Annotated in this window: 40 protein-coding genes and 1 tRNA gene; 23 read left to right on the plus strand and 18 right to left on the minus strand. The window is 57.4% G+C overall.

The features are described from left to right. Positions 1-306 precede the first annotated feature (306 nt). The 4 genes from purT to ACESMK_RS18405 are packed head-to-tail and all read right to left on the minus strand — an operon-like array spanning position 307 to position 2,823. Complete coding sequence (gene purT, locus ACESMK_RS18390; RefSeq protein WP_373001781.1) at positions 307-1,497, minus strand: formate-dependent phosphoribosylglycinamide formyltransferase; 1,191 nt, start codon at positions 1,495-1,497, stop codon at positions 307-309. 18 nt (positions 1,498-1,515) lie between these two features. Then, positions 1,516-1,704: a DUF1289 domain-containing protein gene (locus ACESMK_RS18395; RefSeq protein ID WP_373001783.1), complete on the minus strand. Its 189-nt coding sequence runs from the start codon at positions 1,702-1,704 to the stop codon at positions 1,516-1,518. Beyond that, complete coding sequence (locus tag ACESMK_RS18400; RefSeq protein ID WP_373001785.1) at positions 1,701-2,234, minus strand: gamma carbonic anhydrase family protein; 534 nt, start codon at positions 2,232-2,234, stop codon at positions 1,701-1,703. Before ACESMK_RS18400 ends, ACESMK_RS18395 begins: the two co-directional genes overlap by 4 nt. Position 2,235: 1 nt before the next feature. Then, positions 2,236-2,823, minus strand: coding sequence for an NUDIX hydrolase (locus ACESMK_RS18405; protein ID WP_373001786.1), 588 nt, complete (start codon positions 2,821-2,823; stop codon positions 2,236-2,238). A gap of 97 nt (positions 2,824-2,920) precedes the next feature. Between ACESMK_RS18405 and ACESMK_RS18410 the strand changes: the two genes are divergently transcribed. Then, positions 2,921-3,472 carry an NUDIX hydrolase gene (locus ACESMK_RS18410; RefSeq protein WP_373001788.1) on the plus strand — a complete coding sequence of 184 codons (552 nt, stop codon included), beginning with the start codon at positions 2,921-2,923 and terminating at the stop codon, positions 3,470-3,472. 9 nt (positions 3,473-3,481) lie between these two features. Here ACESMK_RS18410 and ACESMK_RS18415 read toward each other — a convergent pair whose 3' ends face one another. Both ACESMK_RS18415 and purL read right to left on the minus strand, forming a co-directional pair. Further along, positions 3,482-3,793, minus strand: a complete 312-nt coding sequence (locus tag ACESMK_RS18415) for an NGG1p interacting factor NIF3 (RefSeq protein ID WP_373001790.1) — start codon at positions 3,791-3,793, stop codon at positions 3,482-3,484. Positions 3,794-4,208: 415 nt separating this feature from the next. Beyond that, a complete protein-coding gene (gene purL, locus ACESMK_RS18420) occupies positions 4,209-8,114 on the minus strand; it encodes a phosphoribosylformylglycinamidine synthase (protein WP_373001792.1) in 3,906 nt (1,301 codons plus the stop codon). 280 nt (positions 8,115-8,394) lie between these two features. Here purL and mltF point away from each other — a divergent pair, with 280 nt between their 5' ends. Beyond that, on the plus strand, positions 8,395-9,909 hold the full coding sequence (gene mltF, locus ACESMK_RS18425; RefSeq protein WP_373001794.1) for a membrane-bound lytic murein transglycosylase MltF: 1,515 nt from the start codon (positions 8,395-8,397) through the stop codon (positions 9,907-9,909). Between the two features lie 27 nt (positions 9,910-9,936). Here the strand turns inward: mltF and ACESMK_RS18430 are convergent, their stop codons facing one another. Next, complete coding sequence (locus ACESMK_RS18430; protein ID WP_373001796.1) at positions 9,937-10,407, minus strand: regulatory protein RecX; 471 nt, start codon at positions 10,405-10,407, stop codon at positions 9,937-9,939. 178 nt (positions 10,408-10,585) lie between these two features. Here ACESMK_RS18430 and ACESMK_RS18435 point away from each other — a divergent pair, with 178 nt between their 5' ends. Beyond that, positions 10,586-13,051: a DUF349 domain-containing protein gene (locus ACESMK_RS18435; protein ID WP_373001798.1), complete on the plus strand. Its 2,466-nt coding sequence runs from the start codon at positions 10,586-10,588 to the stop codon at positions 13,049-13,051. A gap of 14 nt (positions 13,052-13,065) precedes the next feature. On the opposite strand, the gene ACESMK_RS18440 is transcribed toward ACESMK_RS18435, so the two are convergent. Continuing rightward, positions 13,066-13,329: a late competence development ComFB family protein gene (locus ACESMK_RS18440; RefSeq protein WP_373001800.1), complete on the minus strand. Its 264-nt coding sequence runs from the start codon at positions 13,327-13,329 to the stop codon at positions 13,066-13,068. Positions 13,330-13,517: 188 nt separating this feature from the next. Between ACESMK_RS18440 and ACESMK_RS18445 the strand changes: the two genes are divergently transcribed. The 4 genes from ACESMK_RS18445 (at position 13,518) to ACESMK_RS18460 (ending at position 20,101) form a co-directional block, all read left to right on the plus strand. Further along, entirely contained in the window at positions 13,518-14,726 is a 1,209-nt protein-coding gene (locus tag ACESMK_RS18445) for an acetyl-CoA C-acetyltransferase (protein WP_373001847.1), read from the plus strand. A 33-nt stretch (positions 14,727-14,759) separates the two neighbouring features. Continuing rightward, positions 14,760-16,910, plus strand: coding sequence for a 3-hydroxyacyl-CoA dehydrogenase NAD-binding domain-containing protein (locus ACESMK_RS18450; protein ID WP_373001802.1), 2,151 nt, complete (start codon positions 14,760-14,762; stop codon positions 16,908-16,910). A gap of 250 nt (positions 16,911-17,160) precedes the next feature. After that, complete coding sequence (locus tag ACESMK_RS18455) at positions 17,161-19,329, plus strand: carboxy terminal-processing peptidase (RefSeq protein WP_373001804.1); 2,169 nt, start codon at positions 17,161-17,163, stop codon at positions 19,327-19,329. A 19-nt stretch (positions 19,330-19,348) separates the two neighbouring features. Further along, positions 19,349-20,101, plus strand: coding sequence for a helix-turn-helix domain-containing protein (locus ACESMK_RS18460; RefSeq protein ID WP_373001806.1), 753 nt, complete (start codon positions 19,349-19,351; stop codon positions 20,099-20,101). Here ACESMK_RS18460 and mtnA read toward each other — a convergent pair. Beyond that, on the minus strand, positions 20,090-21,154 hold the full coding sequence (mtnA, locus tag ACESMK_RS18465; protein ID WP_373001808.1) for an S-methyl-5-thioribose-1-phosphate isomerase: 1,065 nt from the start codon (positions 21,152-21,154) through the stop codon (positions 20,090-20,092). The genes ACESMK_RS18460 and mtnA overlap by 12 nt on opposite strands. A gap of 112 nt (positions 21,155-21,266) precedes the next feature. Between mtnA and ACESMK_RS18470 the strand changes: the two genes are divergently transcribed. From ACESMK_RS18470 to rdgC, 8 genes are read left to right on the plus strand one after another with little or no spacing between them, the layout of a single operon-like run. Next, on the plus strand, positions 21,267-22,604 hold the full coding sequence (locus ACESMK_RS18470; RefSeq protein WP_373001810.1) for a TRZ/ATZ family hydrolase: 1,338 nt from the start codon (positions 21,267-21,269) through the stop codon (positions 22,602-22,604). Between the two features lie 35 nt (positions 22,605-22,639). Then, complete coding sequence (gene ubiG, locus ACESMK_RS18475) at positions 22,640-23,356, plus strand: bifunctional 2-polyprenyl-6-hydroxyphenol methylase/3-demethylubiquinol 3-O-methyltransferase UbiG (protein ID WP_373001812.1); 717 nt, start codon at positions 22,640-22,642, stop codon at positions 23,354-23,356. Beyond that, positions 23,346-24,017: a phosphoglycolate phosphatase gene (gene gph / locus ACESMK_RS18480; RefSeq protein ID WP_373001814.1), complete on the plus strand. Its 672-nt coding sequence runs from the start codon at positions 23,346-23,348 to the stop codon at positions 24,015-24,017. The genes ubiG and gph overlap by 11 nt, the downstream gene beginning before the upstream one ends. 57 nt (positions 24,018-24,074) lie before the next feature. Next, positions 24,075-24,824, plus strand: coding sequence for a YciK family oxidoreductase (locus ACESMK_RS18485; RefSeq protein WP_373001816.1), 750 nt, complete (start codon positions 24,075-24,077; stop codon positions 24,822-24,824). Then, complete coding sequence (locus ACESMK_RS18490) at positions 24,824-25,057, plus strand: glutaredoxin family protein (protein WP_064227467.1); 234 nt, start codon at positions 24,824-24,826, stop codon at positions 25,055-25,057. The genes ACESMK_RS18485 and ACESMK_RS18490 overlap by 1 nt, the downstream gene beginning before the upstream one ends. 12 nt (positions 25,058-25,069) lie before the next feature. Then, positions 25,070-25,840, plus strand: coding sequence for a peroxide stress protein YaaA (gene yaaA / locus ACESMK_RS18495; RefSeq protein ID WP_373001818.1), 771 nt, complete (start codon positions 25,070-25,072; stop codon positions 25,838-25,840). A gap of 24 nt (positions 25,841-25,864) precedes the next feature. Then, positions 25,865-26,065 (plus strand): DUF2788 domain-containing protein, encoded by a 201-nt coding sequence (locus ACESMK_RS18500; protein WP_373001820.1) that lies wholly within the window; start codon positions 25,865-25,867, stop codon positions 26,063-26,065. 19 nt (positions 26,066-26,084) lie between these two features. Beyond that, positions 26,085-27,011: a recombination-associated protein RdgC gene (gene rdgC / locus ACESMK_RS18505; RefSeq protein ID WP_373001822.1), complete on the plus strand. Its 927-nt coding sequence runs from the start codon at positions 26,085-26,087 to the stop codon at positions 27,009-27,011. A 45-nt stretch (positions 27,012-27,056) separates the two neighbouring features. Here rdgC and ACESMK_RS18510 read toward each other — a convergent pair whose 3' ends face one another. Continuing rightward, the gene (locus ACESMK_RS18510; RefSeq protein WP_373001824.1) at positions 27,057-29,801 is read right to left on the minus strand and encodes a GNAT family N-acetyltransferase; all 2,745 of its coding nucleotides are present in this window, start codon (positions 29,799-29,801) and stop codon (positions 27,057-27,059) included. A gap of 209 nt (positions 29,802-30,010) precedes the next feature. Between ACESMK_RS18510 and ACESMK_RS18515 the strand changes: the two genes are divergently transcribed. Next, positions 30,011-30,937: a histone deacetylase family protein gene (locus ACESMK_RS18515; protein ID WP_373001826.1), complete on the plus strand. Its 927-nt coding sequence runs from the start codon at positions 30,011-30,013 to the stop codon at positions 30,935-30,937. A 6-nt stretch (positions 30,938-30,943) separates the two neighbouring features. On the opposite strand, the gene ACESMK_RS18520 is transcribed toward ACESMK_RS18515, so the two are convergent. Continuing rightward, entirely contained in the window at positions 30,944-31,861 is a 918-nt protein-coding gene (locus ACESMK_RS18520) for a flagellar protein MotY (protein WP_373001849.1), read from the minus strand. A 177-nt stretch (positions 31,862-32,038) separates the two neighbouring features. On the opposite strand from ACESMK_RS18520, the gene pyrC reads away from it, so the two are divergent. Together pyrC and rnt are read left to right on the plus strand one after the other, a co-directional pair. Next, the gene (gene pyrC, locus ACESMK_RS18525; protein ID WP_373001828.1) at positions 32,039-33,070 is read left to right on the plus strand and encodes a dihydroorotase; all 1,032 of its coding nucleotides are present in this window, start codon (positions 32,039-32,041) and stop codon (positions 33,068-33,070) included. Between the two features lie 44 nt (positions 33,071-33,114). Next, positions 33,115-33,771, plus strand: coding sequence for a ribonuclease T (gene rnt / locus ACESMK_RS18530; RefSeq protein WP_075267700.1), 657 nt, complete (start codon positions 33,115-33,117; stop codon positions 33,769-33,771). Positions 33,772-33,847: 76 nt separating this feature from the next. Here rnt and ACESMK_RS18535 read toward each other — a convergent pair whose 3' ends face one another. Further along, a complete protein-coding gene (locus tag ACESMK_RS18535; protein ID WP_372988442.1) occupies positions 33,848-36,094 on the minus strand; it encodes a methyl-accepting chemotaxis protein in 2,247 nt (748 codons plus the stop codon). Between the two features lie 156 nt (positions 36,095-36,250). Beyond that, positions 36,251-38,236, minus strand: a complete 1,986-nt coding sequence (locus ACESMK_RS18540; RefSeq protein WP_008171430.1) for an SDR family oxidoreductase — start codon at positions 38,234-38,236, stop codon at positions 36,251-36,253. Between the two features lie 385 nt (positions 38,237-38,621). Here ACESMK_RS18540 and ACESMK_RS18545 point away from each other — a divergent pair, with 385 nt between their 5' ends. After that, positions 38,622-38,921: a hypothetical protein gene (locus ACESMK_RS18545; protein WP_148607716.1), complete on the plus strand. Its 300-nt coding sequence runs from the start codon at positions 38,622-38,624 to the stop codon at positions 38,919-38,921. A 64-nt stretch (positions 38,922-38,985) separates the two neighbouring features. Beyond that, on the plus strand, positions 38,986-41,805 hold the full coding sequence (locus ACESMK_RS18550) for an insulinase family protein (protein WP_373001831.1): 2,820 nt from the start codon (positions 38,986-38,988) through the stop codon (positions 41,803-41,805). A gap of 5 nt (positions 41,806-41,810) precedes the next feature. Here ACESMK_RS18550 and ACESMK_RS18555 read toward each other — a convergent pair whose 3' ends face one another. Beyond that, complete coding sequence (locus tag ACESMK_RS18555) at positions 41,811-42,443, minus strand: TIGR04282 family arsenosugar biosynthesis glycosyltransferase (protein WP_373001833.1); 633 nt, start codon at positions 42,441-42,443, stop codon at positions 41,811-41,813. Further along, positions 42,430-43,137, minus strand: a complete 708-nt coding sequence (locus ACESMK_RS18560; protein WP_373001835.1) for a TIGR04283 family arsenosugar biosynthesis glycosyltransferase — start codon at positions 43,135-43,137, stop codon at positions 42,430-42,432. Before ACESMK_RS18560 ends, ACESMK_RS18555 begins: the two co-directional genes overlap by 14 nt. Before the next feature lie 87 nt (positions 43,138-43,224). On the opposite strand from ACESMK_RS18560, the gene ACESMK_RS18565 reads away from it, so the two are divergent. Next, a tRNA-Arg gene (locus ACESMK_RS18565) sits at positions 43,225-43,301 on the plus strand. 240 nt (positions 43,302-43,541) lie between these two features. Beyond that, positions 43,542-46,232: a mechanosensitive ion channel domain-containing protein gene (locus ACESMK_RS18570; protein WP_373001837.1), complete on the plus strand. Its 2,691-nt coding sequence runs from the start codon at positions 43,542-43,544 to the stop codon at positions 46,230-46,232. Between the two features lie 27 nt (positions 46,233-46,259). Here ACESMK_RS18570 and ACESMK_RS18575 read toward each other — a convergent pair whose 3' ends face one another. Both ACESMK_RS18575 and ACESMK_RS18580 read right to left on the minus strand, forming a co-directional pair. Next, positions 46,260-46,442, minus strand: coding sequence for a hypothetical protein (locus tag ACESMK_RS18575; RefSeq protein WP_373001839.1), 183 nt, complete (start codon positions 46,440-46,442; stop codon positions 46,260-46,262). 31 nt (positions 46,443-46,473) lie between these two features. Continuing rightward, entirely contained in the window at positions 46,474-46,677 is a 204-nt protein-coding gene (locus tag ACESMK_RS18580) for a CsbD family protein (RefSeq protein ID WP_373001841.1), read from the minus strand. 380 nt (positions 46,678-47,057) lie between these two features. Here ACESMK_RS18580 and ACESMK_RS18585 point away from each other — a divergent pair, with 380 nt between their 5' ends. Continuing rightward, positions 47,058-47,606 (plus strand): hypothetical protein, encoded by a 549-nt coding sequence (locus ACESMK_RS18585; protein WP_373001843.1) that lies wholly within the window; start codon positions 47,058-47,060, stop codon positions 47,604-47,606. 6 nt (positions 47,607-47,612) lie between these two features. Here ACESMK_RS18585 and ACESMK_RS18590 read toward each other — a convergent pair whose 3' ends face one another. Beyond that, positions 47,613-48,314 (minus strand): matrixin family metalloprotease, encoded by a 702-nt coding sequence (locus ACESMK_RS18590; RefSeq protein WP_373001845.1) that lies wholly within the window; start codon positions 48,312-48,314, stop codon positions 47,613-47,615. Between the last annotated feature and the right edge of the window lie 263 nt (positions 48,315-48,577).

The following is a 48,577-nucleotide window of genomic DNA, read 5'->3' on the forward strand; positions in this document are numbered from 1 at the left end:
CCACACGAATTACTTGGTCAACTTTTTAAAGAGCGTTTGAGCTGTTGCTCAATCAAGGCCGCGTATTCTACATCGTTCCGCTGCCTTGTCAACCGTTTACCTGAAGAATTTTAAAACTCGTTTTCTTCAGTACTTTCAAACAGTTGCCTTTCGATTTTCGAGCTGCCTGAGTGGCTTACCCCTCGAAAGAGATGCGCATTCTACAGACCTCTCAGAGGGTGTCAACGGTTCCTTCTGATTTTTTTCAAAACCGGTGACCAGCCCCTTTTCCGATCCAGGTCTATGACAACTCAATTGCGCAAAGATTCACACTTCAACAACAACCGACGCGGCAGCGTTCCGCGCTTTTTTCCGCGCTTCCTCAACCGAAACACCCCGGGCAAGCGCGACCCCCATACGACGGCGCCCCTTCAATTCCGGCTTGCCGAACAGTCGTAACTGGGTATCCGGTTCGGAAAGCGCCAACTCCAGGCCTGAGTAGGAGACGTCTACTGACTCCCCTTCCGGAAGAATCACGGCCGACGCTGACGGCCCGTTCTGACGGATAACGGGAATGGGCAGGCCGAGGATCGCCCTCGCGTGCAGCGCAAATTCGGACAACTCCTGGGAAACAAGTGTCACCAGGCCGGTATCGTGGGGCCGCGGCGAAACCTCTGAGAACCAGACGTTGTCCTCTTTTACGAACAGCTCCACACCGTAAATTCCGTAACCACCAAGGTTTTCGACCACCGCCCTGGCAATCTCGGCTGACCGTTCGTAGGCCAGGGCAGCCATTGGCTGCGGTTGCCAGGACTCACGATAGTCACCGTCTTCCTGCCTGTGGCCTATCGGCTCACAGAAAGACACCCCATCCCGGTGCTTGACGGTCAGAAGAGTGATCTCGTAATCAAAATCCACGAAACCTTCAATAATCACCCGCCCCTTACCAGCCCGGCCGCCAGACTGGGCGTAATTCCATGCGGCATCAATCTCGTCATCATTCCTGACGGTGCTCTGCCCTTTGCCTGACGAGCTCATGACGGGTTTCACCACAAGGGGCAGGCCGATTTCCCTTACCGCTGCCAGGTACTCCTCCCGCGTGCCCGCAAACCGATAGGGTGAAGTGGGCAAACCAAGCTCCTCAGCGGCAAGCCGACGAATACCTTCGCGGTTCATGGTCAGATTGACGGCTCTGGCCGTGGGAATAACGCGATAACCTTCTTCTTCGAGCCGGACAAGTTCCGGTGTTGCAATGGCCTCGATCTCGGGAACAATAAGATCCGGCTTCTCCTGCTCTATAATGCGGCGCAGGCTGGGCCCGTCGAGCATATCAATCACATGGCTTCGATGGGCCACCTGCATGGCAGGTGCATCGGCGTAACGATCCACGGCAATGACTTCAACACCATAACGTTGTAACTCGATAACCACTTCTTTTCCGAGCTCACCGGAGCCGCAAAAGAGAACCCTGAAGGCGCTGCCTTTGAGGGGAGTACCAATTCGAACTGTCTCAGTCATGATGTGCAAGCACCTCTATTAGCCGTGAATCAGGGATTTCTTTTCGCGCTCCGCCACCTTTCGAAGCACATCGCGCCGCTCTTCGTTATCCATACGACTCCACCGAGTTATTTCATCTCCGCTCCGGTGACAGCCCACACAGATATCATGCTCATCGAGCGCGCAGATACTTACGCACGGTGAGCGCACTTTATCAGCGACACTCACTTTTCAGGCTCGCAGGGCTTGAGCTCACTGGCGTAGCGAGCGGCATTCTGCACATAGTGCTGCGCACTCATTTCCAGCATCTTCTTCTGGCTGTCATTCAGTTCCCGTTTGATTTTGCCGGGCGAGCCCACAACCATAGAGCCGTCCGGCACTTCCATTCCCTCTGGAATGAGGGCATTGGCACCAATCAGGCAATGCTTACCGATCTTTGCCCCATTGAGTACCACGGCGTTGATGCCGATCAGCGAGTAGTCACCAATCTCACAGCCATGCAGCATAACCTTGTGACCAACAGTAACGCCCCTGCCAAGAGTCAGGGGCATACCCGGGTCTGTATGCAGGACAGACCCGTCCTGAATGTTGGTATCCGGCCCTACCGTAATCAATTCATTATCGCCCCGGATGACCGCGTTAAACCAGACGCTGGCATTTTCCATCAGCCGTACCCGGCCAATAACTGATGCATTGTCAGCCACAAAGTGTCCTTCCCCTTCCAACTCTGGTGTTCGATCATTCAACTGGTAAAACATCTCAGCCTCCTTCGGGCGGTTCAAGCAGGTCAATTCCGGCACCGTACACAGCGTTCAGGAAATCAACCAGAACCACTGCAGACAGCCCCCAGATCTGGTAGCGCTCCCACCTGTAGCAGGGCACATAAAAAGTATGGTTAAGGAAATTCAGAGCGTCCGTTCGTTCCCGCTTATCCTCGAGAAAAAAAGAAAGGGGCACCCTGAATACGCTTTCGATTTCATGTGGATTGGGCTCCAGTGGATGATCCCCTGGAATCACACCAACGTAAGGCGTCACAAGAATACCGTAACGGGACATCACCTGGCTGAGGGGCGCGATAATATGGACCTGGTCCGGCGGCAGCCCGATTTCTTCGTGGGTCTCACGCAGTGCTGTCGCGGCAAGGGATGGATCGCCTGGATCACGCTTCCCGCCCGGATAGGCCACCTGCCCACGATGGGTGCTCAGATTCTCCGATCTGAGCGTAAAAATCATCTCGGGGTTCCTGTGATCATCGGTTATCGGAACCAGTATCCCGGCTTCGGGATAATCAAGGGCCAACTGCCGCGGCGCATAGCCGGCCAGACGCTCGGCAAGTAAATCACGCAATGTTTGTCTCCACAGGACATCCGGAGTTTGGATGAGACAGAGGCAGTCTGGATCGTTAAACTGACTACCACACCAATTTCAGTATACGGGGAAAATCATGAAGTACTGCAGCACATGCGGCCAACCGGTTGAACAACGCATCCCCGAAGGCGATAACCGGCACCGCTATGTCTGTGTCAGCTGCGATACCATACATTACCAGAACCCTCGCATCGTCGCCGGAACCGTTCCGGTGTGGGACGGCAGGATCCTGCTTTGTCGAAGGGCCATCGAACCGCGCTATGGCTACTGGACACTGCCGGCCGGATTTATGGAGAACGCCGAAACCACCATTGAAGCCGCCGAACGAGAAACCCTGGAAGAAGCTCTCGCTGAAGTTAACATCGAGGGCCTTTATTCCATAATCGACGTCCCCCACATCAACCAGGTTCATATGTTCTACCGGGCGACACTGAAAGACGGCCAGTTCGGTGCTGGAGAAGAGTCCCTTGAGTCCAGACTATTCGGGCTGGATGAAATCCCCTGGGACGAAATCTCATTTCCAACTGTGAAGCGAACCCTGGAGCTATTCCTGTCCGACTATAGAAGTGAGTCGTTCGGCGTTCACGTCAGCGACATCCGCCACCCCATGGCTAAAGACCGCAAATAAAGCCGAAAACTACAGGTCCTCCATTCGATAGATCTCGTAAGCGGGCTCCTCATAGGGATGGGCTCGCTTCAGTGCCGCGAGGGCATCCTGTATGAGTTCGTCGGTACAAACCAACTCAACCTTGTATTCGTCCACCACCTCGATTTCACCGGCCTTGCCAAGAAAAGGATCGCTTCCTTGAAGTGGACGAAACTGCCCTCGACCAAGGCATTGCCAGGCACAACTGTCGTAATCGCCAATGCGTCCGGCTCCGGCATCAAACAACGCCTTCTTGGTTTGCTCAACGTGAGTTTCCGGAACGAAATAACACATCTTGTACATCGAAAACCCTCCCTAGGATCGGATATTTTTTGTACAGATTAATGGCTTAGACACTTACCCACAGAATCTGTGGATAACTCTGGGGAAAGTTTTTGGGAACACGCCCCCAAACCCCGTAATCACTGCACTTTCGTTAAATTGGCGACAAAATCACCTGATTCATTTATTCTTTATTTTTCAGTAGGTTATAACTTTTGCGCAAAAGTTGAACCGAATTCCCGCCCTTTGTTCACAGAACAAACAGGAAGGCACCAGCAATGTGCATAAAAATACTGAGTCAAGGGAATTTTTGCCAATTTTGCCGCTTTTTTTCCTTGAAAAACGCACAGAATCGGGGCGCCAAATAAAAAAGCCGGCTTTGGAGTAGACGCTCGCGTCGAACGCATCCAAAACCGGCTTTTCTCAAAGCGGGGAATCAGCCGAACCAGCGCCTCGCATTCCTGAACATGCGAATCCACGAACCGTCTTCCTGCCACTCTGACGGACGCCAGGAGTGCTGCACAGCCCGGAACACCCGCTCCGGGTGCGGCATCATGATTGTCACCCTCCCGTCCCGGGTGGTAACCCCGGTAATTCCGGCTTCCGAGCCATTCGGGTTATAGGGATAACGAACCGTTGCCTGCCCCCGGTTATCCACGTAGCGCAGTGCCACAAGTTCGTTCTCGGAGAGCGCCTCTGCCGAGGTACCGCTTGCAAATTCAACCCTGCCCTCGCCGTGGGCAACCGCAATCGGCATGCGAGACCCGGCCATACCGTCCATGAACGCGGACGGCGAGGACATTACCTCCACCATCACCAGACGCGCTTCGAACTGCTCGGACTGGTTACGCACAAAGCGGGGCCAGCCTTCGCTGCCGGGAATCAGCTCGTGCAGGTTGGATAGCATCTGGCAACCATTGCAAACACCCAGCGCCAAGGTGTCCTGGCGGTTAAAGAAGGCTGCAAACTGGTCCCTGACACGGTCGCTGAACAGAATCGACTTGGCCCATCCCTCGCCAGCACCAAGCACGTCGCCGTAGGAGAAGCCGCCACAGGCAACCAGACTGTTAAAGCCATCCAGCGTTACCCGGCCAGAGAGCAGATCGCTCATGTGTACATCAACTGAATCGAAACCGGCGCGATCAAAAGCGGCTGCCATTTCCACCTGGCCGTTAACACCCTGCTCACGCAAAACCGCCACCTTCGGACGAGTGCCCTTATTAACGTAGGGCGCTGCTACATCCTCATTGATATCGTAAGTGAGCTCGGCGTGAAGACCGGGATCCTCAGCATCAAGCAGGTTATCGAACTCTTCCCGGGCACAATCGGCATTGTCCCGGAGAGACTGTATGCGATAGCTGGTTTCAGCCCACAAACGCTGCAGCTCCACGCGAGATTCGTCCACAACCGTGCCACCTTCGAAGGTGAGCCTGAGGCGGTCGGTGTCGTTCGGGCTGCCGATCACACTGATGCAGTCACCCAGGCCTGCCGCAGAGAACTGCTGCAGGACAAAACCGGTGTCTTCCCGACGCACCTGTATAACAGCACCCAGTTCTTCGTTGAACAATTCTCTCGCAAACTGGCTGCGATCTTCCGCCAGACCATCCAGCTTGATATCGACACCGCAGCGGCCGGCAAAGCACATCTCGGCCAGCGTCACGAACAGACCACCGTCTGAGCGGTCATGGTAAGCCAGCAGCTTGCCATCGGTATTCAGGCCCTGGATCACCGCGAAGAAAGCCTTGATGTCCTCGGGATCATCCAGATCCGGCGCCACCGCACCGACCTGACGATAGACCTGCGCCAGAGCGGAGCCGCCAAGGCGATTCTGACCGGCGGCCAGGTCCACCAGAATCAGATCTGTCTCACCGTCCTCTCTTACCAACTGGGGTGTCAGTGTTCTGGCAACATCCGTCACCGGAGCAAAACCACTGACAATCAGCGAAAGCGGTGCTGTAACACTCTTCTGCTCGCCGTTGTCTTCTTCCCACATGGTCTTCATGGACATGGAGTCCTTCCCGACCGGGATGGTAATCCCAAGCTCCGGACAGAGTTCCATGCCCACCGCACGGACGGTCTCGTAGAGATTTTCATCTTCACCCGGGTGGCCGGCCGCTGCCATCCAGTTTGCCGAAAGCCGGATATCAGACAGTTTCCCGATCGGCGCCGCTGCCAGGTTGGTAATGACTTCGCCTACTGCCATACGACCGGATGCCGGGGCATCAATGGTTGCAACCGGTGTGCGCTCGCCCATGGCCATGGCTTCGCCGGTGCGGACATCAAAGGAACTTGCAGTCACGGCCACATCGGCAACCGGTACCTGCCAGGGCCCCACCATCTGGTCACGGGCAACAAGACCGGTAATGGTTCGATCACCGATGGTAATCAGAAAGCTCTTGGAGCCGACCGAGGGCAAACGCAGAACCCTGCGAATGGCCTCATCCAGATCGATCCTGGTGGAATCGAAAATCGGCTTGGTAAAGGAAGAACGGCTGACGCTCCGGTGCATGCGCGGGGGTTTTCCGAACAGCACTTCCATCGGCAGGTCGACGGGCTTGTCGTCAAAGTAGGAATCGCCCAGCTCCAGGTGATGCTCCTCCGTTGCCTCACCGATCACCGCATAGGGGCAACGCTCCCGACGGCAAAGGGCATCAAACAGCTCCAGATTTTCCGGAGCTACGGCCATCACATAGCGTTCCTGAGACTCGTTACACCAGATCTCCAGCGGGGACATGCCCGGCTCGTCACTGGGAATATCCCGGAGCTCGAACTTACCGCCGCGACCGCCGTCTTTCACCAGTTCCGGCATGGCGTTTGAAAGGCCGCCGGCACCCACATCGTGGATAAACGCAATGGGATTCCTCTCGCCCATCTGCCAGCAGCGGTCAATTACTTCCTGGCACCGACGCTCCATCTCCGGGTTGTCCCGCTGCACTGAGGCAAAATCCAGGTTCTCGTTACTGGAGCCCGAATCCATGGACGAGGCTGCGCCACCGCCAAGACCAATCAGCATGGAAGGGCCACCCAGCACGATGAGCTTGGCACCCACCGGGATATTGCCCTTTTCCACATGCTCCTCGCGGATGTTGCCAAGACCGCCAGCAATCATGATCGGCTTGTGATAACCGCGAACTTCCTCACCGGCGGCGCCGGGTACTTTCTCTTCAAAGGTCCGAAAATACCCGGCCAGATTCGGGCGACCGAATTCGTTGTTGAACGCGGCACCACCAATCGGGCCTTCAATCATGATATCGAGGGCTGACGCAATCCGCTCGGGCTTGCCATAGTTGATTTCCCACGGCTGGGGATCCTCCGGCAGGTTCAGGTTGGACACCGTGAACCCAGTCAGGCCAGCCTTGGGCTTGGAGCCACGGCCCGTTGCACCTTCGTCGCGGATCTCGCCGCCGGAACCGGTTGCAGCGCCTGCCGCCGGGGCTATCGCTGTCGGGTGGTTATGAGTCTCCACCTTCATCAGGATATGAATATCTTCTTCGTTGTAACCGTAAACACCGGTTTCCGGATCCGGGAAGAAGCGGCCGCCGCGGCTGCCGCGAATAACAGAGGCGTTATCCTTATAGGCGGACAGGACACCTTCGCTATTCATTTCAAAGGTATTGCGGATCATGGCAAACAGGGATTTTTCCTGGCCCTCGCCATCAATATCCCAGGACGCGTTGAATATCTTGTGTCGGCAGTGCTCGGAATTGGCCTGAGCGAACATCATCAGCTCAACGTCGGTCGGGTCCCGCTCAAGATCCGTGAAGGATTTCACCAGGTAGTCGATTTCGTCCTCGGCAAGCGCCAGACCAAGACGGGAATTCGCCTCTACCAGCGCGCCACGTCCACCGGCCAGGACGGGAACCCGCCCCAGGAGACGCGGCTCTTCGTGGCTGAACAGCAGTTCCGCACCGCCCATCTCGTGAAATACCTTCTGGGTCATCCGATCGTGAAGCAGAGCCGCGATTTTTTCACGCTGCTCCAGGCCCAACTTTCGGCCAGAGCGAACATAGAACGCAGTACCCCGCTCAATCCGGTGAATCTGGCGCAGCCCACAGTTCCTGGCAATGTCGGTCGCCTTGCTGGACCAGGGCGAGAGTGTACCGGGACGCGGCACGACCAGAAACAAAACCCCGTCCGGTTCTTCCACCGGGACACTGGGACCGTAGGTCAGCAGCCGGTCCAGTATGGCCTGTTCAGCGTCCGACAGGTCCGACTCAAGATCGACGAAGTGCATGAACTCTGCATAGACATGCTCGACTTCAGGCACGATATCCTGAATTCGGGAATGCAATTTGCGGGAACGGAATGGCGAAAGCGCGGGTGCGCCGCGAAGTTCAAGCATGATATCAACCTGTATCGCGCGAAACGGGGAAGTCTGGGTGCAATTTGAAAGGCCGACATGATACTCGAAAGCGGGACCAGGATACAGCGCTTGCAGTGTTAATCCCGCCCCGTACAATTAACATTGTTTTGCATATTAATTAACCAGTTTTATTGACCAGACCTCCGACACCGAGGATCATTGACAGCGTGGAAAGGGAATCCACGCTCAGGAGAGACACAGTTGCAGGGCTGCCAGTGATGCCGCAACCGATGATCCAGCCGTGACGGAGACCAGGGACTTGTCCAGAATTCTTACTGCATTCAAAGGCGCATCTGCCAGGACACTGCTTTTACTTGGCACCGCCCTCGCCATTACCGGTTGCTCTCAACCCAGTACCCTGCAAGAAATCCGGGATGAGGGAGTACTGCATGTCATTACCCGTATGGCGCCCTCTATCTATGTCGAAGGGGAAGACGGTCCAACCGGCTACGATTACGAGCTGGCGAAACTGTTTGCCGATGAACTGGGCGTAAAGCTCCGCATTCGTGTTGCCGATGACAATACTGAAATTCTCTCGGTTCTGGACAAAAATTACGCTCACCTTGGCATGGCCGGCCTTTCTGATCAGCCCGAGCGTGCCAGCCAATACCACACGGTACAAACCGGCATTACCGCCCAGTCGATTCTCGTTTACAACCGGGATGCGGAGCGCCCCTCTTCATTGGCGGATCTTGCCGGAAACACGATTCACGTCGTGGCCGACAGCAACCATGAACACCGACTCACGGAATCCCGCAGGGAAATCCCTGACCTTCAATGGCAGGTGCACCCCAGGCTTGATGTAGCAGGTGTGCTGACACGGGTCGAACGCGGTGAATTTCCCTATGCGATCGTGTCGTCAAACGAACTCGATCTGAACCACGTCTTCTACCCCATGGTAAAAGAAGCCTTTGCTGTTGGTGAACCCAGTGAACTGGCCTGGTTTTTCCCGTCGACTCAAGATGACTCCCTGGCCCGGGCCGCCCGGCAGTTTCTGGAGACTCTCAAGACCAATGGCACCCTGGCCCAAATCTCCGAGCGCTTCTATGGCCACCTTGACCGATTGAATTACGTCGGTGCACGCACCTTCATGCACCATGTGGAAAACCGTTTACCCAAGTACGAATCCCTGTTTCGCGACTATGCAAAAGACTTCAGCATGGACTGGCGACTGCTCGCCGCCATCGGATATCAGGAGTCCCACTGGCGCCCCAATGCGGTATCGCCCACAGGAGTCCGTGGCCTGATGATGCTGACCCGCAACACCGCCAGCCATATTGGCATCAATAACCGGCTGGATGCGGAAGAAAGCATACAAGGTGGCGCCAAGTATTTCCGGATAGTGCACGAGAAAATCCCTGAGCGGATACCCGAGCCAGACCGTACCTGGTTCGCCCTGGCCTCTTACAATGTAGGTTTTGGACACCTTGAAGACGCCCGTCGGTTGACCGAAGGTGCGGGCAGGGACCCCGACCGGTGGATGGATGTGAAGGAATTCCTGCCGCTACTGGCGCAGAAGGAATGGTATACCAAAACCCGCTTCGGCTACGCCCGGGGCCACGAGCCGGTGATCTACGTTCAGAATATCCGTCGCTACTACGATGTCCTTGCGCGGCTCAACGAACCGACCGCACCAGTGGCAGAACAAAAAGAGCAAATCGTACAGATGGAGGAAAGCGGAGGTTCAGGCAGCCTGAGCGACAAGCTGCAGACGGACGACAAACTCCGGGCGGGCCTGCCGGCAGAGCTCGGAATGATCCCGCCGACCCTCTAGACCGCAGGCCTACAGGGCCTTCGAAGCTCAGTCAGAGCGAATCTCCAGGGCCCTCTCCACCTGGCTGGCAGAATACCCCCGACGATTCAGGAAACGCGCCTGACGCAGTTTTTCGTCCCAGTCTTCACTGAGATCCGTCAGGCCAAACCGCTTCTCCCGGAGACGGATGGCCTGCTGGCACCAGTCTTCCTCGGTCATTTGATCAAGACACTCCGGGCTGTTGTGCACCCCTCGCTGCTGGAGCTCGCCCAGAATCCGCAGCGGTCCGTAACCAAGATCCATTCTCTGGCGGGCATAAACGTCGGCAAACCGGTCATCATTTAGCCAACCCTCTTTCTCATAGTCATCCAGGACAGTATCGATTATGTCGCCCGGCACCTTTCTCTGGCGGAGTTTCAGGCTCAATTCCAGTCGGCTGTGCTCTCTTCTGGCAAGCAACCTGAGAGCCGTCGCCCGGGCCTTGTACTCCTGATCGTCCTGATTTTCCGGTTTTGCCATACAGACCCTTTCCGCACACATACACAAAACGCTAGACTAGCCGCGAAATTTCTCGGCTGGCCAGCCCGATTGGCTTGCCATCAAAACTACCCCGGCACCCACACCCGGAGGCCGATGGCCGGTGGCGGCGTACTCTGCCCGACACCGTGAACTGGTTTCAATACCAAAGGATACACTTATGGCCGCGTTCATCCAGAGACTGTTCAAGTCCCGCAAAACAACCGAGACTACTCCAAAGCATCGGAAAACCCCGCAGACCGAACCTGTTGAGCAGGTCGATACGCGTGCAGACCGCAGAGAAGAACAGCTCAGAACACTGGATAGTTCGCCATCACAGTCTGTTCTGGCAAAACTCGCCATTGGCGGCGTAACCGCGGAGATCCGCCAGAGCGCGGCCGGCAGACTGACTGACGAAGCCAGCCTCCAGGAAGTACAGAGACAGGCGAAGGGCCGGGACAAAGGGGTCTACCAGACGGTCAAACTGGCGCTCCAGCAACGACGGGAGGAAAAGGCCCGCCTGGAGAGCATCAGCCAGACCGTTGCCACTCTGATCCGCCACGCACAGGACCAGGCGCGGAGCGACGATACCAAGCTCTATGAGGCCCGGCTCGAATCCCTGCTGAAACAGTGGGCAGAGGTGGAAGCGCACGCCACACCGGAGCAGACGCAAGCGTTCCTCGAAGCGACACATCGGTGCAAAGCGCGTATTGCTGACCTGCAATCAGCTGCCGACGACGAAAAGCGACAGCGTGAGCAGCAGCTGCAGCGACAGGAAACCCTCGAACTGCTGACCCGCACACTGGATGAACTCAAGGCACAAACGCCAGAGACCCTGCCCTCACTAGCCTCTCTGGACGCCCTGCAGAAGACCCAGGAAAACCGCTGGCTGGAAGCAACCAGGGAGACCTCCGTCGACAAGCACGAGCAGAAAACCTACGAGGCTGCCATGCTGGCCTTGCGCAACTATCTGAGCGCTATCCGGCGAATTACCCAGGAGCGGGACACCATCAACGAGCTTGGCGCTCTTCTGGAATCAGAGGACGACGCGACAGACGAGCAGCGCGCCCAGGCAAAAACCTTGATTGCGGAGATCAACTGGCCGGAGGGCTACCCCATTCCGTTGCTCCTGGAACCACTTCGCAAACAGGCGGGTAAACGCAAGGCACCGACTGAAAATCGGGTGGACCATGAAAAACAGACCGCCCTGGCAAGTCGCCTGGAAGCCGATCTGAAACAGCTGGAGGAAGCCCTCGAGGCCAAACAGCTGAAAGAGTCGAAACAGCTGTTCAAAACCGCCCAGCAACACTTCCGGGATCTGGACCATCGCCACGGGAAACCCTATCAGGCGCGCATGCAACTGCTGGCCGGACAATTGAGGGAGCTCTCAGACTGGCAAGGCTTCGCCACCGAGCCAAAGCAGATCGCCCTGTGTGAGCAAATGGAATATCTGGCTGAGCAGCCCATGGATCCGGAAGCCAAGGCCGAGCGGATCAAGGAACTACAGAACGAGTGGCGTGACCTGGGCGGCTCCTCCGACCGCACCCTCTGGTCGCGTTTCAAGGCTGCCTCGGATAAGGCCTACGAGCCCTGCAAAGCCTATTTCTCGGCAAAATCCGGCCTCAAACAGGCCAACCTCGAGAAGCGATCCGCCATTTGTGAGCAACTGGAAAAGTTTCTGGACAATGCCGACTGGTCGGCCATCGACTGGAAGGCCGCCGAGCGCATCCACCAGACCGCCCGACAGGAATGGAAGGAGGCATGGCCGGTGGAATTCCGGGACAACCGGGCGGTTCAGAAACGCTTCGATGAGCTGCTCAAGAGACTGGAAGCGCCTCTGGATGAGGAGCGCCGCAAAAACGAGGGCCTGAAACAGGGTATCGTGGAAAAGGCACAGGCTCTGGTGGACCACGAACCATTGCAGGATGCCATGACTCAGGCCAAAGCACTGCAGGCGGACTGGCAAGCCATTGGAATTACCCGGCACCGGGAAGACAGGAAACTCTGGCAGGCCTTCCGCAAGGCCTGTGACCAGATCTTCGCCCGTCGGGATGCTGAGCGTTCAGAGCAGCAGCAGGCCTCCCGGGCCGCAGACGAGTCGGCACAGGCAGGCCTGCAGCAGTCGTCAGGGGTAACGGCGGATAGCGGAGAACACGCAGTGACCACTGCGCTGGCCACCCTCAAGGAAATTAACGCCGCTGCAGTCTCCAAGCATGTCAGGGAACAGGTACAGCAGGAAAAGCAGCGACTGAACCAGATTCTCTCCAGCCTGCGTCTGCGCGCAAAAATGGCGTCCTGGCAGTCATTGGTTCTCGCTACCGCAACCGGTGAAGCGGCCAGTGACGCTGCACCGGAGCACTGGTCCGCATTAGCAGAAACCTTGGACACCTATGAGCCGGTGGAACTGGTTATCCGCGCGGAAATACTGTGTGGCGTTCCGTCACCGGATACGGATCAGAAGCGTCGCATGGAAATTCAGGTTCAGCGCCTCGCCGATGGCATGGGCTCCTCGGATAATGGCGGCAACCAGCTGCAGGACATCGAACAGCTGGTTGCCAGCTGGTGCCTTGGTGGAACCGGTGTGTCCGCAAGCCGGGAACTCGCCGAACGCCTGAACAAGGCACTGGCCAACCTGCAACAGCCCTGAGGAAGCCAGCGGTTTTACTCCCGCTGGTGCTCTCTGACAAACTCCCTGGCTTCCTGAACGGCGGCCAGGGACTTCTGTTTCATGTCCTTGAGCTCCTCGTCCGCCAGATAAAACATCATGTCGATTGAATGGCGATAATATCGCGTTGGCAGGCGGTTGAGGGCTACGCACATCACGTCTGTGAGATAGTCCGGTGTGTCAGACTCCTCCCGGGTCGCATCAATCGCATCAACCACCAGCCGCTCGTAAAAATTGTCGATCGCATCTCGCAGAGACATGGCTTTCGCCCCCTGAATCAAACAGCGCTTCCTAACACCATAGAAGCCTCGCCTCCGCTTGTCATGGTTCATGAGCAATTTCGCCAATCCGATTGGCAGCCCGCGTCATTACACCCCGCGGCCGCAAACGGCTATGGTTGTGTCATCGGTAGATCAATCCCGAAAACAACATGACCAGAGGACAAGCAATGACCACCGAGGCGTATATCTTCGATGCAGTCCGCACCCCGAGAGGGCGTGGTAAAAAAGACGGATCACTCCACAGCGTCAAACCCATAACGCTGTTGACCACGGTGCTCCACGCGCTGCAGGAGAGAAACAGCCTGGACACCGCCCAGGTGGACGACATTGTGATGGGCTGCGTGACTGCTGTTGGCGATCAGGGTGCTGACATCGCCAAAACCGCAGCTCTGGCGGCAGACTGGGATGAAAAAGTAGCGGGTGTCACTTTGAACCGGTTCTGCGCTTCAGGACTGGAGGCGGTCAACCTGGCGGCCATGAAAGTACGTTCCGGATGGGAAGATATGGTGGTTGCCGGTGGCGTGGAAGCCATGTCTCGGGTACCGATGGGTTCCGATGGCGGTGCCTGGGCCACAGATCCGGAAACCAATCTGCACACGGGTTTCATGCCGCAAGGTATCGGCGCAGACCTGATCGCCACCATTGAAGGCTTCAGCCGGGAAGATGTCGATGGTTTTGCGGTGAAATCCCAGCAGAAAGCGGCCAACGCATGGCAGAACGGCTACTTCGGGAAGTCAATCATTCCGGTCACCGACCAGAACGGCGTGATTATTCTGGATCGTGATGAACATGTGCGTGGCAATACCACAGTTGAATCCCTTGCCGGCCTTAAACCCTCCTTCCAGATGATGGGCGAAATGGGCTTCGACGGCGTGGCCCGGGAAAAGTACCACTATGTGGAAAAGATCAACCACGTACACCACGCCGGCAACTCGTCCGGAATTGTCGATGGCGCCACTGCCATGCTGATTGGCAGCGAAGCCAAGGGCAAGGCCATGGGCCTGAAGCCCCGTGCCCGCATCGTCGCGACAGCGGTTACCAGCACAGATCCGACCATCATGCTCACCGGCCCTGCCCCGGCAGCCCGTAAGGCGCTGCAAAAAGCGGGCATGACCGCAGACCAGATCGACCTGTTTGAAGTGAACGAAGCCTTTGCCTCAGTGGTGATGCGCTTCCAGCGGGAACTGTCCGTTCCCGATGAAAAAGTGAACGTGAACGGCGGCGCGATCGCCATGGGCCACCCATTGGGAGCCACCGGGGCCATGATTCTGGGCACTCTGCTTGATGAGCTGGAGCGCCGGGAGCTGCGCTACGGCCTGGCGACCCTGTGCGTCGGTGGCGGTATGGGTATTGCCACCATCATCGAGCGCGTCTGAACCCGTCCACTTTTTCTTGAAGGAGAACAGAATATGAGCGCCATCCGTTACGAACTGGGTTCAGACCAGATCCTGACCCTCACTATCGACATGCCCGGCCAGTCCGCCAACACCATGAACTCCGCTTTCCGGGAAGCGCTTTCAGAAACCGCCGCCAAAGCGAAAGGTGACCTGGACAACATCCGCGGCGTGATCATAGCGTCTGCGAAGAAAACCTTTTTTGCCGGTGGTGACCTGAAAGAGCTGCACACAGTTACCCGGGAAGACGCCCAGACCTTTGAAACGATGGTTAATGGCCTGAAAGCCGACATGCGCTTCCTTGAGACCAGCGGCAAACCCGTGGTGGCTGCCATCAACGGCACCGCCCTGGGCGGGGGTCTGGAAATCGCCCTCGCCTGCCATCACCGTATTGCCATCGACGACGACAGTATCCAGCTGGGCCTGCCGGAAGTGACCCTTGGCCTGCTACCGGGCGGTGGCGGCACCCAGCGCCTGCCGCGGATGATTGGCCTCGAAGCGGCCTTCCCCTTCCTGATGGAAGGCAAGAAGGTAAATCCGAAAGCCGCCCTGAAAGCGGGTATTGTGGATGAACTGGCCGATTCTGCCGACGACATGATCACCAAGGCCCGTGCGTTCATCAATGCCAATCCGAAATGTCAGCAGCCCTGGGACCAGAAAGGCTTCAGGTTCCCCGGCGGTGCTCCGCACCATCCCGCCATGGCCCAGAAACTGGCCATCGCTCCGGCCATGCTGAAACAGAAAACCAAAGGTTGTTACCCGGCCCCGGAGCGCATCCTCTCTGCGGCCGTGGAAGGCGCCCAGGTAGACTTTGACAACGGCAGCCTGATCGAGACGCGGTACTTTGCCGAACTGGTGATTGGCCAGGTCGCCAAGAACATGACCGGAACCTTCTGGTTCCAGCTCAACGCGATCAAGGCAGGCGGAAGCCGCCCGGATGGCGTTGAAAAGGAAACCTTCCGCAAGGTGGGCGTGCTCGGGGCCGGCATGATGGGCGCAGGTATCGCCTATTCGACGGCCACACGCGGCATCGACGTGGTGTTGAAAGACGTGTCCGTGGAAAATGCCGAGAAAGGCAAAAGCTACTCCGAGAAACTGCTGGCCAAGAAGGTCAGCCGTGGTCGTATGACCGAAGAGCAGAAAGCCGAAGTTCTGGGCCGTATCAAAGCCACGGATTCCGCGGACGATCTGGAAGGCTGTGATCTGGTTATCGAGGCGGTGTTCGAGGACAGCGAGCTGAAGGCCAGAGTCACCCAGGAAGCAGAACCCAGGCTGGTGGCCAACGGGATTTTCGCCTCGAACACCTCCACCATCCCCATTACCCAGCTCGCCGGAGCCTCTGCAAAGCCAGAAAACTTTATCGGCCTGCACTTTTTCTCACCGGTCGACAAGATGCAGCTGGTAGAAATCATCGTTGGCGAACAGACCTCCGATGAAACCCTGGCGCGCTCGTTTGATTACGTGCAGCAGATCGGCAAAATCCCGGTGGTGGTGAATGACAGCCGCGGCTTTTTCACGTCCCGGGTCTTCGGCACCTTCGTCAACGAAGGCATCTGCATGCTGGGCGAAGGCATTCACCCCTCAAGCATCGAAAACGCCGGGCTACTGGCTGGCATGCCGGTGGGGCCGCTGGCCATTTCCGATGAAGTCAGCATGACCCTGATGCAGCACATCCGGGACCAGAGCAGGAAAGATACGGAAGCTGCAGGCGGCACCTGGAACGCCCACCCGGCTGAAGCCGTGATCGATGCCATGGTGAACGAGCATGGTCGTAAGGGTAAAGCGGCGGGCGCCGGTTTCTACGACTACCCGGCAAACGGTAAAAAGCAACTCTGGCCGGAGCTTGAGAAGCTGTTCGTGGATGCCGAGAAGTCCAGGAACATCAAGCTTCAGGAGCTCAAAGACCGCATCCTGTTTATCCAGGCTATAGAAACGGTTCGCTGCCTTGAGGAAGGCGTGCTGCGCACCGTGGAAGACGCCAACATTGGCAGCATCTTCGGCATTGGCTACGCGCCCTGGACCGGTGGCGCCATCCAGTTTATCAATCAGTATGGCGTGAGAGCATTCACGGAACGGGCATCAGAGCTCGCGGAAAGCTATGGTGAACGCTTTTCACCTCCCAAACTGCTGCAGGAAAAGGCGGAAACGAATACACCGTTTTCCTGATTAACCACCAACAGACCCATTGCCGGGAGGGATTGCCTTCTCCTCCCGGCCCCTCCCTTTGCGTAACAGGCCACCGTGACGGATGATCGTCCAGTTACCAACCTGGCGCCTTCATGGACAGATTGTCACGAACCGATACGCCCTGCCTATGGCATCGGGTGTGGCGCTTGCCTACAATAAATTTAATCGCTCACGGGTAGATTAACGCAGATACCACTGTTTACTGCCCCACACCGTCAGGTAAGCATTTATGACCATCGCGGAAAGAATTATGGCTCGTCGCTCTCCTGCAGGGGCTTGCAAGGCCATGGCCGTTGCCCTCCTCCTGTCGATGCCACTGGGGCTGCAGGCGAAGGTGGACACGCAAGCCGTTTACGAGCCGGTCTCGCCAACGATCGACCAGGCCCGAGCGAACATTCTGATTGCCCGTCAGTTGCAGTTCACCCATTTCCGTGATCTCGGAATCAGCGATGAATTGTCCGGGGATGTCTTTGAAGCGTATCTGAACTACCTTGACGGTCAACGGATCTATCTGTCCCAGGAAGACATCGGGAAACTCGACAAGATCCGGACGCAGCTGGGTTCAGCGCTGAAAACCGGGCAGTTACAGCCAGGGTTTGATATCTACAACCTGGTTCAGCAACGGATCATTGAACGGCTCCAGTTTGCCCTGGAGACCATCGACGAGGGTATAGACGCCCTGGATTTCTCAGCCAACGAAAGCATTCTGGTGGATCGTTCAGAGGCAGACTGGGAGCCCGACGCCAGTGCCCTGGACGAACTCTGGCTGAAGCGCATAAAGAACGCGGTGCTGGCACAACGTCTGAACGGTGCCGATGACGACGCCATCGTTGAAACCCTGCGGCGTCGCTATGAAGGCCAACTCAAACGCGCCTACCAGGCCCGCAGCGAGGACGCCTTCCAGGCCTACATGAACGCCTTCACCGGCATGTGGGACCCGCACACCTCCTATTTCTCTCCGCGCACTTCCGAAAACTTCAACATCAACATGAGCCTTTCTCTGGAAGGCATTGGTGCGGTTCTCCAATCAGACAATGAATACACCAAGGTGGTTCGCCTGGTGCCCGGCGGACCGGCCTCCAAGCAAGGCCAGCTGGAACCGGCGGACCGGATTGTCTCGGTGGCCCAGGAAGATGAGAAGCCGGTAAACGTTATCGGTTGGCGCCTGGATGAGGTGGTGGATCTGATTCGCGGGCCCCGCAATTCAACCGTGACCCTCGAAGTCATCCCGGCGAACGCATCCGATGAAACTGTTACCGAGACCATCGCCATCAAACGGGATGAGGTGAAACTCGAAGAACAGAGCGCCAGCAAAGACACCATCCGTCTTGAGCGCAGCGGCAAGGAATACACCATTGGTGTGATTACCATTCCGACATTCTATGCCGATTTCCAGGCCATGCAGGCCGGTGATCCCAACTACAAGAGCACCACCCGGGATGTCCGCAAGCTCATCACCGAGCTCGAAGCCGAGGGCGTAGACGGGCTGGTCATGGATTTGCGCAACAACGGCGGTGGCGCACTGCATGAGGCCAATGATCTGGTCGGCCTGTTCATCGACAAAGGCCCTACGGTGCAGATTCGCAATGCCAACAACGACGTACAGATACTCAACGATGAGGACCCCTCGGTCGCCTACGATGGTCCGCTGGTGGTTCTCACCAATCGCATGAGCGCGTCGGCCTCCGAGATTTTCGCCGGTGCCATTCAGGACTATGGCCGCGGATTGGTCGTGGGCTCACAGACCTTCGGCAAAGGCACAGTACAGGCCGTCAGACCGCTCAACCATGGCCAGCTCAAGATTACCCAGTCCAAGTTCTACCGGGTCTCTGGCGGTTCCACCCAACATAAAGGGGTGATTCCCGATATCGAGATTCCATCCCGTATCGACAAGAGCCGGATTGGCGAGGACGCCCTTGATCACGCCCTTCCCTGGGACCAGATCGAAGCCGTTCCGCACACCCGTTACTTTGATTTCAGCGGGATCATTGATGAACTGCGCAAGCGCCATGAGGAACGGTTCTCCACCAACGCCGAGTTCAGCCTGCTGCAACAGGAAATTGACTTCCTGACCAAACAGCGGGCCACGGACAGTGTCAGCCTGAATATGGATGAACGGCGTGCTCAGCACGAACAGATTGAACGCACGCGCCTGACCATCGCCAACGCCAGACGGGAGCTGAAAGGCAAGCCCCCATTCGAAACGCTGGACGACCTTGAGGACTGGCAGGACCAGCAAGCCGCGGATCTCGATTCCACGGATGAAGAACTGGATTTCGTCATTCGGGAAGGCGGCCACATCATGGCAGACATGCTCGATCTCGATAGCCGTATGGCCTCGATCCTGGACCCGCAGCAGTTTGCGGTCCAGGCCCCGGCTTCGGCTTCAACCCGCTAAAGGGAAACCTCAGCCCCCCATGACTGACAAGGACGCAAGCGGGCAGGACAACCGCCAGAAAGCGCGAATGCTCCAGGATATGCTTCTGGATGCCCTGCATGCCATGCGCTCTCTGGAGGAAGTGGAAGGGCTGGAAAGACCGACAAGCCAGGAGCGAACACCTGAAGGGCTGATTGATCGCCTGGCCAGCCTGACCGGCTCGGCTCTGCGGCTCGGGGTGAGAGCGACCGATACCTCTCTGCGGGTCGGGCGGGCCCTGATCAATTCCCAGGACCAGCTTCGAGCCATGCTCACGGCAGGCCAGTCTCTCAAGGACATACGGGAAGTGGCAGGGCTAACCTTGTCGGAAATGAGCGAGGCCCTGAATCTTCGGGACAAGTCGGTTCTCGAAGCCATTGAGAACGGCACCGCTACACTTTCGTTCGAACTGATTCTACGGCTTGCTGCACTGATTGCCAGAAACGATCCCATTCCGTTCATCATGCGCACCACTCGCAACTACAACCCGGAGGTCTGGCAGATCCTGAACGACTGGGGTGTGGCGAGACTACCGTTGCAGTTTGAGCGGGAACGGGAATTCATCAATATTTTCCGCAGGCATGATGACGCCCGCACCCTCTCCGATGAAGGGTTCCAGAAAGTGCTGGAATTCACCCGCCAGAGTTTTGAGATGTCCCTGCATTTTATTGAAGAGCAGGAACAGCAGGTGGCCGAGCTTCGTGCCACCTACGAGGAACAAGGGCTGGAGGGCAACCCGCCCTCAACCAAATAACGCCCGCATTCCGGTAATGTTCGGGTTATGTACCACCCCCTTTTCCGTAACGATGGCATCGATCAGGCTGGCCGGAGTCACGTCGAATACCGGGTTGAACACGTTCACGCCCTCTGGAGCCAGCGAGATCCCCCGTATCTCCCGGACCTCGGTACCATCGCGCTCCTCAATAGGCACATCCGCGCCCGACGCCAGAGCCATGTCGACGGTGCTCGAAGGCGCGACTACCATGAAACCTACCCTGTGATGACGGGCCAGAACGGCGAGGCTATAGGTGCCAATCTTGTTGACCACATCACCATTGGCGGTAATCCGATCGGCCCCGACGATCACCCATCGCACATCGTTGCGGGCCAGTATGGCCGCAGCGGCACTATCGGCGTTCAAGGTGACCGGAATCCCGTCCCGGGCCAGCTCCCAGGCTGTCAACCGCCCACCTTGAAGCCAGGGACGGGTTTCGTCGGCATACACTTCTTTGAGTAGCTTCTTTTCATTAAGTCTGCGGACAACCCCAAGTGCTGTGCCATAGCCCCCGGTGGCAAGCGCCCCCGTGTTGCAGTGAGTGAGCACCGAAATAGGCCTCTCCGCTGCGATAAACGCCAGGGCGTGGTCCGCCATGGCAACATTGGCAGCCAGATCTTCTTGATGAATCGCTTCGGCCTCCTGCGCGAGACGTTTCACTGCTTCATCAAGGGAATGGCAGGCGTGAAACACTCGCTCCATGCGCTGCAGCGCCCAGAAGAGGTTTACCGCCGTGGGGCGTGACGCCGCAAGCTCACGAATGGACTGTTTGATTTCCGCCTTCCAGTCGCCACCACCAGCATGCCTCGCCGCCAGGGCAACTCCGTAGGCCGCGCTGATCCCGATTGCCGGAGCACCCCGGACTACCATATCCCGGATGCTCTGCGCCACACCCGCTGCTCCTTCCAGGGTTATCCAATGCTCCTCCACTGGCAGCAGGCGTTGGTCCAGAAGCTCAAGACTGCTGCCCTGCCAGCGTATTGCAACGGTACCAATGCTGCGCTCTGGGGAAGGATTCGGGGTTGTTGCCATAGATAACTGCTCCGGTTTTTCAGCGCTGAAAACTGGCAGTATAACGGTTATACTTGCGGGCTACATTTCCAGGGCGCGGAAGCTCCGCGCCAAGCGCTGTAAGGCAGGTTTAATGACGGCAGATACCATCACCGCAGCCGATATCCGCATCAACGCACGCTGGCTGATACCGATCGAGCCTGCAGGCACGGTGCTCGAGCATTACGCAGTCATTATTCAGGGAGACCATCTTGCCGCGGTCATTCCTCAAGAGCAGGCTGATCGTGCGTTCCGAACCCGGGAAACCGTCGATCTGTCGCATCACGTGGTCATGCCCGGCCTGATCAATATGCATGGCCACGCAGCCATGACCCTGTTCCGGGGAATGGCGGATGACCTCCCGTTGATGACCTGGCTAAACGACCATATCTGGCCGGCCGAAGGGCGCTTTATCAGCGAACAGTTCATCTCGGATGGCACTCAACTGGCTATGGCGGAAATGCTGCGCACCGGCACCACCACCTTCTCGGACATGTATTTCTTTCCCGAGATTGCCGCGCAGGTCGCGCACGATGCCGGTATGCGAGCCCAGATCTGCTTCCCTCTACTCGATTTTCCGACGCCCTGGGGGGCAGGTCCGGAGGAGTATCTGAGCAAAGGCGCCGATTTCATAGGCACATGGAAAGGCAATGGCTACATCGTGCCAGCCATCGGCCCCCATGCACCCTACACCGTGTCGGACGGCCCCATGACCGAGGCAGTCCGGCTGTCAGAGAGAACGGGGGCGCCTATCCAGATACATCTGCACGAAACCGCTTTTGAGGTAGCCGAGGCCCGTGAGAAACTGGGCCAACGGCCCGCCGCCCGTCTGGCGGAGCTCGGCGTTCTGCGCCCCGAGACCCAGTGCGTGCATATGACCCAGATTGACAGCAGCGATATCAGCTTGCTGAAACAATCCGGGGCTCACGTTATCCATTGCCCCGAGTCGAATCTCAAGCTCGCCAGCGGTCTCTGCCCGGTCCAGGAACTTCTGGATAACGGGGTGAATGTCGCCATCGGCACGGATGGCGCCGCCAGCAACAACGATCTGGATCTGTTTGGAGAACTCCGTACCGCCGCCATGGTCGCCAAGGTGGTGGCCGGTGATGCCTCTGCGGTATCTGCCCACAAGGCACTGGAGATGGCAACCATCAACGGGGCACGTGCCCTGGGACGGGATCACGAACTGGGTTCTCTGGCAGCAGGAAAACTGGCCGACCTCATTGCCATTGACCTGAGCGACCCGTTCTTACAGCCGGTGTATGACCCCGCCTCACACCTGGTTTACAGCAACCATGGCCGGTCAGTAAGCCACAGCTGGATTAACGGCGTACCACAAGTACAGGATGGCCGGCTTACCCGCATTGACGTTGCCGATCTCATGCTTCGGGTTGAAGACTGGGCCGGGCGAATCCGTACAAAGGCTGACTAACCGATTTCCTATTGATTCACCAGGCAGAACCAATCATGACCAACCAGAATGTAGACCGGAACGAGATTGCCAAATTCGAGGCCCTGGCCAGCCGGTGGTGGGACCCCTCGAGCGAATTCAAGCCATTGCACGATATCAACCCCCTGCGCCTGAACTACATTGACGAGCGCGTCTCCCTGGCCGGCAAACGGACCCTGGACGTGGGCTGTGGTGGTGGCCTGCTTTCTGAAGGGATGGCACAGCGCGGTGCACATGTGACCGGTATCGATATGGGGGAGGCTCCCCTCGCCGTCGCGCGGCTTCACGGAATGGAGAGCGGCGTCCGTGTCGATTACCGCCAGATCACCGTTGAGGAACTGGCACAGGAAAGCGACCACGCCGGCCAATACGACGTGGTGACCTGCCTGGAAATGCTGGAGCACGTTCCGGACCCGGCTTCGGTCATCAGGGCCTGTGCCGCCATGCTGAAACCCGGTGGACACCTGTTTGTCTCAACCATCAACCGCAATCCGAAGTCGTTCCTGTTTGCGATCGTTGGTGCAGAGTATGTGCTCAGGCTATTACCAAAGGGCACCCATGAATGGAAGAAGTTTATCCGGCCTTCGGAGATGTCAGACCACCTGCGTCACGCAGGCCTGGATGTCCGGGAACTTACCGGTATGACCTACAACCCGGTTACCAAGGTCTACAAGCTGGGCCGGGATGTGGACGTAAACTACCTGATGCACGCCAGGGATATCCGTGAAGGCTGACACCACTCATCAAACTTCTGCGGTCCTCTTTGACCTGGATGGGACCCTGATCGACACGGCACCGGACTTTATCCGGTGCCTGAATCAGTTACGGGAACAGCATGGACTGCCTGCCCTGCCTCCCGAGCATATCCGACGCTCGGTTTCCAACGGCGCACGGGCCATGATCCGTGTAGGCTTTGGCCTAGAACCTGAACACCCGGACTACCTGGACAAGCACACCGCGTTTCTTGATCTCTACGAGGCCGGCGTGGCGGTGGAAACCAGTCTGTTTGACGGTATGGACGAGCTCCTCAAAGCCCTTGAAGCACAGGGCATCCCCTGGGGCATTGTCACCAATAAGCCTGCCCGTTTCGCGGTTCCGCTGATCGAGGCTCTGAATCTGGCAGACCGATGCGCGGCGTTGGTGTGCCCTGATCACGTCAGCCAGCGCAAACCTCATCCGGAGGCCCTGTTCCTGGCCTGCCGTCAGATGGGTACCGAGCCGGATTCCGGCATCTATGTGGGCGACCACGAGCGGGACATCGAAGCCGGGCGCAATGCCGGTATGAAGACCATTGCCGTGCGCTATGGTTACATCGAGCAGCCCGAAGCCATTGACCTGTGGCAAGCGGATCTCATTGCAGACACCGTCACGGACCTGGCAAAACTGTTACAATAGCCGGCCCAATTCAAGATCCGGTGTCCAACCGGTAACAGCCTGACACGGAGACAGGTTATGCATGATTACCAAGCACCCGCCGATCTTCTGAAAGACCGCATCGTTATGGTGACGGGTGCCGGCAGCGGCATCGGCCGGGCAGCGGCAAAGGCCTACGCTGCCCACGGCGCGACCGTGGTTCTGCTGGGCCGCACCGTCAGCAAGCTGGAAACGGTTTACGACGAAATCGAGGCCGCCGGCCACCCCAAACCCGCGATCGTGCCGATGAATTTTGAAGGGGCAGCGGTGAAGGATTACGAAGAACTGGCCATGACCCTGGAAGACAACTTTGGTCAACTGGACGGTTTGCTGCACAATGCCGCCATCCTGGGCGATCGCAGCCCGGTGGAACTGTATGACCCGGAAACCTGGAACAAGGTCATGCACGTGAACGCAACGGCTCCCTTTCTGCTCAGCCGGGCCATGATCCCCCTGCTGCGCAAATCCGACGATGCCTCGGTGATTTTCACCTCCTCCGGTGTCGGCCGAAAGGCCAAAGCCTATTGGGGCGCCTACGCAGTCTCCAAGTTTGCGATTGAGGGTCTCAGCCAGCTATTGTCTGAAGAACTGGACGACGAACGCCATAATATACGGGTGAACAGTCTGAACCCGGGCGCCACCCGTACCAATATGAGGGCGCATGCCTACCCGGCGGAGAATCCGCAACAGAATCCGGCACCGGAAGACCTGATGCCGATTTATTTGTACCTCATGGGCAAAGACAGCCAGGGCGTTAACGGCCAGAAACTGGACGCACAGCCGAAATAATGGAACTGCTTTTCTACACAACATCCCAGTGCCATTTGTGCGAACTGGCCGAAGCTCTGCTTGTAAATACGCCGATGCCGGAGCCCATACCGGTAGATGTGGTGGACATTGCCCAGTCCGAAGAGCTGGTGGAGCGCTACGGCACCCGGATACCGGTGCTACGACGCAACGATACCGGTGCGGAACTGGACTGGCCTTTTACCAGGGATGAATTACTCACATTCCTGCAATGAGGATTGCCTGACATGTTGATGGTTATTTCCCCTGCCAAGACAATGGACTATGAGAGCCCGCTGGCCACGAATACCTACACCCAGCCGGACTTTCTCGATGACGCCTGTGAGCTGGTGGACCAGCTCAAGGAACTGGAACCGCACCAGATCAGCAATCTGATGAGCATCAGCGACAAGCTGGGCCAGCTGAACGCCGAGCGCTTCCGGAACTGGCACACACCGTTTACCCCGGAGAATGCCCGCCCGGCTGTGCTGGCCTTCAAGGGCGATGTGTATACAGGGCTGGACGCCGAAAGCTTCAGCGAGGCCGATTTCGAGTTTGCCCAGCAACACCTGCGAATGCTGTCCGGGCTTTATGGCGTACTGAAGCCGTTGGACCTGATGCAGCCCTATCGCCTGGAGATGGGCACCCGGTTCGAGAACAACCGTGGCAAGGACCTTTATGCGTTCTGGGGCAACAAGATCACTGACGAGATCAACCGGCTGCTGGCAGACGACGACGGCGTACTGGTAAACCTCGCCTCCAATGAATATTTCAAAAGCGTAAAGAAGAAAGACCTTGAAGGCCGGCTGATCACCCCCCAATTCAAGGACTGGAAGAATGGTCAGTACAAGATGATCAGCTTCTACGCCAAGAAGGCCCGTGGTCTGATGTGCCGGTTTGCCATCCAGAACCGCATCACACAAGCCGACGACCTCAAGGGATTCAACCTCGAAGGCTACTACTTCAGCGAAGACCAATCCGATAACAACAACTGGGTTTTCCTGCGGGATGAACAGTAATCCACGTTGATATCGGAGTAAGCAATGAACGAAGCAGTTTTTTCCCAGATCGCCATGCTGGTGTTTCTGACCGGCCTGATTGTCTGGATGGGTATCATCGTCTGGGATCTGGCCAAGAAATCCCAGGCCGGAAGATTCGGCACCATTGCCCTGTTTACCGTGCTGGGCGCCGGCGTCGTTGGATTCATCGTTAAAACCGTACTCGTAGAGATCATGCAAATATGAAAGACAAGGACCAGCCCTGATGTGGTTTCGCAACGCCCGCGTATTCCGATTTACCAAACCGTTTGATATCTCCCCTGAAGATCTGGAGGAAAAGCTGCAGGCCGACGCCTTCAAGCCCTGTGGTCCTCAGGAAACCAGCCGCCAGGGCTGGGTACCGCCGCTGGGCAAGCATGGCGAACAGCTGGTTCACAGCGCCAACGGCTATCACCTGATTGCCTTGCGCAAGGAAGAAAAGATTCTCCCGGGCCCGGTGGTGAAGGAAGCGGTTGAAGAAAAGGCCGAAGCCATCGAATTCGAGCAAGGCCGCAAAGTGCGTCGCAAAGAGAAGGATGAAATCAAGGAACAGGTGATGCTGGAGATGCTGCCCCAGGCCTTCTCCAAAAACCGCCGTTCTTTTGCCTATCTCGCTCCCCACGACGGTGTTCTGGTGGTGGACGCCGGCTCCGCCAAACAGGCGGAAGATCTGGCCTCCACTCTGCGCAAGAGTCTTGGCTCGCTTCCGGTTCGTCCGCCCGCCGTGGAACAGGCCCCCGCCTTCACCTTTACCGGCTGGCTGAACGAATCCATCGATCTGCCTGGCAAGGTGGTTCTGGGCAGTGAATGCGAGCTGAAAGATCCGTCGGAAGATGGCGGCGTGGTGCGGTGCAAAGGCCTGGACCTGAAGGCTGATGAAATCCGCAATCATCTGGATGCGGGTATGCAGGTGACCAAGCTGTCCCTGACCTGGGACGACAACGTCTCTTTCGTGCTGGATGAAGAACTGGGCATTCGTCGCCTGAAATTCGGCGAAACACTTCAGGACCAGCTGGACGACGTTGATGTGGACGATGCAGTTGCCAAGTTCGACGCCGCATTCACCTTGATGACCCTCGAACTTTCCCGCCTGATTCCGGGCCTGCTCGAAGCACTCGGTGGTGAAGACCGCTCGGCCATCGTCGAAGAATAGAGTCGTGAACCCGGGGTCAGAAGAAAAGCTCTTCTGACCCCTACTTCAGTGGTGGCTCTTGCCCAACCGCTCTCGCTGCCAGTCCTTCTCCGGTTCATTCAGAACCAGCCGCAAATCCATCACTTCTTCCTCGGTGTTGAACTTGATCTCAAAGCCCAGGTGTTCGGCAAGTTGCAGCATGGGGCGGTTGTCTGGCAGCACATTGCCAACCATTTCCATGGTGCCCCGGGCCCGGCAGTAATCGATCATTTTCTGCATCAGGGCAACGCCGAGCCCCTCTCCCTTCATCTTGTCGTGCACCATGACCGCAAACTCGCATTGGAGGTTGTCCGCATCGGTCCAGGTGCGCACGGTGCCCAGGGTTTCCTCGCCTTCGCCATCTTCCCTCGGGGCGTTGGCAATAAACACCATTTCACGGTCGTAATCAATCTGCACCATCTGCGCCACGTCTTCCCGGGAAAAATGCTTACGGTACTGGAAGAACCGGTAGCGAATGGACTCCGGTGACTGCAGCTCATGGAAGGCCCTGTGCGCCGGCTCATCCTCGGCCAGCACCGGGCGGATAATCACACGCCGACCGGATTTCGGAAGCACAATCCACTCTTCCAACTCCCTCGGATAGGGCTGGATGATCGGCCGACCCGGCTTCTCTGCGAGATTGATGGCGATATTCACTGCCACCGCACCCTGCTCGTTGAACAGCAAAGGCGCGATCTCCAGGCCCTGGATTTCCGGAATGTCGATGACAATCTGGGACAGCGTTACGAGCGTTTCGGACACCGCCCGAATATCCTCTTCCGGCTTCAGGCTGTGTTCCTTCAGCAGCTTGTACATATACGTGCGGCGCAGAAGTTCACGGGCCAGCACCATGTTCAGGGGTGGCAATGCGATCTGACGATCAGTCATCACATTGATCTGCGCGCCTGCGGCACCACACACGACCAATGGTCCGAACAGTGAGTCCCGGGTGATGCCAACGCTGAACTCAATACCGCCGACATGCTGATACGAACGCTGAACTGCAAAGCCGAGAAAGCCACTGTTGGGGAAGTGATTCTGGTATTCCTCCATCAGATAGCGGCAGGAATCCAGGATCGCTGCTTCACTGTTGAGCTTCTGCACCGTGCCCTTGTAACGACGCTGGGTCGGGCTCAGGTCCAGGAAGGGATGGCAGGCCTGCTCGTGAATGATGGTGATATCAATTGGGCGGCGCTCAACCGCAAACACCTCCAGCACCTCCTCCATATCATCGCAGTACATGGTGTCGATGGTGCTGATGCCATAATCCCGAACCAGTTCCCGGGCTTCGCGGTTTGACAGGTGGAAGCGGCCCGAACGCATCGCGCCCATCACCACCTTGCGGGTGTGGGTCCGGTCGGCAAAATGATCGGTAAACGACTCCGGGGTTTCCGTCAGCAGGCGCTGTACCCGTTGGTGACGAACATGCTGCATGAACGCCATCACCGCCTTCTCCGGATTGAAGAAGGAAGGCAGCCCGGCCCTGTAGAACTCTTCCCGCGCGTCCATGACCGTACTCTGGCCCAGCCAGCAGGTGAACACGTTCAGACGGGTCCCCTTGGAGGCCTGCACCACGGCATCCGCAATCTGGAGGCTGTCCTCGGTCAAGCTGGGTGCGTACATCACCAGCACATTCGCCACTTCCGGGTCCTTGGCCAGGATTTTGATGGCCTTGCCGTACAGCTCCGGAGAAGCATCGTAATTGAGGTCGATCGGATTCTTGCGGGTCCAGTAAGGTGGCAGTAGCTCGGCCAGGGCTTCGATACTGGCATTTGACAACTCTGCCAATTCACCGCCCAGATCCGCCAACCGATCCACGGCCAACACGCCGGGCCCAACCCCATTAGCCATGATCGCCAGAGTTTCACGGCGCAAAGGGCGCATTCGGGTCAAGGTCTCGAGCGCATCGAACATCTGGCCAAGACCGTCAACCCGAAGCACACCAGCCCGCTGGAGCATGGCGTCGTAGATCGGATCACTGCGCTTCAGGCCATCCGGAAGCTGGTGGGGAAACCATTCGGATTCCGGCACTCGGCCAGACTTCACCGCAATCACCGGTTTGGTACGGGAAGCCACCCGAACCGCCGACATGAAACGCCGGGCGTTGGGAATGTTCTCGATATGCAGGAGTATTGCGCGGGTCTGGGTATCCTGCGCCAGATAATCGATCAGGTCGTCGTGATCGATATCCATGCCATCGCCAAGAGTCAGGAAATAGGAAAACCCGACACCCCGGGCGAACGCCCAGTCAATCACTGAACTGGCAATGGTACCGGACTGCCCGACGAACGCCACCCGGCCCGGGATTGCTCCCATATGGGCGTAGGTAGCGTTCAGGCTTCGGGCCGGAACCATCAGGCCGATGGTATTGGGACCAAGCACCCGGATACCGGTCTCCCGGGCGGCTTCCCGTACGGAATACATCAGCGGCTGGCCGGTTTTGCTGTGAGTACGGGACATGCCACCGGTCATCACGATGGCGGTACGCACCCCGGCCTCGCCGAGCCGCTTGATGGTCTTGGCAACCGTATCCGGCGGCGTACAGATGATCGCCAGATCCGGTGAAAACTCCATTTTCGAGACTTTCTTGACGCAAGGTATCCCGTGCACGTTGTCGTAATCATTCTGGTTAACAACGAGCAACCGGCCCGGGTAACCTCCGCCCATCAGATTCCGCAAAACCATGCCGCCAAGGTTATCCGCCCGCTCCGACGCACCGATCACCGCAATGGATGCGGGGTTGAACAGGCTCTCCAGATACCGGGTGCTCAAGCTGACTCTCCTTCGTGTCCGGCCGGCAGGCCGTCGGGGTAATAAATGTAATAAAACGGGTTACTTATAGGCGTAACCCTTATCTTAGGCGGTGATTCGCCGATGTGAAATGACTATCGCCCCTATAAGACCAAAGAAACACGGCATCCTGCGGTTTTCCCTGATAAGCTTGAAAAAAATATAAGCATATTGAAGGCAGCCCGAGACGTATGACCACGGCATTCTTTTCCCACGATGACTTCATGAAACACAACATGGGGCCAGAGCATCCGGAAAGCCCCGAACGGCTTGCAGCCATCATCAGCTATCTGGCAGATAGCGGCCTGGATCAGAAGCTCGACTGGGTCCGGCCGGAAGAGATCACGCGTGATCAGCTACTGACGGTGCATCCGGAAAAATACCTGCACCAGCTGGATCTGATGCAACCGACCCGGGGCCGTGTGTTTACCGATCCGGACACGGCCATGATGCCGGATACCCTCCGCGCTGCCCGACTGGCGGCCGGCGCCAACGTTCAGGCCGTTGATATGGTCATGAGCAGCCAGGTCACCAATGCGTTTGTCTGCGCCCGCCCGCCCGGCCATCACGCCGAGCGTGCCAAATCCATGGGCTTCTGCTTTTACAACAATGTCGCGCTTGCCGCCATGCGCGCCCTCACCTTTCACCATCTTGAGCGGGTGGCAATCATCGATTTCGATGTGCATCAGGGTAACGGAACCGTGGATATTGTTGGCGGTGATGAACGAATCCTGATGTGTTCCAGTTTCCAGCATCCGTTCTACCCGCACTCCCATGTGCACCGGCAGGCCGACAACATCGTGAATATTCCGATTGAAGCGAACTGCTCCTCTGAAGAATACCGGAAACAGGTCGAGGCGGGCTGGCTAAAACGGCTGAACGACTTCAAACCGCAATTGATACTGATTTCCGCAGGCTTCGATGCCCATAAAATGGACCCGATGGCGGAGCTGAACCTGGATACCGAAGACTATCGGTGGCTGACGGAGCTGATCGTAGGAGTCGCCCGCGAACACAGTAACGACCGGATCATTTCAACACTGGAAGGTGGCTACCATTTGCGGGCGCTGGCTGAAAGCGTGAACGCTCATCTGGAAGTGCTCGATTCTGTTTACTGAGGCTGATTAGCCCCTGGGCTCACCGCCATAACCGTTCGCCTGCTGCAGCTCCTGGCGGTCACCGGCCCGCTGCAGGCGAATATTGGTGCGGCGGTTATCCGCTGGCCGGTTCGAGACCGGATACTGGTCACCGTGGGCACGGACCGTAATCATATCTTCATCGATGCCCCGGGCCTTCAGATAGTCCGCTACCACATTGGCCCGATCTTCGGAAAGTGCCCGGTTATCGATCCGGCTTCCGATACTGTCGCTGTGACCGTCCACGAAAATCCGTTCGACAGTGGAGTCGGCGTTCACGTAGGTCACAATATTGTCCAGCAACTCCCTGTCCGCGCCTGACAGCTGGGTGCTGCCGCTGGCAAACGGAACCCTTGAACGCTGGATCTGATCAAAATTCACAGGTAACAGATTGGATGTGCAGCGTCGATAACGCTGGTATTCACCGGCAAAATTGATATTGGAAACATGCACCCGCACCGGGCGACCGTCAAACCAGGATTCTCTGGTTACCGTTGGGCGCATGCCATCCAGCAGGCCGTGGGCCACAACAAACGCCTGACGGGTGTCCAGAGAGACCTGGCGCAGACCGTCCGACACGTTTACCGAACCCAGGGACCTCGGAGCCACGCCCGGGCGCCAAGTCGGCGCTTCTACCACAAGGTTGCCCCGCCCGGGGCGCATCAGGGCAGAATCGGATTCCAGAAAGAAGCTGAGATCTTCGCCCGCCCGATGATGGAATACTGCCCGACCGTAGCCAGGCACTTCGTGTACCAGCCGACACTCGAATACCGACTCAGCCAGGTACCACTGGCTGTTTTCAATACCTGCACCATAGCTTGCGGCCAGCGTACCTGCGGGCAAGAGCATGGCAGGAAGGCAGGCAACCAGAGCAGTTTTCAGACTATAACCGGGGCGAAATCCCATAGTGCGTGCCATCAGTGTCCGGGAATTATCAGCTTCTGAAGGTTTAACGGCCCATAATCGTGTTTCTTTAGCCGCCGACCGGAAAACAATCACCGGCACCTTCTGGTATAATTCGCCAAATTTTTCCGGGTGCTTTCTCAGCCCCGGCCTCGCCACAAAGTATTGCGGACAACTACCATGACAGACCAGATGACTCTTACCCGCCCCGACGACTGGCACCTTCATGTTCGGGACGGCGATATCCTCTCGGACGTTGTACCTGCTACGGCCGCCTGTTTCGGCCGCGCCATCATCATGCCGAATCTGGTACCACCGGTCACAACCGCAGCTGACGCCATGGCCTACCGGGAGCGAATTCTTGCGGCTGCGGGCGGAAGGGCATTCGAGCCCCTGATGACCCTGTATCTGACCGAGAGCATGACACCGGACACCATCCTCGAAGCCAAGGCCGCCGGTGTTGTGGCCGCCAAGCTCTACCCGGCCGGCGCCACCACCAATTCCGACTCCGGGGTGAAAGATATTCGCAACATCTATCCGGTTCTTGAGGCCATGGCTGACTGCGGCATGCTGCTTCTGGTTCACGGTGAGGTTACCGATGCCGACATCGACATCTTTGACCGCGAAAAGGTCTTCCTCGAACGAGTGCTGGCACCTACGCTGGAGGCATTCCCGAATCTCAAAGTCGTGTTGGAGCATATCACCACGGCAGATTCTGCAGAGTTTGTCCGGCAGCACGGCGGAGACAATCTGGGCGCGACGCTGACGCCCCAGCACCTGATGTATAACCGTAACCACATGCTGGTCGGCGGTATTCGCCCGCACCTCTACTGCCTGCCAATCCTCAAGCGCAATCGGCACCAGCAAGCCCTGCGGGACGCTGTGGCCAGTGGCGACAAGCGCTTCTTCCTGGGCACCGATTCCGCGCCCCATGCCAAGGACCGCAAAGAAGCGGCCTGTGGGTGTGCCGGTTGCTACTCTGCCTATGGCGCCATCGGCCTATATGCCGACATTTTTGAAGAGCTTGGCATTCTGGACAAACTCGAAGCCTTCGCGAGTTTCAACGGTGCTGATTTCTACGGCCTGCCGCGAAATACCGATACAATCACTTTGGTCCGTGAGCCCTGGACCATGGCCGAGCAGCTACCTCTGTCTGACGGAACCATCGTGCCCCTCAAGGCCGGCGAAACCGTTAACTGGCGGCTGGCGTAAACCTGACTGAACCCTTCTCACACACGGCCAAGACCGGAGCTTGAGTGACTGACGAAAACAAACCACCGCATCCCATGTCCCGCCGCTTTCGCGGGTTTCTGCCTGTTGTAGTCGACGTGGAAACCGCTGGCTTCAATCCCGAGCGGGACGCCCTTCTGGAAGTGGCAGCCGTCATACTGACCATGGACGACGACGGCTGGGTGCGGCGCGCTGAGACCCACGTTCAGCAGATCGATCCTTTCGAAGGTGCAAATCTGGAGCAGTCCGCCCTTGATTTCACAGGTATTGATCCGTGGAATCCGGAGCGAGAAGCGGTACCCGAGCGGGAAGGACTCAGCGAGATCTTCAGCCCCATTCGCAAGGCGGTGAAGAACCACGATTGCAAGCGTGCCGTCCTGGTGGGCCACAATGCCACCTTTGACCATAACTTCATCTTTGCAGCCGCGTTGCGGGCCGACATACGTCGTAATCCGTTCCACCCTTTCTCAACCTTCGATACCGCCACGCTCGCCGGCCTGGCCTATGGCCACACGGTTCTGGCCCAGGCCTGCAAGCTCGCGGGCATTCCTTTCAGCAACAAGGAAGCCCACTCTGCAGCCTACGATGCCGAGAAAACGGCAGACCTGTTCTGCGGCATTGTGAATCGCTGGAAAGAACTGGGCGGCTTCCCGCCTCCGGTGATCCCCGAAGAGACCGAGTAACCGCCATGAAAAAACCCGCCGCAGCGGGTTTTTTTAACTGTGCGCCAGGCATAGGTGTGAAAGTCACGCCTCGTACTCAGCTGACTTTAAACCGGGACAGCGAATCTTTGAGCTGATGAGACAACTCCGCCAAGTCACCACTGGCTTCGGATATCTGGGCCATGGCCTGTTTGGTCTCAAAGGACTTTTCAGCAATTGTAGATACGTTGCGCGTTACTTCTTCGGCCGTGGCTGATTGCTCTTCGGATGCCGTGGCAATCTGCTCGGCCATACCGGACATCCGGGTGACCTCGTCCACTGCCTCGCGAAGCCGCAATACAACGGCTCCTGCCCGCTCGGAAATACCACTGGCCTGGGCGCTGCAGCGGGTAACCACCTTTGAAGCACGCTCCGACGAATTGACCAGAGTTTCGATGGAACTACTTATCTCCTCAGTCGCCTTCTGGCTATTCTGGGCCAGGCTGCGCACCTCATCCGCAACCACCGCGAAACCCCGGCCCTGTTCACCGGCCCGGGCCGCTTCAATGGCTGCATTCAGAGCCAGCAAGTTAGTCTGGTCGGCGATGGACTTTATCGAATCCAGAACCCTGGTGATGGATTCCATATTCTTTCGCAAATCCTCTATGCCGGCCTCTGCTTCCTCCAGTTCCCTGGCCATAGCACGGGTGTCAGCAGCGGAGGATTCCACCTCGGTGGCGCTGCGGCTCACCGCCTCATCAGTGCGCCGGGCACCGGCTGCCGATTCAGCGGTATTCTGGGACACCTCGCTGATGGCGGAGGACATTTCTTCAATGGCCGACGCCACCTGCTCAGTCTGCTCTGCTTGCTGATTCACATTGTCCAGAGTCTGCGAGATAGTGCCGGACAATTGTTCAGATGCACCAGCCTGGCGCTGGGACGCTTCTTCAACCTTGAAGATCACTTCTTTCAGGTCCGACACCATCTTGAGCATGGAGCCGTATACACCCGTGGCCCTGTCACTGTCGGACGAGTCAATGACCAAGTTACCCGCAGCCACCTGCTCCGCCAGTGCCTGCAATTCGGCCGGGTCTTTGCCAAGGGGTTTCATGATCCGCGCCGCGGTCCAGACTGCCACGGCCACCACGGCCAAGATCACAATAGCAATGGCTATCGCCGCCAGAGTCCACATTTCACGCACCGGCGCCAAGGCCTCGTCTTCGCTGATCTCCGCCACCAGCGCCCAGTTCAGCCCGCCTACGGTAACTGGCCTGTGGGCGGAAAACACTGGCTCGCCACGGTAGGACGTAACCACGCCTTCACCGGAATTCCCAGCCAGAGCTTCATCCACCGATGTCGAACTAATGCGTCCATTCTCCGGCTCGGCAAAGGAAGCGACAACACTGCGGTTTTCCGGATCCAGGTAGGAGTCTGACCGCATCAGGTTATCCGGCCCCACCAGATAGGCATCCCCGGTTTCGCCCATGCCATCTCGTTCCATCATGATGTTGTTCAGGCTGTCGATGGGGAACTGGAAGGCCAGCACGGCCAGCCGCTCATCTTTTTCGGAATATATGGGCGTTGCCACAAATCCCGCAGGAGCACCGTAGGACGGTACATACTTCGTAAAATCAACAAAAGTCGGTGCAGTATCCTGTCCGTCAGACAACGCCTGACGATAAGCCGCCGCCAGGCCAGAATCCGCGTAGGGACCGTCTTTCAGGGAGGTAGCAAAATCCACCTCTTTGGCTACGGAATAGATAACATGGCCTGTATCGGCATCAATGAGATAAATATCGTAGTAGCCGAAAGCCTCCTGAAACTCCTTGAACGAGGTGTGCCACTGTTTGTGAAGCGTGTTATAAAACTGCGCGATATGGACGTCAGCCGATACCAATTCGTCTTTCTGCCCCACAGGATTTGGGTTGTCCACGATGTAACCCATCTGCAGAGCCAGGCTGTTTTTGCTGAGGGATGCAACGAAGTCCGAGGCTGAACGTCCGTTAGCACCACCATTTTGCTGCAAGGGTGGCAAAAAATTCTGCTGATAATAAGCCTCGACGTTGTCTCGTAAGGTCGATTGCTCCGCTTTTACCAGTTTTTCATAATTTTGAAATGCCAAACCAAACCCCTGGGCCGCAGTTCGGGTCCCGCGATTATTGGCCATGGCTTTCAGCTGCCGGGTAATGGTGTTGAGATAATCTTCAACACTACGCTGCTTATTGGTCGCCGCAATAGAAAGTTGTTGCAACGCCTGTTCCTTCAGGCTTATTCGGACAATTTCGGCGTTAAAAAACGAGATGGCAATTACGGGAAGCAGGCCAACCAGCAGCAAAGTCAGCAAAAGACGTTTTTTCAGAGTCATCAATGGCCTCATTTAGTATTGTTCTTAGGCTAATCATCGGCTATCGGCAGGTTTTCTTTAGCCCAGAAAAACTCATAAAAGAGGCGAATCTCGTTCAATCAATTTATATGGGAGGGGGAGTAACTCCCCCTCCCGCTCGATTCAGGGGCTACCACGTTACCAGTAGATGCCCCGCATGATGGCGGCGAAAGCCACCTGCTCGCTGGACACCTTTGGCTTCTCCCCGGAACGGCTACCGGCGGCAGCCGGTGAATCCGGGAACATCCGGTAACCGGTATTCATGACAATTTCGGCCATCTTCGGTGCCAGAGCATGCAGGACCTGGGCAAAGATACCCAAACGGGTAGCGATTCGCTTCGGCCGATAGACAATGGCATCAGCAACCATGGTCGCAGCCTCGTCCGGCGTTAGCGTCGGAACAGAATCGTAGATCTTGGTTGGCGCAATCATCGGCGTTTTCACCAGCGGCATGTTAATGGTGGTGAAAGTGACATTGCGATCCGACCATTCCGAAGCGGCGCAGCGGCTGAAGGCATCCAGCGCAGACTTGGAGGCCACGTAAGCCGAGAACCTGGGAGCGTTGGTCAACACACCGATGGACGAGATGTTGACCACGTGACCGCGGCGATTCTCCAGCATCTTGGGCGCAAAGCCCATGATCAGACGAACGGAACCAAAGTAGTTCAGTTGCATGGTGCGCTCGAAATCGTGGAAGCGGTCGAACGACAGATCCAGTGAGCGGCGAATCGAGCGCCCGGCGTTGTTGACCAGCACGTCGACCTGGCCATGGTTATCCAACACGGTCTTCACAAACTCGTCGCAGGCATCCATATCTGAGAAATCGCAGGGATAGGCATGCACGCTTGCGCCCCGGGACTCCAGCTCCGCGGCCACTTCTTTCAGGCGCTCGAGTTTGCGGGCACCGATCACAAGGATCGCGCCGGCGTCTGCCAGTTTCTGGGCGGTTGCAAGACCAATACCGGACGTAGCACCGGTCACCACGCAGACGCGACCTTCAACCGTGCCCTTGAGCGTGCGGTCCTTGAACAGGTCCGGGTCCAGATTACGCTCCCAGTAGTCCCAGATCACCGGGGCGTAGTCCGGCAGGCGCGGCACTTCAATGCCGGTGCCTTTCAGAACGCGCTCGGTTTCGCGGGCGTCAAAACGGGTCGGGTAATTGATGAACGACATCACAGAGGGCGGAATGCCCATGTCATCAAGAATGGCCGATGTCAGACGCTTCACCGGTGGCAGATTCTTCAAGCTCTGGCGAATGAATGGCGGAATAAAGCCGAACATGCGGGAATCGATCCGCATCCCCATCCGGGGTGCGTGACCAGCCTCGCTGAAGATGTTGAGAATTTCGCCAACCTTGTACGGATCGGTATCCACAAGGTGGAAGCACTTGCCGTCTTCGCCCTCGAGGTGGGCAATGTGATCCATGGCGTTAACCACGAAATCCACCGGCACAATGTTCAGACGCCCACCCTCGACACCGATGGTCGGCACCCACTGGGGCAGCGCGTGGCGGATTTTCTGAATCATCTTGAAGAAATAGTAGGGGCCATCCACCTTGTCCATTTCACCGGTAGCGGTATGCCCAATCACCATACCCGGACGGTAGATTCGGAAGGGAACCTTGCATTCCTCACGAACGACCTTTTCAGATTCGTGTTTGGTCCGCAGGTACGGGTGGTCCAGCTTCTCGGCCTCCTCGAACATGTCCTCGCGGAAAATGCCCTTGAACAGACCGGCAGCCGCAATGGAAGAAACGTGATGGAAGTGCTTGGCGCCCATCGCCTCCGCAGCATTCACCGCAGCCCGGGTGCCCTCGATATTGGTCGCCTGCTGGGCTTCTTCATCTGCGCCCATATCGTATACAGCGGCCAGGTGAAAGAAGTGGTCGATTTTCCCCTTCAGGGCTTTCATCGTCTTGGCGTCGATGCCCAGATTCTTGCTGGTCAGGTCGCCTATCACGGCCTTCACCTGGGTTTCATCCGCGCCCCAGCGCTCTCGCAATTTGTCCAGCTTGTCCTGGGACTGTTCCCGCACCAGCACGTGGACAGTACCACCACGTGCCAGCAGCTTCTCCACGAGGAAACGGCCAATAAATCCGGTGCCACCCGTCAGGAAATAATTCATCGATCTTCCACCCTGCCTGTTGCTCAATTGTTGTCTATCCATGCCAGAACCCATACGACTAAAGTCTTATAGTTTTCCGGAAACGCCGGCATTGTACTTAATTGCAACCTTCATGTATCGAACTTTTTTAGAGCTTTTACTCTGTAAGCTTTTGTTTTATATAGAGCTATTACTCTAAATTTCCGTTCCCGCAGGCTGAACGTGCCTGTCCGGTTCGCCGACACAATGTTTTTGAGACTAGCACAGGAATTGCCCTGTGCATGCCCAATTTCCGGATTACCACAATGCAATGAAAGAGCCCGCCAGCAATGACATAATCGGGAACTTATCGCGCCTTTTGGCATCTCTTCTTTTCACAGGAAACCCGACCTTCGGAATCCCGACCATGCAGAAAGACAACCCCAACGCGGAACGCTACATTTCGATTGCCCGAGCCTGCCTGAAGGCCATCAACGACACCGCCGACAACGCCGGCTCCCGGGAGCAGAAGATCCAGGCGGTCTACGAGGCCATCGACCAGGCCTTCCAGGCCGAGTTCGCCGATTATCGCCAGTCCGTCGCCATCATGGCCACAGTTCTGGAGCGCATTGCCTCGGGCCAGCTGGACAGTGAGAAAGCGGCCGATCTGGCTCGTAAAACACTAGACCAGCAACCAGAAAGTACGCGCAACGCACTGATGCACTGATACGCAAACCTCTTCTCCGGATCACAGAGAGCCTATGAACACACGTACCGTCAGGAAGAACTCAATGCAGAAACCGATATCACGCCTGTTTTCCCTGCTTACACTTTTGCTGTTCAGCACCCTTGCTCTTACTGCCCAGATTCCGGAGAAGAGCCCCAATGACGACAACCAATACCGGTTCATCGCACTGGATAACGGCCTGAAGGTTATTCTGGTTTCTGACCAGGAGGCGGATAAGGCGGCTGCCTCGATGAACGTTGCCGTGGGTAGCGGAGATGACCCGGCGGATCGGGAGGGCCTCTCCCATTTCCTGGAGCACATGTTGTTCCTCGGGACCGAGAAATACCCCGATCCAGGCGAATATCAGCAGTTCATCAAGAGCCACGGCGGCCAACACAATGCATTCACCGCGTTCCAGGACACGAATTACTTCTTCGACGTTCAGCCCGAGTTTCTGGAACCGGCGCTGGATCGGTTTGCCCAGCAGTTCTCCGCGCCCCTGTTTACTGCCGAGCTGGTTGACCGTGAGCGCAATGCCGTGCATTCGGAATTCAGCGCCAAACAGAAAGAGGACGGGCGCCGATTCTATTCCGTTAAAAAGGCAGTCAGTAACCCGGACCACGCGTTCAGCCAGTTTGCCGTGGGCAACCTGAGCACCCTCGAAAATACCGAGGAAAATCCACTCAGGCCCGACCTGATCGAGTTCTGGAAGCAGCATTATTCTTCAAACATCATGAGCCTGGCGGTTTACGGGCCGCAACCCCTGGACGAACTGGAATCCATGGTCCGCGGCCGATTTGATGCCATTGAAAACCGCAATCTCGATACCAAACGCCATGAGGCGAGCCTGTACCGGGCGGAGGACCTACCGGCCAAGGTGACGGCAGAAGCGCTGAAAGATGTACGCAGCCTTTCGCTGACTTTTCCCATCCCCTCTCAGGAGGCCAATTACCGCACCAAGCCCGCCAGCTACGTGGCCAACCTTCTCGGCCATGAAGGCCCAGGCAGCCTGTTCGACGTGCTCAAGCGAGCCGGATTGGCAGAAAGCCTGTCAGCCGGACTGGGGATGGATACCGGCGAGAACGCCACACTGGAAATCAGCATTTCCCTCACACCGGAAGGTCTGAGCCGCCATGAAGACATCCTGCCCCTGGTGTTCAATTACATCGACAAAGTTCGGGAGAAAGGCATCAGTGAAGAGCGGTTCGTGGAAATGCAGAACCTGGCCCGTATCGATTTCCGGTTCCGGGAACAGGGCAACCCGCTGCATGAGGCCATGCGACTTTCCCGTTACCTCAAAGACTATCCGCCGGAAGATCTGCTTCGTGCACCCTGGCTCGTTGAGCGCTTCGCCCCGGAGCAGTATCGGGACATCCTCGACAGGCTGACGCCAGACAACCTGCTTGCATTCGTTCTGGCACCGGACCCCGGCCTTGAGAACCCGAACCGGACAGACTGGTATGAGGCCGCCTGGACCCGTGACGCCCTGGATCCGGAGGCACTGACAACCCAGCGCCTGCCGGAACTCGCCGGGCAACTGCGCTTGCCCTACGCCAACCCCTTCGTGCCGGAAAATCTGGACATGGTGTCAGGCTCAACCATGGAGCAACCCAACTTGCTGGGCGAACTCCAGGGCATGGATGTGTGGTATGCCCGGGATACCCGGTTTGAAACCCCCAGGGCCAACGTTTTCGTGAGCCTGAGAACGCCGGCGGCACGGGCCTCAGCGCGCAGCAGTGTGCTCACTCAGCTACTGGTGGACGCCATCAACACCAACCTGAATGCCTGGGCCTATTCCGCCAGCCTGGCGGGGCTGGACTACAGCGTTTACCCCCACCTGCGGGGTGTCACTGTCCGTGTGGGCGGCTACAACGACAAACTGCACACGTTGATGAACCGGATTCTGCTTCAGCTGGCGTCACCCGATTTGACCGAGCAACGCTTTGCTATTGCCCGGCAAAACCTGATCGACAGCCTGCAAAACAAGGCCAAGGATCGCCCGGTAGCCCAGACCTCTGAGTTCGTACAGACCTCCCTGATCGAAGGCTCCTGGCGCACAGAAGACAAGCTGAAGGCAGCCCGTGAGGTCACCTTCGAGGAACTCCAGTCGTTCTCGGAGGCCATCCTCGCCCAGGTTGATCCAGTCATGCTGGCTCACGGAAATCTCACCGAAGCTTCTGCCCTGAACCTGGCCCGCCAGATCGATGCCATTGTGCTCCGTGACAGCGAGCGGACCAACGTTGATCGCAGCCAGGTACGCCGGCTACCGGAGCAGGAAACCGAGGTCGCCCTCGACGTGGACCACCCGGACACCGGCTATACCCTTTACATGCAAGGAGATAACACCAGCTTCGAGGAAAGGGCCCGCTTCCGCCTGCTGGCGCAGATCATCAGCAGCCCCTTCTACGAGGACATCCGTACTAACCGGCAGTTGGGGTACATCGTTTACGCGACGCCTTTTGAAATGCTGGAAACGCCGGCCCTCGGCTTTGTTGTGCAGTCTCCCTCTGCATCACCCGCCGAAATTGACCAGGCGATCCTGGAATTCTCCAGCGGATTTGAAGAAACCCTGTCCGGGCTGACTGAAGAACGGCTGAACCGGGAGAAACAGGCTGTGATCAGCAAACTGCTGGAGAGGGATCGACAGCTTGGCGAGATTTCGAGCCGTTACTGGCGCGAGATTGATCGCAACGTAGACAGCTTTGACTCACGGGAACAATTGGCCGAGGCCGTGAAAGGTGTCAGCAGGCAAGAGCTTCTTGAGACGTTCCGGAAAGCGGTACTGGAACGGGAACAAACACTGCGGGTAGTCACCGGCGATAGGCCGGACGCCGTCCAGGCACTGGGCCGGCTAACGGATCTACCCCCGGTGCCCGCCAGCTAGGAAAGTCAGACGATGCGCAGGAAACGAGCCCAGTCTTCGGGCTCATCCACGTCCCAGCGGGGCTCCAGCAGGCAGTAACTGAGCCCCGCCTCGTCTAATCGTTCGCAGGTCTGGGTCAGAACGTCCGGCGTGCCCCAGGCGATGTTGTCCAGCATGCCTTCTACAACCCGAGAAACACCAATCAGGACATAGCCACCATCATCCGATGGTCCGAGCACGACATCGTAATCGGCCAGGCAGGCCACCGCTTTTCGCGCGTAATCCGGGTCGACGGAGGGGCAGTCACTGCCCACCACCAGAGCCCTGTCATAGTCCTGAAGAGACTGGCGCAGGGCCGAGTACATCCTCTCGCCAAGCGTACTGCCCTGCTGCACCCCCTGAATCAGCCCCGCACCCTTTACCTCTTCCAGGATCGAAGCCGCCTCACCGGGACGGTCGTCCACCGGGCGGTCCCACCAGAATTCCACCGGGTAACCCGTGGCGCAAAGGTTATCCAGCACGACCAGCGTGAGCCTGACGTGGGCATCGAGCGCGCCTATTGCGCCCAGTTCCGGAATCAGCCGGGTCTTGACCCGACCTGCTTCCGGCCACTTGGCAAACTGGAGAAATACCGCAGAGGGAGGATTACTTTGAGGCATTACGGACATCCGATCGGTAGATTTCGGCCAGAGACTCCGGCGATTCGCCACGCCAGTACCGCCAGCGCAGCCGCCACATCAGGAACATCGTTCGCCAGGCACCGTGTTTTTCCCACCGGCGGCTATCAGTCACGACAGGTTCTTTTATACAGAATGGACGGGACACCAGGCAAAGACGGCGTGAAAATTCCACGTCTTCCATCAGCGGCATTGGATGAAAACCAGCCAACGCCTCAAACACGCCCCGGCGCACAAAAATGGCCTGATCGCCGGTGCAGATTCCGGTCAGGCGGGAACGCTGGTTCATAAACCAGGCAATAACCCGGAACACCGGTCGCTGGCCACTCAGCCGGACATTGAACCGGCCCCAGGCATGGCGTGATCGGGCAAACTCCGCAAGGTGATCCAGGGCACTGCCCGGCAGGCGCGTATCCGCATGCAGAAAAAGCAACAGATCACCCTGCGCAACGGCGGCACCAGCGTTCATCTGAACTGCGCGCCCCTTCTCGGAAAACACCAACCGGTCACAAAGCGGCCTTGCCAGTTCAGCCGTGCGATCACGGCTGCCCGCATCCACCACAATCACTTCATGCCCCATGGTGCGAATCGGGTGCAGGGCCCGAAGCGTATCGGTAACACTCGCAGCCTCCATCCAGACCGGGACTATCACGCTTAACGAGAAAGGTTCGGGCAAAACGCACTCCCTGAAATTCACCGAAACAGGGCTGCACCTTGAGCCCCGGGCCTCAGCCCGCTATCATACCGCCCTTCTCGCGATAATGCCCCCGTAGCTCATCTGGATAGAGCGTCCCCCTCCTAAGGGGAAGGTAGCAGGTTCGAGTCCTGCCGGGGGTACCATCCCGACATATCCCAAGCTCGAAAAAGCACAGCAACCTCCTGTTGCAACCAATCTTTAGCCAACCCTCTCCCTCGATCAGCACCCGCCTGAACCTCCGGCAGGCAAATCGGTTTTCAAGGCCATCGCCTGCCCCTCACTCGCCACAATGCTTTTTTAGCCCGTTAAAATTCTGCAGTGCTAGTATGAATACTGGACCGAAAAGGATCGGGGTCACCAACGAAGGCAAGGAGTGCGACGTCATGAACCTTTGCAGACTGCTCTCCCAATGCTGGTTTCGGTCAATATGCCTGGCATGGACAGTGATAGTTTGTGGTGCCGCCCTGCCCGCCTACGCGCAACAAAATGATGAAGACAGTGTTGCAGAGACGGCTGAAGAAGACGCCGGGGAGCCTGTCGAAGAAAAAGAGGAGGAGCCCGAAGAGGCAAGGCCTGCCGTCCAGCCTGAACTGGAGGCTGAGGCCGAAAGCCTTCCGAAAATCGAGCTCCCAGACACCGAGACGGCGGATATTCGCCAACAAATCCAGACTCTGAGAGCCTCTCTCGACCAACGCCTGGTCGCGGTTGCGTCCACACGCGACAGGCTCGCCTATGCGGAGTCGCTCCTCAATCGACTTCAAGACGAATACAACAGCTTCGAGCTTCGCCTTGAAAAAGCCGGCCTAAACCTGACGGGCGATTACGCCAATCTGCTCAAGCAACGGCTGGCCCGGCTTCAGCGGCAAGGCATTGCAAAGAACCTGATAGGCGACATCGAAAACCAGTTATCGACAGCGCGTGAGGAGCAGCTTCGACTGGAGGAGTTTGAGGCGGTTATCGATCCCGGCGACGATGCCCGCGACCAGTTAAGAAGTCAGAGAGCGAGCCTGATCCGTCAGCTACATAAAGCGGTAACGGAACATATCCAGGCTTTGAACGACTATTTCAGTGCGGTATCGACGCTACAGGAACGCGTAGAGGCGTACCAGGTACTATTACAACAGCGCCTGTTCTGGCTGCCCAGTGCACCGGTTGTCGGTACAGACACTCTCAAAGATCTTTTCAACGCTGTGGCCTGGTTTGCCCAGCAGTTTCGTCTTGCTCCGCTCAAAGAGACTTTAGGCACGTCGGCCAGGGAGCACGGCGGGAGCATCGCGTTTCTCGCTATCCTTTTGGCGCTTCTGCTCATCAAGCGACCTACGTTCAAACGTAACCTCCGGGCCAACAGCCGATACGTTGGGAATGTTGGCCGTGATCGCATTGAACATACTCTGTATGCAGTCGCCAACAGCGTCTTGCTGGCGTTCCCCGGTGTACTTGTGTTTGCTGTCGCAGCCCTTTTGCTGGAAGAGGGCAACGACTTTTTTTCTGCGCTGTCCAACGGTCTGGCGGCTGCAGCACTGGTCACGCTTCTACTGACGATGATTCACAACGTCGCTCGCGAGGGTGGATTGGGGGATGCGCATTTCAACTGGCATGCCAACTCCCTGCGCGCGCTTCGCCGGGAACTGCCATTTCTTCTGGCCGTCATTATTCCGATCACGGTTATCATGCCAACCACCGCAACACCCGGAGGGGCCGAATTCGAGCACAGTCTGGGGCGCTTGCTCTTCACCACTGCATCCATCGCACTATCGATCTTCGCGCATCGCATCATGAGTGCTGTCCGTGCCGACCGGCTGCAGCGCAAGCGCCTGTTAGCCCTGCATGTTCTTGCTGTTGCCACTCCCCTGCTACTGTTGGTGGCATCGCTGCTCGGATACCACTACACCGCACTGGAACTGGAGCGAAACCTGTTTATCAGTATCTGCTGGATAGCCTTCAACGCCATGCTGTTCTACATCGGGCTCCGGGCGCTTTCAGTCAGGGAGCGCCGGCTGACACTGGTGCGACTGCGTGAACACCGCGAGGCGGAACGCAAGCTGGCCGAAACCAGGGAAGCTGCAGAATCCTCGGGCGAAGGCGTTCCACAGACGCTGGATATGCCGAAAATGGATCTCAAGGATATCAATCAGCAGAGCACCTCGCTCTTGCGTATCCTGGTTTCCGTCATTGTCATTACCGGGCTTTGGCTGCTCTGGGCGAGCCTTATTCCGGCCCTGCAGCTGTTCGACAACATTACGCTGTGGACTATCGCTACAGACCTCGACGGCGGCGACCCGCTGCCCATAACACTTGGTGACCTGCTGCTTGCGCTGTTCGTCGGCATTGGTACGGTGCTTGCCGTCAGAAATCTGCCGGGCACACTGGAAGTAATGGCGCTTAGCCGGATGAACCTGGAGCCGGGTACCGGCTACGCCATAACGACGCTCACCACCTATACCCTGGTGTTAGTCGGTGTGGTGGTTTTCCTGGGGGTGATCGGCGTGCAATGGTCCAAACTGCAATGGCTGGTGGCAGCGCTCGGGGTCGGTCTGGGCTTTGGCCTTCAGGAAATCGTTGCCAACTTTGTGTCCGGTATCATCCTGCTGTTCGAGCGCCCCATACGCGTGGGAGATACAGTTACCATCGGGGGGATTACCGGGACTGTCTCGCGCATCCGCATTCGTGCAACTACCCTCGTTGACTGGGACCGCAAGGAGCAGATTATTCCCAACAAGACCTTCGTGACCGAAGATCTGACCAACTGGACGCTGTCTGACTCGATTACACGGGTGATACTGCCGGTGGGTGTTGCCTACGGTTCGGATCTGGACCGGGTGCAGGAACTACTTACCGAGATAGCTCTGAACAACGAGCGGGTTGTCGATGATCCTGCACCGGCGGTGTTCTGCGTCGGCCTGGGAGATAGCCGTATTGATTTCGAATTGCGGGTCTTTGTGAAAGATCCCCTGGACATTATGCCTCTTTCCCACGAAATCAACGCGGCCGTTACTCGCACCCTTCATGAAGCGGGCATCCAGATTCCTTTCCCTCAGCGGGATATTCACGTTCGGACCATTGCGGATGAGTGAACCGCAAGTCAACGCATCAAGTTTGAATTATCCGTTTTGCTGTTTCTTTGAGTCGTCGTTGATCTCGCCCAACACGGTTTGATCCTTGTTGCCATGCTTCCCGGCCTTACTCTTGCCAGGACGGCTTTCATCCCTGGCGGCTTTTTCCTCGCCCTCGCTTGCCTTTGCTCTTTCACCGCTTGCACTTACGTTGACCTTATTCGTATTCATGAACTTATCTCCAGATGAGTGTTACGTTTGATCAGTGCTTGCTGGAAGCTTCAAAATCCTTGAGCTGTCTTTCGGCTTCTTCTCTCGTAACGCCGTAGGCCTGTTGGATTTCTCCCGCCAACTGCTCGCGTTTGCCGGCAATCTCATCAAGTCGATCATCGGTCAGCTTGCCCCACTGTTCTTTCACTCTGCCCTTGAGTTCTTTCCAGTTACCTTCAATGGTGTCCTTGTTCATCTCGTTCTCCTTTGGCCTTGTGGCTCTGACATGAAATCGTTCGGTAAACAGAGCGCATAACGGCACGCCCTGACCAATCCATCATCGGCTCGATACACACAGGAGTCTGTGCGTTATCAGACACTGGATGATTGGCCTCGCCCATGAGTTTGCCGAATCACTCCTGGCCCTCAGCGAGCTAACCTTGAAAATCCGCTCCCGCCTCCATTCGACAACCTGTGTGCGCTTACGCACAGACGCTGGGGCAGCCGGCACCGATGCTGAGGGCATGCTTTCGCGTCGATCGACTACTGCAGTATCCGACGCATCGCGTTCCGCGCCAGGTATGCAAGGGCGCATCAAGGAAATGCAACCTGAACAGCAAATGCAAGGAGCCTTTTATGATCGGATTCAAGACTGCGGCCATCACGTTCTGCCTTTTCGGTGCACTACCCATGGCAGTATCCGCACAGTCCTCGGAGTTCGGCCCGAATGAGGGCGACCGGGAATTCTCGCTTTCCGGGACTGGCAGTAACGATCGGGATTTCAACAGCGGTAGCTTTGGCGTAACTGGTGATCTGGGCTGGTACCTCAGACCTGATGTGGTGGCCGGTGTGCGGCAAAGCATCAATTACGCCGATATTGAGGGCGAAGGCGTCACGGATGATTTCTGGAACGGTTCAACCCGAGGCTACCTCGATTACCAGTTTCTCAATGATCGTGCGCGCCCCTTTGTCGGCGGTAGTCTCGGCGGCATTTACGGTGACGGAGTCAAAGACAGCGCCTTTGCAGGGCTGGAAGCAGGCATAAAGTATTACGTGCAGACCAAGACCTATTTCCTGGCCCGCGCTGAGTATCAGTTCCTGTTCAGCGACACCGATGATGCCACCGATGCGTTCCAGGACGACGGGATATGGGCCTATACGGTGGGTCTGGGTTATAACTTCTGAGCCACGTCAAGGCGCCGGCTTGAAGTCATGGGCGTCGGGGGCATTGGCGATTCGGCTACCTCCGGCGCTGCGCCCGTAAAGCCGCTGGACACCGCGGAGATCGCCGGGCTGTAGCTCGGGGAAGTCCTCGGTGTAGCGAAACCCCATCACCTGCCCGGAAGGGCCCGGGTGGTCCAGGCCGATGGCGTGCCCGATCTCGTGTATCAGGGTGTAGCGGATGTCGTAGATGTCCTTGTCACCGCCGAATCCGACCTTCCAACTCTGGTCGGGATTCAGGCACACAAGTGACTGTTCAATGGCGCGCACGCCCCCGCTTTCTTCGGGCCCATAGGAGACATTGGCGAATGCCCGCATGCGGGGCTTGCCCTGTGCGCCGAGAACAATGTCTGCATCCCGTGCATCGGCAACCCGATGGAATGAAAGATCAGCCGCGCGCTCCCATACCTTAAACGCCGCTTCGGTCTCACGTACCAGCGTCTCGAAGGGGAGATCCTGCCCGGAAAGCATCTTCATCGGCGCCAGTTCACGACAATTGCGGGCATTTTCGAACCGAAGCGGCTCATCCGCGAAGGCGTAGCTGATGCTCGCCCCCACCCCTAACCTCTGTTCGCCCCACTTGACTATGTAGCCATCCAGCTCAAGCAACCGGTATCCGCCATCCCTATCTTCGGCAAGCAACGGAACCGACAGCAGCAAGAGGGTTGCCACTGTCAGCGCTCTTATCATTTGCCCGGACTGAAAGGGGCGTTCCTGCAGCATGAAGACTGGAATCATGCCAAAAGAATACTGACTGCCTCGAGAGATGTCGGTTGTAGTTTGGTAAGGGAATGTTTACGGAAAAACGGTTAGCCCAGGTGGGCAAAGGCAAACAATTTGGTTAATGGATGCGGGCGACGTTCGATCTGGGCACAAAGCAAATCGGCCCCGAGCATGCTTTGGGTAATGCCGTTAACACCACAGGCCAACGCGAA

The organism is Marinobacter sp., from assembly GCF_041687235.1.
GTDB lineage: Bacteria > Pseudomonadota > Gammaproteobacteria > Pseudomonadales > Oleiphilaceae > Marinobacter.

Bases quoted from the DNA above. Each gene is read 5' to 3' on its own strand.
- purT (WP_373001781.1), bottom strand. From the start codon at position 1,497: ATGACTGAGACAGTTCGAATTGGTACTCCCCTCAAAGGCAGCGCCTTC.
- ACESMK_RS18400 (WP_373001785.1), bottom strand. From the start codon at position 2,234: ATGTTTTACCAGTTGAATGATCGAACACCAGAGTTGGAAGGGGAAGGA.
- ACESMK_RS18410 (WP_373001788.1), top strand. From the start codon at position 2,921: ATGAAGTACTGCAGCACATGCGGCCAACCGGTTGAACAACGCATCCCC.
- ACESMK_RS18415 (WP_373001790.1), bottom strand. From the start codon at position 3,793: ATGTACAAGATGTGTTATTTCGTTCCGGAAACTCACGTTGAGCAAACC.
- purL (WP_373001792.1), bottom strand. From the start codon at position 8,114: ATGCTTGAACTTCGCGGCGCACCCGCGCTTTCGCCATTCCGTTCCCGC.
- ACESMK_RS18430 (WP_373001796.1), bottom strand. From the start codon at position 10,407: ATGGCAAAACCGGAAAATCAGGACGATCAGGAGTACAAGGCCCGGGCG.
- ACESMK_RS18435 (WP_373001798.1), top strand. From the start codon at position 10,586: ATGGCCGCGTTCATCCAGAGACTGTTCAAGTCCCGCAAAACAACCGAG.
- ACESMK_RS18440 (WP_373001800.1), bottom strand. From the start codon at position 13,329: ATGTCTCTGCGAGATGCGATCGACAATTTTTACGAGCGGCTGGTGGTT.
- ACESMK_RS18445 (WP_373001847.1), top strand. From the start codon at position 13,518: ATGACCACCGAGGCGTATATCTTCGATGCAGTCCGCACCCCGAGAGGG.
- ACESMK_RS18450 (WP_373001802.1), top strand. From the start codon at position 14,760: ATGAGCGCCATCCGTTACGAACTGGGTTCAGACCAGATCCTGACCCTC.
- ACESMK_RS18455 (WP_373001804.1), top strand. From the start codon at position 17,161: ATGACCATCGCGGAAAGAATTATGGCTCGTCGCTCTCCTGCAGGGGCT.
- ACESMK_RS18460 (WP_373001806.1), top strand. From the start codon at position 19,349: ATGACTGACAAGGACGCAAGCGGGCAGGACAACCGCCAGAAAGCGCGA.
- mtnA (WP_373001808.1), bottom strand. From the start codon at position 21,154: ATGGCAACAACCCCGAATCCTTCCCCAGAGCGCAGCATTGGTACCGTT.
- ACESMK_RS18470 (WP_373001810.1), top strand. From the start codon at position 21,267: ATGACGGCAGATACCATCACCGCAGCCGATATCCGCATCAACGCACGC.
- ubiG (WP_373001812.1), top strand. From the start codon at position 22,640: ATGACCAACCAGAATGTAGACCGGAACGAGATTGCCAAATTCGAGGCC.
- ACESMK_RS18485 (WP_373001816.1), top strand. From the start codon at position 24,075: ATGCATGATTACCAAGCACCCGCCGATCTTCTGAAAGACCGCATCGTT.
- ACESMK_RS18490 (WP_064227467.1), top strand. From the start codon at position 24,824: ATGGAACTGCTTTTCTACACAACATCCCAGTGCCATTTGTGCGAACTG.
- yaaA (WP_373001818.1), top strand. From the start codon at position 25,070: ATGTTGATGGTTATTTCCCCTGCCAAGACAATGGACTATGAGAGCCCG.
- ACESMK_RS18500 (WP_373001820.1), top strand. From the start codon at position 25,865: ATGAACGAAGCAGTTTTTTCCCAGATCGCCATGCTGGTGTTTCTGACC.
- rdgC (WP_373001822.1), top strand. From the start codon at position 26,085: ATGTGGTTTCGCAACGCCCGCGTATTCCGATTTACCAAACCGTTTGAT.
- ACESMK_RS18515 (WP_373001826.1), top strand. From the start codon at position 30,011: ATGACCACGGCATTCTTTTCCCACGATGACTTCATGAAACACAACATG.
- ACESMK_RS18520 (WP_373001849.1), bottom strand. From the start codon at position 31,861: ATGGGATTTCGCCCCGGTTATAGTCTGAAAACTGCTCTGGTTGCCTGC.
- pyrC (WP_373001828.1), top strand. From the start codon at position 32,039: ATGACAGACCAGATGACTCTTACCCGCCCCGACGACTGGCACCTTCAT.
- ACESMK_RS18535 (WP_372988442.1), bottom strand. From the start codon at position 36,094: ATGACTCTGAAAAAACGTCTTTTGCTGACTTTGCTGCTGGTTGGCCTG.
- ACESMK_RS18540 (WP_008171430.1), bottom strand. From the start codon at position 38,236: ATGAATTATTTCCTGACGGGTGGCACCGGATTTATTGGCCGTTTCCTC.
- ACESMK_RS18545 (WP_148607716.1), top strand. From the start codon at position 38,622: ATGCAGAAAGACAACCCCAACGCGGAACGCTACATTTCGATTGCCCGA.
- ACESMK_RS18550 (WP_373001831.1), top strand. From the start codon at position 38,986: ATGCAGAAACCGATATCACGCCTGTTTTCCCTGCTTACACTTTTGCTG.
- ACESMK_RS18555 (WP_373001833.1), bottom strand. From the start codon at position 42,443: ATGCCTCAAAGTAATCCTCCCTCTGCGGTATTTCTCCAGTTTGCCAAG.
- ACESMK_RS18570 (WP_373001837.1), top strand. From the start codon at position 43,542: ATGAACCTTTGCAGACTGCTCTCCCAATGCTGGTTTCGGTCAATATGC.
- ACESMK_RS18575 (WP_373001839.1), bottom strand. From the start codon at position 46,442: ATGAATACGAATAAGGTCAACGTAAGTGCAAGCGGTGAAAGAGCAAAG.
- ACESMK_RS18580 (WP_373001841.1), bottom strand. From the start codon at position 46,677: ATGAACAAGGACACCATTGAAGGTAACTGGAAAGAACTCAAGGGCAGA.
- ACESMK_RS18585 (WP_373001843.1), top strand. From the start codon at position 47,058: ATGATCGGATTCAAGACTGCGGCCATCACGTTCTGCCTTTTCGGTGCA.